Genomic DNA, 57,671 nt, shown 5'->3' with positions numbered 1-57,671 from the left:
TAGAGGGAATCAAAGTCATAGAACCCTGTCCAAAAAGCCTTAGGCATAAAAATCCAACAAAAAGCATAATTGGTTGGGTTACAAAACTCATCCATAAACAGGCTAGTGCTAATAAAAAAGCAACTAGACTCATCATTTTTCTGTGACCTAATTTATCTATTTTTCTCCCTATAATTGGGATCATTAGTCCCGCTGTCAAAGTGGCAAAGGAATAGTAACTAGAAACCAAGGTTCTGCTCCAGCCTAGGTTTTCAACGTAATAATTTATAAAAATTGAAACAGAGTAGGTTTGTCCCGGACCAGAGAAAAACACCCCTAAGGCTGCTATGGCAACAATAACCCAGCCATAATAAATAGATGAGTTATTGCCATCGTCATTTTGTCTTTTAAAATAGTCTATCATTTTGTCACTCCTGTACAAGTTCAGTCAAAAGGCAAGATCACATTAAAATTTAATGTGATCTTGCCTTTATTATTATACTATAACAACTAATTTATAGTTAGGCTTATTATACGATTTTAAGTCATGCTTCTTTTAATGTACTTATTGATAGTGCATAAATTAGCAACTGTCAATGTTGTTTGAGAATGAATTCTCCTCTACTAATGTTGCCAAAGGGAATTTTTAAGTGTTGCAACAGCACCCCTCTTAACCTATTGAAATGACTGGTCTTAAAATGCGATTTGCGAGGGTCTTCCTTTTTTATTATATTTTACTTCTTTAAATCTGTCAAAAGTCCTTCTTTTCGTTGAAAAATGCTTATCGTGCATCTCCCGGGGTTTTTGCTACCACTGAGATGCTCGCAAATTAATTTTTTAACAAAGTATTTTCCGGAGAATGAATTCTCCTCTACATTTTTGTTATGTTAGAACAATAAAGTCAAAACCGGGATTCTTCCCTACGTTCAGAATGACAAGCGTTTAAATTCCAGATTCTTCGCTTGACTCAGATTGACAGGCGTTTAGAATCGGGATCCTTTAACTTCATTCATATGATAGGGCATTATCTATTGTTATTGTCAGAGAATGAATTCTCCTCTACGTTTTTATTATATTAGAACAATAAAGTCAAAACCGAGATTCTCCCCTACGTTCAGAATGACAAGCGTTTAAATTCGAGATTCTTCGCTTGACTCAAATTGGCAGGCGTTTAGGACCGAGATACTTCACTTCGTTCAGTATGACAAGTTCAGCACAAAATTACAATAAAACACTACTTCATAAAGTAAGACATCATGGCAACCCCATCGGCGCCGGATTGATAGACTTGATGCATGTTGTTGTAATCAATCCCCCCAATTGCGATTAGAGGGATTGATGTATTTTCTTTGATGTTTTTGATAAAGTCTAGTCCTCTTGGGGCTAGTCCTTTTTTGCAGTCGGTACTGAAAACGTGGCCGGCTAAGAGGTAGCTTGCTCCTAGTTTTTCTGCTTTTTTCGCTTCTTCTAGGCTATGTACGGAGACGCCCATTTTTTGTTTTTGATTTAGCTTTGGCTTGTTTTCTACAAAGGCTTCAAAGGATAAATGTACGCCAGTGTGTAAGTCCTGTGCTACTTCTATATTCCCGTTTACGAAGAACTGAACTTTTGTGTCTTTGGTCAATTCTTTTATTTGTTTTGCTAGGGGTAAAAGGTCTTTTGTTGTCAGGTCTTTTTCCCGTAGGATTATGCCGGCTATTCCTTTTTCCATGGCTTTTTCTATTTTGTCTAGTAGGGTTCCTGTGGTGATAAGTTTTCTATTGGTTACTAGGTAAATCATTAGTCATCTTCTCTTAGAATGTTAATGTTTTTACCTTCCATGACTTTGTTCATGTTTCTCATGGAGCACATTTTCCCGCACATTGTACAGCTATCTTCATGCTCTGGATTTGATTCTTTTCTGTATCTTCTTGCTTTTTCTGGGTCTATTGCAAGGTCGAACATTCTCTCCCAGTTTAGTTCTTGTCTGGCTTTACTCATTTCGTAGTCCCACTGTTTTGCGCCTTTGATGCCTTTTGCAATGTCTGCGGCATGGGCTGCGATTTTTGATGCGATTATTCCTTCTTTCATATCATCAAGGTTTGGCAGTCTTAAATGCTCTGCTGGGGTTACGTAGCAAAGGAAGTCGGCTCCGTGACTTGCGGCAATGGCACCACCGATGGCACTGGTTATATGGTCATAGCCCGGTGCTACGTCTGTAACTAGGGGTCCAAGTACATAAAATGGTGCACCATGGCAAAGTTTTTTCTCGATAACCATATTTGCGGCGATTTCGTTAATTGGCATATGCCCTGGTCCTTCGATCATAACTTGTACGTTTCGTTCCCAAGCTCTTTTTGTTAGCTCTCCAAGGATCATAAGCTCTTTAATTTGACTTGCATCCGTAGCATCGTTGATACTTCCTGGTCTACAAGCATCTCCTAAACTTAGAGTTAGGTCATATTTTTCACAGATCTCTAGTACTTCATCATAGTACTCAAAGAATGGGTTTTCTTTGTTGTTTAGTTCCATCCAAGCGTATAGCAGGGAACCACCTCTTGAAACGATATTTGTTAGTCTTTTATTTCTTTTAAATACCTCTGCTGTTTCTCTATTAATCCCTGCATGGATTGTAATAAAGTCTACCCCATCTTTTGCATGTTTTTCAACAACGTCAATAAATTCTTTCGCGGTTATGTCTTGTAATTCTTTGTCATAGAAGCCTACTGCATCGTAAATTGGTACGGTTCCAATCATAGCTGGGGACATATCAATTAGTTTTTGTCTAAATTCTTCTGTTTTTCCAAAGGAGCTTAAGTCCATTATGGCTTCTGCTTTCATATCTAGGGCTGTTCTTACTTTTTCAAATTCAGGTTCAAAGCTAGGACAGTCTTTTGAAATACCTAAGTTAACATTGATTTTTGTTTTTAGTCCTTCTCCGATTCCTTCTGGGTCTAAGGACTTGTGGTTTTTATTTGCTGGTATGACGATTTGACCAGCTGCTACTTTTTCTCTTAAAAAGTTTACGTCCATTTGTTCTTTCTTTGCAACAATTTCCATTTGTACTGTTACGATGCCTTTTCTTGCTGCATCCATTTGTGTTGTATAGTTCATATATACCATCTCCCTTTAATAAAGTTTTAAATTCATAATTTGTTGCATATTGTTATTTAGTTAAGTGATGCACCCCAATAACGACTGTTTCAATATGACGTACAAATCAAAAACGAGATACTTCACTTCGTTCAGTATGACAAGGCACAATCTATTGTTAATGTCGGAGAATGAATTCTCCTCTACTTTATTTTGGAACAATAAAGTCAAAGCCGAGATTCTTCCCTACGTTCAGAATGACAAGCGTTTAAATTCCTGCTTCTTCCCTTGGCTCAGTATGACAGGTCCTTAGAACCAAGATACTTCACTTCGTTCAGTATGACATACATAAAAAAACATAAACCTTTTAGGGCGTTCTCATCTAAAATTTTATTCCTTGTATCAGAGATTTTAACTACTCAACATCTGAAGTTTTTTCTAATTTGTTTTATTTTTTCTTTTGGTTCTTTTTCGCTTAATATTTCTGATATCATAGCAAAGCATTTTCCCCCATGGGCTTTTACTTGACTAATGTTTGCTTCTTTTATTCCTCCTATTGCTACATAAGGAATATCAATATTTTCTGAAACCCATTTTAGATAATCTAGTCCTTGGGAAGGTTCAACCCCTTGCTTTGTTTTTGTCTCAAAAACTGGTCCGGCACCTATGTAGTCTGCACCCTCTTCTACTGCTTTTTTTGCTTGATTTGGATTATGGGTAGACAAACCAATGGTCATATTACCAACAATTTTTCTTACCTCTTTTATAGGCATATCTTCTTGTCCAATATGTATGCCATCGGCTTTTACTGCTAGGGCAATATCTGCATCGTCGTTTACAATAAAGGCGACACCTGCTTCTGTTGTAAGTTTACGAATTTGCAGACATTCTTGGTACTTTTCCCCCTTTTCCTTTTTCTTCTCACGATATTGGATTACTTTGATGCCTGCTTCTATTAGTATTTTAGTCATTTCTACGTTGCTTCGTCCTAAGGAGAAGTCCTCTCCTAGTATGCAGTAGATATCTGTATCAATGAGGTTTGGTTTAAGTTTTATATAAAATTCTTTTTCTAGGTTATAGGCTTTATAGCGGAGGTTTTCGTAAAGTTTTGATGCGTTGTAATGCCCTACAATTTTTAAACCTTCCTCTATAGATCTTAGTCCTTCCTGTATTCGTTTAAAATTGGCCTGTACTAGGTTGTTTAGGTTTTCTTTTTTGTCTAATTCATTACTAACTGAGATGTCGTAGCCTATATCATTGATTGCGTCTCGGTGGGCTATTAGGCTTTCATTCTCAAAGCCTTTACGAATCATGTGTCTTAGGTTTCTTAGGGCTTCTGTAAGGTTTTTGTTGTTTAGTACGAATCGGGATATGTCTTCTAGTACTCTTACGCCTTCTGAAACTCTATTGATATTTGCGTCGATTATTCGAAGGGTATTCATTGTTCACCTCCTGGGGGAATAGTTGGTTAACCAGTTGGTCAGTTGGTTAGTTGGTTTGTTGGTTGGTTAAAAGCATTAAACATAAAATCAGATTCTTCACTGCGTTCAGGTGTCGGAGAATGAATTCTCCTCTTCTTACATTTAGAGGTATAGATTCAAATGTAAGATCAAAACCAACCCTTTACTTCATTCTCAATGACATGGAATGCGGAGAATGAATTCTCCTCTACTTACTTTATAGATATAGATCCAAATGCTTAAGATCGAAACGTAACCCTTTACTTTATTCGCAATGACATGGAATGCGGAGAATGAATTCTCCTCTACTAACTTTACAGATATAGATCCAAATGCTTAAGATTGAAACCAAACCCTTTACTTCATTCGTAATGACAGGCAATGTCGGAGAATGAATTCTCCTCTAGTTGGTCAGTTGGTTAGTTGGTTAGTTGGTTAGTTAAAAGCTTTAAATATAAAACCATGACAACTACAAATGTGTTAAATAGCCATCCAGTCTTTGAATATTGGTTGATAGCCTTTTGATAAAATCATTTCTTTCATTTCTTGTACGGTTCTTTCATCGCTGATGTCAAATTGACTTGGGGTCTTTTCCTCTGAGCTATGTCCTCCTACTTCTGTTGAGACTCCGGCGGACATTTTTGTTACGCCTAGGGGCACTAGGTTGTCTCTAAAGCTTTTTTGTTCCCGGGTTGATATGGTTATGCCTGCTCTTGGTAAGAAAATACGGGAAGCGAGCATAATTTGTACAAGGTTTTTGTCATTGACTAACTCTTTATAATTTTTATGGCCAACATGGGGGCGCATTCTTGGCAGGGATATACTCAGCTCTACTTCTGGGTACTTATCTTGCAAGTACTGACCATGAAGTCCTGTCATGAAGGCTTCCTCTCGCCAGTTATTTATTCCTAAAAGGGCACCGATGTTTACCCCTCTTATTTGGGCTTTACAGGCTCTTTCCGGTGCATCGAGTCTGTACTTGTAATCCTTTTTAGGACCGGATATATGCACTTTATCGTAAATTTCTTCGTCGTAAACTTCTTGATAAATCGTCAAGCTATCGACCCCAGCATCAATTAACGCTTTATATTCATTTTCTTCTAAGGGGTATATTTCTATGGCGATGCCCTGGAAGTATTTTTTTAATATTTTAACGGAATCTTTAATGTAGGAGACCGGTGTTTCTTCCCTTGATTCTCCTGTTAAAATTAAAATATGTTTTAGTCCTGTGGCTGCAATTTGTTTTGCTTCTTTTTCTATTTCTTCGGCTGTTAGTTTTTTACGAGGGATGTTGTTTTCTTTATTAAAACCACAGTAGGCACAGACATTTACACAATGGTTAGATAAATACATCGGTGTATAGAGTAAAATGGTTTTTCCAAAATGCTGTAGGGATAATTCTCTTGATTTTTGTGCCATTTCTTCTAAACAATTTTCCCCCACCGGTGACAATAGGGTTAAGTAGTCGTAATAGTCAACTTTACGCTTATTCAATGCTTTAAGGACATCATTCTTTGATACCTTGCTAAAATAATCATCAAAGTTTATCTGTGATACATTTTTCTTAAAATCGAGAAAGCTCATTATAACCCACCTTCTGATAAGAAGCCTGTTAATGGGGATGATGCTTTTGCAATTTGTCCTACTGGACCGGTTTTCGCAAGATAGGCCATTCTTCCGGCTTTTACTGCTAGGTCAAAGGCTTCTGCCATTTGAATTGGATCTGTTGCTGTGGCGATTGCTGTATTTACAAGGACTGCTGCTGCGCCCATTTCCATGGCTTCTGCCGCCTCTGAAGGTTTTCCGATGCCGGCGTCTACAATAATTGGGGCATCAAGTTCATCAATCATGATTTGAACGATCTCTTTTGTTCTAATCCCTCTATTTGTACCAATGGGTGATCCCAAAGGCATGACCGCTGCTGCTCCAGCTTCAATCATTTGTTTTCCTGCCATAAGGTCTGGGCTCATGTAAGGCAATATATTAAAACCTTCTTTTGCTAATATTTCTGTGGCTTTTATGGTTTCTATATTATCTGGTAACAAGTATTTGTTATCACTAATTACCTCAATCTTAATCCAGTTTCCACAACCCATGGCTTTGGCTAACCGGGCAATCCTTACTGCTTCCTCTGCATTTCTTGCCCCGGAGGTGTTAGGTAGTAAAATACAATTTTTAGGTATGTACTCTACGATGTTATCTTCCTTTGAATCTAGATCCACTCTTCTCAGTGCCATTGTAACCACCTGTGTACCGCAATGCTTAATGGCGTCATACATTATTTTGTGGTTAGGATACTTCCCTGTTCCTACTAATAACCGGCTTTTTAACGCTTCACCACCTATTTTAAATTCATCCATCTTTTCCACTCCTTTCTAAATTTCTTTTTCATCTAATAAAATTCTAAGTACCATATTTGCCTGATGGTTTGCAGCTACTCCTACCCTAGGTGCCATCAATCCACTTCCAGGTTTGGCTTCGGATACATCATCTCCTACTAAATAAAAGTTTTCTTTTACTTTTTTTGTTTCAATTTGATTGCTTGAAGCGTATCCTGCTAATCCTGATGCGGCTACGACGGGCTTTCCTTTTAGCTGTGTTAAGGTTGTGGTTACTAAATCGGCTTTGCAATTTGGGTTATCGAAGGCTTCTACAACTACATCCACATTTTCAAAAGTAGGTTTAATATTGGATGTTTCTAAAAATAAGTTCTTCGTTTCTACTTCTACAAAGGGGTTAATTTCATGGATTAAAGCTTTCAGTGCATCGGTTTTGTACATGCCAATGTGTTTGATCAAGTACTGCTGTCTATTTAAGTTGCTTGGCTCTACAACGTCAAAATCAACTAAAAGCAGCTTTCCTATCCCTATTCTTGCTAGGGATATGGCAATGTTTGAGCCTAGTCCCCCAAGACCTGCAATCCCAACGGTAGCATTTTTTATTTTTTGATGTACCCCGGGTGTGTGTCTTGAAACGAGTAAAGCTTCCATGTCTTCCTCTGAGGGCATTTCTCCTCTTTTTATAAAAGAAACACAGTCACCTTCTTTAATGGATTGATCTTCTTTAATAATAAATCCATTGTATATAACAATGTCAGCCTCTTTTTTCACTTTATTTTTTAGCTCAAATACAGTTAAGTTGTTTGAAACTGCAATCTCTCTTTCGTTAATTTTTATCCTCATATCAACCACCTCCTACAAACTTAACGATTTCTACCTTGTCACCTTCATTTATGGTAGTTGTATTATATTTTTCAGCTGGTACAATATCTAGATTTAATTCTACAACAACGGTTTGGTTAGGCAGTTCTAATCTTTTTAATACTTCTGTTACTGTTATGCCTAATTCAAAATCCATCTTTTTGCCATTAATAATCATATTGACACCCCCTTGTAACAAAAATAAAAAATGCAAATCCCTAGGATTTGCATATGTTTTACAAAAAAAATTGCTTGTTCTATAGAACAAGCGCGTAGTATTTTTGTATTATGCGCTTCCCTACGGTAGTTTTAACTACTTCAGGTTCGAAGGGTTAGGATATTTAAATCCCTCTCAGCCAAAGGCACCCCTAGCTTGCTTATTTAATTTACAAAATATTAAGTTAATTATATGGTAAAGCGAAATATTTGTAAAGTTATTTCGTAAATTGTCTAATTAATTTATATTTATCTTTTTGATTATTACACTAAAGTAATTACTCAATTTCTTTAATAAAATCCTCTATTATTTCCTGCACCATTGATCATATAGTCAAATACGGTTTCTTTTAACTCACTTCTATTCACAGTTTTTAAATCGTTACTCCAATTAACTGAGACCATTTCTTTTTGAATCTGTTGCAGTTGATTAGAGACCTCTTTTGCTTCCTTTGATAATTTTTCTAATAAATCATAGTAGTTCAAAGCCATCACAAACGCCCCCTGTTCTATTTTTTTAAATAAATACCCCCTGTATTTTTTCTTTAAACAATTTTCGTTTTGCATTAAACGACACGCTTTTACAACGTCATACGGACTTATTGAATAACGATATACCTTCCTATATGTACATCTATCAACAAAAGACATCCTGTACAATGTTGTTACACTCATGCTAAGGATGTCCTTTATTTAACCTATGCTATTTTATTTTTGTATATGTCATTATAATCCTAGTATTTCTTCTACTTGTTGTTTCATTTCACCTTTTTTACATTGTTTTTTATGTAGTATTGGTCTTTTATCTAAATCTTTTATAGGTTTAGGTATAGAAACCTTCGATACTTTTTCCATCTCTTCCATTAAACTAAATTCGTTTTGTTCACTGTATTTAGGATCAATGGACTTCATTACATCTGACGTAAATTTGTATGGACTTGCTGTTGAAACTACTACTGTCTTTTTATCGTCGCCACTATTTTGTTTGTACTTGTTATGAACAGCATAAGCAACAGCTGTATGGGTATCCATTACGTATCCTGTTTCTTCAAAAACTTCTTTTATAGCGATTTCTGTTTCTTTTTCTGTAGCATATCCACCAACAAAGCCTCGTAAATTCTTTTTCATATCTTCATTAATGGTATAAGTCCCTTTTGTTGTTAAGCTCTCCATTAGCGTTTTTACTGTATCTACATTTTCGTTGCTTAATGCATATAACAGCCTCTCTAAGTTACTAGATATCAGTATATCCATAGATGGAGATGTAGTTAAAATAAACGCTCTATCTTTGTCGTATGTTCCAGTGCTTAGAAAATCAAATAGCACTTTATTTTCATTTGATGCGCAAATTAATTGGTCAATTGGTAATCCTAGTTCTTTTGCATAATAACCTGCTAGTATATTTCCAAAGTTACCTGTGGGTACAACAAAGTTGATTTTTTCCCCTAGCTCTATTTCTTTGTTTTTACACATTTGTAAATAAACATAGAAATAATACACTACTTGTGGAACTAGACGCCCTATATTAATAGAGTTTGCTGATGAAAACATATGGTTATTATTTGCTAATTCTTTTTTGAATGCTTCATCCGTAAATATATTTTTAACGCCACTTTGGGCATCATCAAAGTTACCATCAATACCTATTACATATGTATTATTACCAGTTTGGGTAATCATTTGCTTTCTTTGTACTTCACTAACCCCATTTTGCGGGAAAAATACAATTATTTTTATACCATCAACATCTGCAAACCCTTCTAGAGCTGCTTTACCCGTATCTCCTGAAGTTGCTGCAAGAATAACGATTTCTTTATCAATATTTAATTTTTTCGCTGCTGTTTTTAGTAAGTAAGGTAAAATAGATAGTGCCATATCTTTAAAAGCTAAAGTTGGACCATGGAACAATTCAAGGAAATATTTATTTCCTTTTTTGTTAACCGGCGCAATAACTGGTGTATCAAATTTTTCATCATAGGCACTATTAATACATTGTTTCAACTCTTCTTCTTTAAAGTCCGTTAAAAATAAACTTAAAATTTCATAAGCCAATTGTTTATAATCTAAATCCATTAACCCCTGTAGATCTTTTGTAAGTTTTGGCATTTTATCTGGTACAAAAAGTCCTCCACCCTGGGCGATTCCTTTTACGATCGCTTCGGCAGACGAAACAAGTTGCCCCTCATCTCTTGTGCTTCTGTAGCTGATTTGACTCATGTGTTAGCCCCCTCAATCAATTCAATTGTTGTCTTTTAAAAAATAGTCCATTAGTTTATACCCTTGATCGAAAAACACCCCTGTTGCCTCTGCGCTAAATTCGTCATATACATGGTCTGCGTCATAAGTTTTTTCACTGTTTTCATAAATAACAAAGGGTACTGGATCAGAAGTATGTGTTCTTAATGCTAAAGGTGTTGGATGATCAGGAAGAATAAGTATTTTATAATCTTCACCCATTTTTTCTAGTCCATCTTTGATTACCTTTACCACATTTTGATCTATCAACTCTATAGATTTTACCTTATTTTCTATTTCTTGTCTATGTCCACATTCATCTGGTGCTTCTAAATGTACATAAACAAAGTCTTTTCCTTTTGCTAATTCATCGAGGGCTGCTTGTGCCTTACCAATAAAGTTCGTATGTATATTTCCTGTAGCACCTTCAACGTCAATAGAATCTAGGCCTGCACACAAACCAATACCTTTTACTAAATCAACTGCAGAAATTACGGAACCGGTTAATCCGTGTTTCTCATCAAAAGGTGTTAGTAATGGTTTTTTTCCTTCACCCCAAATCCATATTGAGTTAGCTGGATTTAAACCACGTTTTACTCGATCTTGGTTAATTGGATGCTTTGATAAAAATTCACTACTTTTTATCATCATTTCTGTGAAAATTTCCGACTTTGTTCCCTTCGGTAAATATTCGCCAACACTTTTTCCAATAATATCATGGGGTGGCGTCAGATCCCATTCGTAAGGTCCGTTATCCCATAGCACTAAGTGTCTGTAGCTAATACCAGGATAAAATTTTATTCCTTCTGACTCTAAATGTTCAGAAACAGCTAGAATTAAAACCTTCGCTTCCTCAGTCGTAATTTCATCGGCACTATGGTCGATTACTTTTTTATCTTTATACTCTACCTCTTCTGACAAAGTGACTAAATTACATCTAAAAGTTACATCTGTATCTTTAAGTTCTACACCCATACTTGCAGCTTCAAAGGGCGAGCGTCCACTATAATATGTTTTTGGATCGTAACCTATAACGGATAGATTTGCAGTGTCACTGCCTGGTGGCATGCCTTCTGGAACAGTTTGCACCAGACCAAGCTCTCCATAGTTTGCCATATAATCAATAGTTGGAATGTTTGCACTCTGTAATGGCGTTTTATTCCCTAGTGCCTCTACTTTAAAGTCTGCCATTCCATCCCCTAGTACAACAACATATTTCAAAATAACCCTCTCCTTTATGCATTATCTGTCTTCTAATAAAACATAGTTTCTTTTTTCTGATACATTTTTATATGCGGGTCGAATAATTTTCCCACCACTCACTAACTCTTCTAAACGATGGGCACACCATCCTGGTATTCGTGCCACTGCGAATAAAGGTGTATATAACTCCATAGGTATATTTAACATTGTATATACAAAACCTGAGTAAAAATCGACATTAGCCGTTCTAACATCTTTTATCCCTCTTACATCGGCTAATACACCGGGAGCATATTTTTCAATATTAACGTAAAGTTCTAATTCTTCTTCCATTCCCTTTTCTTTTGCTAACTCATGGGCCTTTGATTTTAATAAAACTGCCCGGGGGTCTGAGTCTGTATATACCGCATGCCCAATTCCGTATATTAAGCCTGATTGATCGTAAGCTTCTTTTCGTGCAATTTTTGCTAAATAATCTTCTAATGCCTTTTCATTACTCCAGTTTGGAACATTTTTCTTTATGTCTTCGATCATACGCATTACCCTTATGTTTGCACCACCATGTTTTGGTCCTTTAAGGGCACCTACTGCAGCTGCAACAGCTGAATAAGTATCCGTATCTGTTGATGAAACAACATGGGTAGTAAAGGCGGAGTTATTTCCACCACCATGCTCAGCATGAATAATTAAATTTAAATCTAAAATTTCTGCTTCTAATTCTGTATATTGATTTCCTGGACGAATTAAATGAAGAAAATTTTCTGCTGTGCTTAAATTTTTCTGTGGTAAGTGAATAAATAAACTTTGATTATCGTAAAAATGTGCTTTTGCTTGATACCCATAAGCCGCCATGGTAGGGAACCGAGCAACTAGCTCCACACACTGACGAAGCACATTAGCTATACCTATATCGTCAGGATTATCATCATAAGAGTAACATGTTAATACGCTTCGAGCAAGCTTATTCATAATATCTGAGCTTGGTGCTTTTAAAATCATATCTTCTGTAAACCCATTAGGTAAACATCTATATTCTGCTAGCATCTCTTCAAAGCTATTCAATTGTTCTTTAGAAGGTAATTCACCAAATAATAAAAGGTAACATACTTCTTCAAAACCAAACCTTTTTTCCTTTCGATACCCTTTTACTAGCTCACTCACTTCATATCCTCGATAGTATAATTCACCTTCTTTAGGAAGTTTTTTACCATCTTCATAGTTATATCCAGATACTTCTCCAATTTCCGTTAGTCCTATGAGTACGCCAGTTCCATCATTGTTTCTAAGTCCTCTTTTTGTGTTGTACTTACTGTGTAGTTCTGGTTTTATACAATTATTCTTCCCTGCTAATGTGGCTAAATTATCTATTTGACTTTTAAATTCATCCATTAAACCATGCCCCCTTATATTTACTAAATGTATCTATAATATTTTTGTTATTAATTTCACATTGTTAAAAAATGAAAGAGTTTAATTAATAATTTCAAATTACCCACTATTTAAATATAATTCTTTATGCAGTTTTAAATTACTTTATCGTTGTTTTAGACAATTTAGTTGATATATTCAACTTTTCTTTGAAATTTCGAAAATGAAATTTTAATTATTATAAATTTCATTTTATCAAAAATAAAGATTAATTTAAACCCTAGTTAATAGATTAATTTGAATTTTTTAATTTTTCTATTTTTTCTTACTTCTAATTTAATCTAATATTGCCTTTTATTATATTGTTTTTATTAATGACATTACTCCATACTAATAGTGACTTTATAATAAAAATAATAAATACTTCCAAAAGTTGATATTTTTTGATAAAATTTAATTAATATAACAATGAATCGACATTCGAGGTATATCTCTTAGTTAGGAGGAGAAATGTTATGTCGACAAATATTTTAAAAGCACTCTGTGATGTTAGCTATAAGAGTATAGGAATCTATACAGATCTTTACGAAACCATCGTTCATTCGACCGTTCCTTTACATACACAAAAAGAACGTACAAAATATAAATTTAATAATATTACACTTAAAAAGATTAAACTTTCAAATGGTGAAACTTTGGGGTATAGAGAATCGGGATCTGGAAAACAGACCCTTATTTTACTCCATGGTAATATGAGTTCCTCAAAAAACTGGGATCTTCTCATGGAGAATATGCCAGGGGATTACAAAGTGTTCGCAATTGACCTACGGGGTTTTGGTATTTCAACCTATCGAAAGTCCATATATTCTATTAAGGATTTATCAGAAGATATTAATTTGTTTATGGATTGCATAGGTATAGATAAGGCTGTATTAGTAGGTTGGTCTGCTGGCGGTGCAGTAGCAATGCAATTTGCCGCAGATTATAGTAAAAGAGTAGAGAAATTAATTTTACTTTCATCATCAAGTATGAAAGGATATACTTTTTGTCATAGTAATTTTTTAAGCAACACGCTATTCCCTAATTTTACAAATACACCACCCTCTGCTTATCTATCTAAACATATGATTGAAAATGATGTTCGAATGTTTTTGAATGCATGTTATTCTAGAAACAAATGGGTACTCAAACAAATAGCTGATCTGTCATTGTACAATGTTAAGAAACCGGACCCTGACAGGTATGATGCTTATATTGAAGAAATGATCAAGCAACAAAACCTCGTGGATATAAATTATGCGTTAATTCATTTTAACATTTCTAATGAACATAACGGTATTGTAAATGGTACTGGTGAAGTTGACAAAATAACAATGCCAACACTTATTATACATGGAAGAAAAGATAAGATTATATCTGAAGAAATGTCCATTGCTACACAAAGAGGAATTGGAGACAATGCAAAACTAGTTTACCTTGATAATAGCGGGCATACCCCTTTAGTTGATGAGTTAGACAATCTTATTTATTTAATTATTGGGTTTATCTAAATAGATTTAAAAAATGCGACCTTTTGGTCGCATTTTGTTATTCAAAAGCAATATTTAAGTCTAATTTTGCATCATCTGCTATAATTTCTACACAAAGTACCTTCGATGCCTTTGCTTTAACCTTGAGTCCTTCACCGTATATCAGGGTAGGTGTTGATATATCAACAGTTGTTCCTAATTCTGATAGATTTATACTAGCATTACCTGTGAGCATATTTGATAGCTCAGATATAGCGCTTTGTGCCATATCATCAAAGTTTTCTACAGGCATGCCCATCATCATTTTTGATGCAATTCCTTTGGCATTATCGAAATTCATAGAATAAATGACATTTCCTTTTACGTCACCAACCAGCCCAACTATTGCCATTACTCCATTACCTTGAAGATCGGAACTTTTTACAGTCATTGCACCCTTTGAAACTTTTGCAAACCCTAATTGGGGCAATACATTATTAAATGCTTCTATGAAAGGGTTAATTATTTTTACGTCCATTCTTCATCCCCCCGGGTAAAACCAACATTTAACACAATTTCTCCAAATTCTGTTTGTGCTTGTATTGTTTTTGATTGAATAAGTGGTGTTGATATATTTAGCTTTTCTCCATGAAAAATCGTTGGTGGTGCTACTCGCAATGCAAAGGTTTTGTTTTTCTTGTTTAGTATTGAGCAGGCATTGCCACATACTACATTTGAAAACTCCGCAACTATTTGCATTACTTTATCCTTTACATCTTTTTTATATAGTTTAATTGATAAGTTTTCAGCGGTTTCGTAATCCATATCAAGGATCATTCTGCCAGAGTACTTACCGATGATGCCACAAACAATTGATACTCCCTTTGACTGCGTTCTAAAGTCAACTTCTTGGATATCCGTAGTTGTTTTGGTCATTTTAACAATGCCATTTTCCAGTGCTTCAGTAAAACCATTCACATAGTGTTTTTGTAGTTCTTTAAATATTTCTTCTTTACCAAATACAAATTGTATTGTTTCTAATAGTTCTTCTGCATCTACTGGTTTTTGGACAAAACCCACTGCCTTTACAGCTTTTGCATCTTTTATAACGCTTTCATCTTTCATGGAACTAACCATAATAACTTTTGCATTGGGATCGTGATTCATAATCATTTCTGTACATTCAAAACCATCTTTTTCTGGCATAGCGATATCCATTGTTACAAAATCAGGATCTGTTTCCGTATATGTACGAATTAATTCTGATGGAGATTCTACTTCTCCCACAACTTCAAAACCATTTTCTTCTAAAACATCCGTTAAAATACTCCTAGAAAATGGTGAGTCATCTACGATCAGCACTTTTTTCATCACGTTTCCCCCTTTATTGTAAGTATTTACGCTTTAAATATATTGTACACGTTTCTTGTTATATAAATCAATATAGAATTGCGTGATCTTCCTGTTTATGTTTTAACAATATATAGACTTCATTATCCATTAATTAAATAACCTTTTTCTACTGCAGAATTTAATAGCTTCTCAACATACGACCACAGTGCCGGTGCCCCATCTTTTATATGTCCATTTTTTTTAATAACTTGACTTAGTTTAATATTATGCTTTTTCCATGCAGCACCTTCGGTAAAATAGTTATTAAGTATTGGTTGTAAACGATCTAACGAAGCTGCAAACTTTGATTCTGGGGTCGCCATTTCTTCGAATTCTTCCCATAAATCCCACATTTCTTTTGTTTGCTCTTCTGGTAAAATTCCAAAGATACGCTTTGCAGCTTTTACTTCTCGATCCCTTTTATCCTGATATCCTACTTCGTCATAACAAAAAGTATCCCCTGCATCTATTTCAACAATGTCATGGATTAGCACCATTTTAATTACTTTTAAAATGTCTATATGTTCAAAGTTAGCATGTTCCTTTAAAGTCATTGCCATCATGGCTAAATGCCATGAATGATCTGCATCTCCTTCGTGTCTAGATTGATCTATTAGCAATGTTTGTCTATAAATACTTTTTAGCTTATCTATTTCTATAATAAACTTCATTTGTTTTTCTAAATGCTCAAAATTCATATGTCTGCTCCTTTCAAAATATAGATGTCATTTCAACGCTTCAAGGTGTAAGGATATAGTATCTTTTTCATATACTTCTCCAAGATAATAAAAACACGCCTATATTAAAAGGCGTATTTTAATTAATCTTGTAGCATCATTTTTTCTAATTTTAAAGGTTCTATATAGACGCCATTTTTATAGGTACGCATATTACCACCGGAGATTTCATCGATTAAAATAATTTGATTTTCTTGATCTCTACCAAACTCAAATTTTATGTCATGTAGCTCAATACCTTTGTTGCTTAATTCATCTTTTACTATACCCGCAATCTCTTTTGTCAGTTTCTTTAATTCTTGATATTCTTCTAAAGAAAGTATTCCTAACATGTCTAGTGCATCCTCATTAATTGGTGGGTCTAAACGATCGTCATCTTTCAATGTTACTTCTACAAAAGCGTCCAGGGACTGTCCTACTTCTGCATACTTTCCGTATCTACGTAGAAAACTTCCATCAGCTTTAAAGCGACAAATGACTTCTAATCCTTCGCCAAAAACAGTAGCTGGTTTTACAGTCATTGTATTTTCTTCAATATTTGCATCTATGTAATGCGTAGGGATGCCCTTTTCTTTTAAAGTTTCAAAAAAGAATTTTGTTAATTTAAGCCCTGCTTTACCTGCCCCTTCAATAGTTAGTCCAACAGTATTCGCTCCTGGATCAAAAACACCATTTTCCCCTGTTACGTCATCTTTAAATTTTAGGAGGTAATTTCCACTTTCTAATGCATAAACATCTTTCGTTTTACCAGAATACACTAGTTTCATGTTATTGCACTTCCTTTCCTTGTTTTAATAATTAATAATTATACATGAATAGATATATTAAAGCAATTATCAACATTTTATTACGAGGTATAACTACTGCTTATATCAGTTGCAGAAATTATAATTTTCATGAATAGATACATACAAAAAAACCTAGCGCCACAATTGCTAGGTTTTCATAATAATTAAATTAAACTGTTTCTCCATGGTACTCTTTGTAATCTACAGATTGTATTTCGTTTCCTTCTTTCATAATGACAACTCTTGGCTCAAATGTTTTTGCTTCTTCTTCACTTAACCAACAGTATGATAGGATAATTACTTGATCTCCTGGTTGAACTAATCTTGCAGCTGCACCATTTAAACAAATGGTTTTGCTTCCTCTTTCACCTTTAATTACATAGGTTTCAAATCTTGCACCATTGTTATTGTTTACGATTTGAACTTTTTCATTTGGTAATATTTTTGCTACATCCATCAAGTCTTCATCAATCGTAATACTACCTACATAATTTAAGTCAGCTTGCGTCACTGTTGCACGATGTAACTTTGATTTAAACATATTTAACAACATTTTTGTCCCCCTATAATAATATTATCTATTAATCTAACTTTACCAACTTTAGCTGCTAAAGCAATTAAAACTTTTCCTTCGATTTCATCAATGGCTTCTAAGGTTACACCATCTACAATTTCGATATAATCTATTTCAACTTTATTTTCTGATTCAATCACTGATTTAACCGTTTCATATATTACATCTACTTTTTTCTCACCTTGTTCAATCATTTCCTTTGCAGCCATCAAACTTTTTGATAAAACCAATGCTGCTTTTCTATCTTCCTCGGTAAGGTTTACATTTCTTGAGCTCATTGCTAAGCCATCTTTTTCCCTAACGATTGGACAGGGTACTACTTCGATATCCATGTTTAGGTCCTCTACCATCTTTTGAATAACTGCTAATTGTTGTGCATCTTTTTCTCCAAAATAGGCCCTATGAGGAGAAACAATATTAAAGAGCTTTGTCACTACCGTTGTTACCCCTTGAAAATGCCCTGGTCTTGAAGCACCGCACAGTTTCTCGGTAATATCTGTTACATTGACGGTGGTTTTTGATCCCTCTGGATACATGACTTCCACTGTTGGGTGAAAAATTAAATCAGCACCACTTTTTTCAGATAACTCGGTATCTCGCTCTAAGTCTCTTGGGTAAACACTTAAATCTTCATTTGGTCCAAACTGAGTTGGATTTACAAAAACACTTACAACTACAAAATCATTTTCTGCTTTCGCTCTTTTGATAAGGGATAGGTGTCCCTCATGTAGGAATCCCATAGTTGGCACAAACCCAATGGATTTTCCCTCAGATTTTTTTGACTTAATAATTTTTCTTAATGCTTCCACAGTAGAAACAATTTGCATTATTTTTACCTGCCTTTTGTTTAGTTTAGTATAACTTTTTTAATGTTTCTTCATCAATCTTAAAGGTATGCTTTTCTTCAGGAAACGCCCCTGTTTGTATCTCATCTATATATGCCTTCACACCTTCTTGTATGCTGATTCCTACTTCACTATATTGCTTAACAAACTTAGGTACAAAATCACTAAACATTCCAAGCATATCTTGTGTTACTAATACTTGTCCATCACAGTGCTTTCCTGCACCTATTCCGATTGTTGGTATATTAATACTTTCTGTTATAATTTTTGCAAGTTTTTCTGGAACACACTCTAAAACAACTGCAAAAGCTCCAGCCTTTTCAAGTAATTTAGCATCTTCTATAATTTTTTTCGCCTGTGCTTCACTTTTACCTTGTACTTTGAATCCACCCATTATATTAACAGATTGTGGCGTTAGGCCTAAATGTCCTATTACTGGAATTTGAGCTTTTACTATCGCTTCAACTTTATCAATTACTTCTGCTCCACCCTCCAGTTTAACACAGTGGGCTTGCCCTTCTTGAATCATTCTTCCTGCATTTCGTACTGTATCCTCTACACTGACATGATACGACAAAAATGGCATATCTGCAATAACTAATGCGCGTTTTGTGCCTCGAGCAACAGCTTTACAATGATGTATAATGTCGTCAACCGTTACTTGAAGGGTATTTTCATAGCCTAAAACAACCATTCCTAATGAGTCGCCAACTAATATACTATCTACTCCTGCTTCATCAACAAGCTTTGCCATGGAATAATCATAGGCTGTAAGCATTGATATTTTATGACCTTCTGCCTTTGCTTTTAAAAAAGATGCTGTTGTGAATTTATTCATTTCATCCCTCTTTCCATTAATTGATGTAACATTGCTAGACTGTCTTTATTCTTTAGTTTTTCTAACTCTGCTAATTTAATCGTTTCTTTACCTAATGATCGATAGACATTTTCTAATTCAGGTATTTTTCGTTCAATTTCTTGCAGATGATGATGGATAGTATTAACATCGCCTCTAGCAATAGGTCCCGTCAAAGCTTTTGCAGGTCCAAATTTCTTTACATTATCTAAACTACCTTGTATTAATGGTAATAAAGCACTAAATCCCTTTTCTTCATCTATACCAATTGTTTTTAAAAGTGTCGTCCCAACATTCATTACTGTAACTAAATAGTTAGACACTACGCAAGCTGTAGCATGGTATAATACTTTGTCATCTTTATCAATTGTAAAATATTCATTCCCACACTTTTCTAATAGGTTTTTTATGTCTTCTAGTTTTTCATAATGCCCTTCTATTCCAAAGGGGGTGTTCTTTAGATCCTGAACCGCTTTGTCTACGTCTGCAAAGGCCTGTAGTGGATGAATGGAATATGTATATGCTCCTTGCTTTTTAGCACTTACTAAAATATCAGAGTTGGTTGCTCCGCTCATATGTGCCACCATCTGATTCTTTTTAAAGCCGTAATTGTCTGCAAGGGATTTACATACACTTTCTATTACATCGTCAGGAGTAGTAATAATAATTAACTCACAGGCCTGTATTAAATCTTTCGGGTTTTCATAAGCCATTGAGTTGGTTAGTTGTGCACCTTCTTCTGCTGAGGTTTTACTCCTACTATAATAGCCAACAACCGCTACTTCTTTTTTCTTTAAATACATACCAAAGCTCTTTCCAACTTTTCCTGCACCTATAAACCCTACATTCATCTTTTTTCTCCTTTTGTTTTATAGCTGATGTAATAATTTGAACTGGACATTAATTGTTATATCAAAAATTTAAAAATGCCCCTTTCTGAGCATCTCAAAAAAAGGCATGACAAATCCATATTGGTCATTACTTATACATATCATTGTCTCGGTCCTTTTAGGCTCAGAGCAACCTTATCATATTTAATTGTAATAGTTAAAAATCAAAAATAAAAACATGGTATAGTTCAAAGATACTATCCAACAAAACAATACTAACATAAGTGTTTTTTAAAAACAATAATAAATTTTACAATAATTTTTAAAGACCGACAATTTTTATTTTTATCGACCGGAATTTTTTAGATATAGATCAAACTAAGACTAATTCTTCTAACCCTAGATTCTTCACTCTGTTCAGCATCAGACACGAACGGCAAGTCAGTAGACAGTGGGTCTGTTGACAAAAAATCAAAACCTGATTCTTCTCTCTGTCAGAATAACAGGAGCAGTAAGTCTTGTTGATCGGTAAACTAATGCTAGCTTTCTCACGTTCATAAGCAGATGATCAAAAGTAATTTTGTGTCAGTCGCTTACACAGCGCGAAGGCAAATCACTGAAAAATTACCACCATATTATTAAATGGAAATTAACTTCTACTATTTGGATTTAAGCATAATTCAAATACTATTTGCATCTAATATTAGTATCTGGTATTATAATCTTATATAATTAAAGGAGTGATTAATTATGTCTAAAATTAAAATTGTTACAGATAGTACTTCCTATATGGATCAAGACTTTATACAGCAGCATAATATAACCGTGGTGCCACTATCCGTTCATTTTGAAAATAAGGTTACTGAAGAGGGTTTTGTCGGTGAATTCCAGACCTTTTTTGATCGATTAGCAACATCACAAGATTTTCCTTCAACATCTCAGCCTCCGGTTGGTGCATTTGTTAAGGTATATGAAGAGATATTAAATGAAGATGTTGAAATTATTGTTTTAACCATTTCAAGTAAGCTAAGTGGTACTTATAGTAGTGCACATACCGCTGGTCAGTTTGTAGATAAAAATAAAATTTCAATCATCGATTCCGAAAGTACTGCTTCTAATTTAAAAGCTTTTGTGCAAATCGCACTAGAGATGGCAGACCAAGGCTATAGTAGAAAAGAAATTGTGGAAAGAATAGAGACTCAAAAAAAACGTTCTGGCATATGTTTAACCGTCGATACACTAGAGTATCTTAAAAGAGGTGGTAGACTTTCAAATACTGGTGCTTTTTTCGCTAACCTTCTTAATATCCGTCCTGTCATCGCTTTAGTTGATGGCAAACTTGAAGGAATCGCAAAGGTTAGAGGGAAGAAGAAAGCCATTGATAAAATGATCAATGAAATTCCTGAAAGTGCTTTTAAAATAAGCATATGTCATATTTTTGCCGAGGAAGAAGCATTTGAAACAAAAAATATGATAAGCACAAGGTTCCCTGAAGCAGAAATTTCTATTGACCCCCTTGGTCCTGTTGTTGGTGCCCATTTAGGTCCACAAGCCTTAGGTATATGTTACTTATATTAGGTAGTTAAAAATAAATACTCTCCCCAGTTATAAATAAAACCTACTCTGCTTCTTCAAAACGAAGAAACTGAGTAGGTCTTTCTCTTGTTATTGCAGGTACTTGTACTTCTTCAGAAAATATTATTTCAGACTCTATACCTTCTTCTTCCATTTGATCGAAGATAATTGTGCGATACTTTATATAACGATTTAACTGGGTCTTATTTCCAATTACGTCTATTATATATGGTGGAGCGATCGCAGTCGAGTTTATATTGATGTGATTGCCTGCTAACGTAATATCGCTTCTCACCGTAATACGCTCACCATTAATTGATATCACTTCACCGCCAAAAGCTTTTAGTTCATTCACTAGATTTAATAAAAATCTTCTCTGGGCAACGATATGGGCAATATTATCATCATTTTTTCCTTCTAGGGTAATCGTCAGCCCTGGTCCAGCTAATGGTCTATGACCTAATTGCTGTCTTGTATTTTCTACTTGATTCCTAAGTTGCTGTAAAAGTATATTATCTGCGGCTCTTTCATCTTCAAATGCATCAATTTGTTCATTAATAGCAGCGATTCTATCTTTTATATCATCATTTATTCTCGTTAGATTTTCAACTTCTTGTTGTTGTACTTCGGTAGTAATAATTACTTGATCCTGAATCCTGTCCGGATTTATATTGTCTATTTTATCAATTTCTCCAAGATGTAAAGCCAATCCTAGGCCTAATAGCGTAAAGGGTAGAAAAATCATTAACTTTTTACTAATTTTTTTCAAAAACTCACTTCCCCCATGTTATATTCCATTGAATATCCTTATAAATATGATAAGCCTTTAACTTCAAATAGTCAATTAGTAAAGAGTGGTGGAATATTTAGTGAGATGGTACACATTCTGCTATATAAAGACACCTAGGATATTATGATCTTCCTAGGTGTATTAAAGACTTTTCCGCTTCTTCTACCATTTTTTTTACCATTTGTCCACCAACATATCCTGCAGGTGTTTCATTTTCCAAACCTAACTCTTTTGCTATTTCCATTTTGAAAGAATTCAGTGCTTGCTTTGCTTCAGGGACAACTGGATTTTTTCTATTTGACATAATAAATCACCTCAATAGTAGTATTGAGTATTTATTATTTTATTATGCTAATTAAAACTAAAACTTAACTAAGCCTAGTTTTTTCCTTACTACTTTCATAGTCGCTTCAGCTTTTTCTCTGGCTCGTTCAGCCCCTTGTTTGTATATAGCTTCTAAGTAGTCTTCATTGGTCATATACTCATTGTACTTTTCTTTGAAAGGTTGTATATATTCAACAATCATTTCACCGATGTCATTTTTAAAAGCACCATAGCCTTTACCTTCATATTCATTTTCAATTTGCTCCATTGACATACCGGATAGTTTTGAATGAATGGTCATTAAATTTTTAATTCCTGGCTGCTCATCTCTAAAGTTAACTTTATTCTCACTATCTGTCACTGCACGTTTTAGTTTCTTAATGATTACTTTGTCATCATCTAATAAGAATATGGTACCATTGGCATCTTCGTCAGACTTAGACATTTTTTTCGTAGGATCTTGAAGACTCATAATTCTACCGCCAACTTTTGTCATATGGATTTCTGGTACTTCGAACACTTTTCCATATGTATTATTAAATCTTATAGCAATATCCCTAGATAACTCTAAATGTTGTTTTTGATCTTCTCCAACTGGCACTAAATTCGTTTTATATAAAAGGATGTCTGCTGCTTGTAGTACAGGATATGTAAATAGTCCAGCGTTTATATTATCTTTGTGTGTTTCAGACTTTTCTTTAAATTGTGTCATCCTATTTAGTTCACCTAAATAAGCATTACAATTTAATATCCATCCTAATTCAGCATGTTGAGGCACATGAGACTGAAAAAATATAACATTTTTCTTTGGGTTTAACCCACTAGCTAAAAATTGTGCTAAGAATGATAAATTAGATTTTCTAAATGCTTTTGGATCATGACGAATCGTCAACGAATGTAGGTCAACAATTGAGTAATAGCATTCATACTGGTCCTCTAAAGCTTTCCAATTTTGTATTGCACCTATGTAGTTTCCTAAAGTTAAACTTCCCGTAGGCTGAGCACCACTAAATATCACCTTTTGTTTATTATTTTCCCTTTTGTCTGTTGTCATAATATCACCTTCCTATAACCTTTGTTCTAGTTCTTCAATCCTTTGTTCAAGTTCTCTTATTTTTTGAATAATATAATCATCCTTATCAACAGCCGCCTCAGGACTGTTTTTTGAAAAATGACGTAGTAATAACACGGTGATTACAACTGGCACACCTAAAAGTGCTAAAACTAATATTAAACTTAAAATTTGATTAAATAAAATACTCAAAAAATCACCTACTTGCATTAGTCATATAATATACATATTATAACACAATTTAATTATTTTATGGAAAAATGCAAAGCTACATATATATTTCTTTTTATTTTATCGCTTATTTGATATAATTTTTAATAGAATAGTAGTGTGTATGTGTTTCGGGTCAGGTGTAAATGTGTACATATTAATGTCATTTAATCTTACTATTATAAATAATAATAAAGGGGTGAATTTTTATGAAAGGTACTGTTGTTTCAACTTGGTTAAATAGTCTTGAAAAAATATTTGGTACTGAAATTTACAACAAAGCTTTAAATGCTGTAAATTGGGATACTGAACGGGTAATTACACCATTACAGGACATTCCAGATGAAGAGATTTTCAATGTATTTAACGAAATTTCTAAAATAACAAATAAACCGGTTAAGGAAATCTGGCGGGAAGTTGGTCGTCAAAATATTGAATCGTTCCATAAATGGTTTCCATCTTACTTCGAAAGATATAGTTTAAAAGGCTTCTTAATGATGATGGATGATGTTCATACACAGCTAACTAAAATGATTAAAGGTGCTAATCCACCTCGCTTAATATCAAAAGAATTAAGTACCAATGAAATTCAAATTAAATATGTATCAAGCAGAGGATTGTACGACTATTTCTATGGTTTATTAGAGGGTAGTGCAGCATTTTTTAATGAATCTTTAGATTATGATATTATTGAAACAGGCACAACGGAAGACGGTAAAAATTATGTTGTTGTTAATATTAAGTTAGAAAAATCTCCGGATCAGATTTTTAAAACAAAAGCTTCAAATCTTCTAGGATTAGGTTTTATTAAAAGCGTTCCTTTTAAAATAAGCTTCATTCCTTCAGGAATGCTTTTAGCTGTTTTATTTTTAATGGATACGCCTTTAAGTGTACCTTACAAACTAGGTATCCCTATTTTAAGTTTTGTAGCTACATACCTTGCAGGTGTTATTGCAATTAAACCAACAAAAGTCATCCATGAAGAAATAGATAAATTTAAAAACTATGACTTAGGCTCAAAAACAACACCAACAACACAAGATGCGATTACAAATCTATTAAATGCGTTAAATGAAGCAAAAGATACAATTAAAAAAGACTTTTTATTCCTAAAGGGCGGTACTGACGACATGAATAATTTTGTTCATGAGTTTTCTTTAATCGCTGAAAACATGAAGGAATTATCCGATTCTATTGCTTCTGTTGTTCATGAAGTAGCTATGAGTGCAACGCATCAAGCGGAAGAAACAGAACGCTCCGTAGGTACTTTAGATGAATATATTACAACTTTAAATAAAATTGTGGAAGAAGAAACGGAAGGTAAAAATCAACTTGAAACATCAATTAATAATTTAGAAGTCTCCTTTAACGATGTAAAATCTGTTACTGGCATGATCAATGATGTTAAAAATAATTTTGCTAACGTGAACGCTCAAGGTAAAGACCTATCAGAGCAGGCGAATAAAATTATGGAAATCAGTTCTACTGTTGAAGGAATAGCTGACCAGACAAACCTACTTGCATTAAATGCTGCTATTGAAGCGGCTAGTGCTGGAGAAGCAGGCAAAGGATTTACGGTTGTTGCTGAGGAAATTAGAAAGCTAGCTGAGGACTCCAAGCATGCTGTAAGTGAAATTAACCAAAACCTACTATTCTTTATAAAACAAATTGAAGGCTTTGTTAATGAAATACAAACTCAGTATAACTTCTTAGATGAAAGTAATACAACCTTAGAAAGAGTAACCGTGGATAATCAAAAATCCACGAATGAAATTGTTGGTGTTTCAAATATAATTGTAAAGTTAATTGAACAATTATCCACAGAAACCAATAAATTAACCGGTGTTATCCAGAATATTCACTCTTTAGCTGCCATATCTGAGGAAAACTCTGCTGCCTCGGAAGAAATGAGTGCTACGGTTACTCAGTATTCTGAAAAGGTTAAAGATCTTACAACGAATATTTCATCCTTAGAAACTTTAACAAACAACTTCAAAAAAGAATTACAAAAATATCAAATATAATTAAAGTAGCACTTTCTTATAAAAGAAAAGAAACAAGGCAGTCTCATTAAAGGAGACTGCCTTGTTTTTATTGGTTTATTATTATAATAGTTGCTCAACTTTTTCTTTGTCAAACCCAACGATAAATTCACCGTCGATTTTAATTACTGGTACTGCCATAATCCCTTTTTGCATTAATTCTTTTCTTGCTTCTGGATCTTTTTGAATATTCTTTTCTACAAATTCTACACCTTTATCTGTTAAATAGTCCTTCGCTGTAAAACAATGTGGGCATGTAGTACTTGTGAAAACAACAACTTCCTTTGCCATATGAAATTCCTCCTTATTTGTATATTTATATATTAATATAGTATCATCAATTTTTTTGTTGAGTTTTTCAACAATTATGAATATACCATATAAAACCTAAAGTACCAATAGCTATTATATGTGCTTCTCTATAATTTTATTAATAATAGCTTCTAAGTCTACTTCTTTTTCAGCACTTTTAATCGCTTTTTCATTGATATTTGCCCTTTTATCTACTTTTCCAATTTTAGCAGTTTTGCAACCTGCTTTTAATCCTGCAGTGATATCTGTATCTCGATCACCAATCATCCAGCTATTTTCTAAATCAACATTATACTTTTCTGCAAGATACAAAATCATCCCTGGTTCAGGTTTTCTGCATTTACTTGGCTTTTTAAAGTCAGGACAATGAACAATCTCTTTTATTTTACAATACCCTTCTAATTGGGCTTCTAAACAGTTGTGAATCTCTTTTAAATCTTTTTCTTTTAAATGCCCTAATTCAATACCACCTTGATTTGTAACGACAAACAAATCAAATCCAGCATTACATGCTGTTTTCATTGCTTCTTTTACCCCATCGTATAAAACCAATTGCGCTGGTTTATTTACATGGGTATCATTACGGTTTAAGACACCGTCTCTATCAAAGAAAATTGCTTTTTTCATATCAACACCAACTTTTTTAAAGGGTATTTTTCATATTAATATTGTTCTCCTGTAGCTACTAAACATACATAAATATATCTTTAATATTTCTTTATTTTGTAAATTTTATAACTGTTTTTAATAGCTGATCTACTTCGTCTTTTGTAAGGTTGTCCTTTAATAAGCAATCTTTTGCATGGTCTTCAATTATTATTGTTCCAACCTTATCGATTGAGGATCTTACAGCAGCAATTTGCATTAAAATACTTTCGCAAGGTTTGTCTTCTTCTATCATATTTTCTATCCCTTGGATATGTCCTTTAATAGTTCTAAGGCGAGTTAACATGTCTTTTTTAATTAGTTTATTATCCATCATTATCACTTCCATAAAAAAGTTTATAATAAAATTATTACACCCCCGTAGTATAGGGGATATAATAATTTCATTATACGTTTCTATTCTAAATTTGTCAAGTTAAGGAATATTATTATCTAGTACTAAGTTTTTTATTATTATTTATATCTAAATCTATTTCTAATTATAAATTTTATTCTATTCATACTTTTCAATTTCATATTTTAATATTTCTGTTTCTCCTAGTAAAGAATATTGTTCACCAGTTAATTGTATAAACGTTACAGTCCCGTTTACTTCAATTTCATCTGCATAAATTGAACCTGACATATTGGTATGATTAAATACCTCTACTTTCCCATTTGGTGCATAGATATATGTGTTTTTTATTTCATTATGGTTACTAAGCCTTGATTTCCCATCTCCACGTATGTAGAATATTGTTGTTGCTTGCTCTGGTCCATAAGTCCAATTTCCTATATTTACTTCTGTTGCATGTAATTCTAATACGCCTTCTCCTTGAATATTCATTTTAGCGTTGCCTGAAATATTAAAAATCCCATCTACCCAAACTCTTAAAACATTACCTTTTTCACCTGTATTAAAATTAATCGTATTACTGCCAGCTAAATTAAAATCCCCTGCATGAAATGTATTTATCTCTACATCAGGGCTTATTCCAAATTCAAAAAAATCACTAGAAAAATATTCTGGTAGCTTATTTAAATCTGTATTTACATTATATATAATTTCTTTTTCGATTTTTGCATGATTTCTTATCTCAACTGAGTCATATTGTGAACTTATAGCAATATCCCCTCCGAGTATTTCCGAGTGATTACTTAGCGCGAGTTTATTCTTTACATATAAAGCATGTTCAAAAAGTTTTAACTCTGAATATGAGCACATACTTTTTAGAATTATTGTAACTTCATCACTAACTAAGCCCTTTGAAGTTGGTACGGTACCTTTTGCTATTATTTTAATTTTTTGCTCATCTTTTAAATTAATTTCTTCTACTTCAACTAGGAGTTCTCCATTGGAAATCGTACTTGGATTTGAAGTCTTGCCTAATATATGTTCTAGTACTTCAGGTTCATTAATAATTTTTGCTGCTATTGCTTCTGCCCCTGATCTTGCTATATAGTATGCCTTCATTTGATTTTCTTGATAAACAACCTCTCTATGCTCTGCAGTGCTTATATTTATTATTGCCATAGATAATATACTTAAAATAACGAATATAACTAAAATAAGTGGCAATGTAACGCCATTTTCATTACGAAGATAACTATTCATGTCTTCCTCCTAGTTTAATTTAAAATAGTCCTATTCTAGTTTATTAAGAAGACTTGTCTACATTTCTTACTTTAATAATTTTAGTCATAAATTTTTATAAGTAGCATTTAATTGCTTAATTATCTCAATACATTTAAATTATGAATAACGCACCAACTTTTACTTCTATAATTAGTTCTAAATTTAAACTATAATAATTTTTGTGTAATTTTTTTAAATAAAGGAGCGTTTAAATGAAAAGAAGTACAAAAATTGTATTAGTAGCACTTATTCTTATTTTTGCATTTACATCTGGAGTTTTTGCCTCACAAAACAACCTTTTTCAAATGATTAGAAACCGTGTTAAAGCTATTGAAACTACATATACGGAAAATATTTCTTTAGAAAAGGATGGTAAAGATGCCCAAGCTCAATTGAAACAACATATAGATGATTTTGAGATGAGTATTGCTCAGGAGTTAGATAACTATGAGGCAGAGCTAAAAAACAACGCTCGTCAAACCCTTCAGAATGAAGTATTATCGTTAACAGCACAAATGGATGATGAAAAAGAAGAAATTCTTCATGATATTAAGGAAAAAATGCAAAAAGAATTTGATCAAGCGCTACAAAAAGAATTAAGAGATTTAGAGAAAGCAATTAGAAAAAATAATTAAAAATCAGTCCGGTATACCTGTATAGTAGTATATTGGACTGATTTTTTATCTTTTTATCAATCTGTTTTAAATATATTTTTATTAATAATTTTTGTTAATTAATAACGCTTGCATTTTTATGCAAAACGTATTAAAATTAGTTTTGTTGAATAATTATAAGTTTTTTAAAGGGAGTTTTGACATGAAAAATAATCAAATTAACATCAATGGTTTGCTGAGATTTATTGTTCCTTCTATTATTGGTATTATACTATTTATGGTTCCGATTTCTTTCCAAGGTGAAATTACAATTCCTGTTGCTTTATTTTCAGGATTAGTAGAAGATCTTTTGGCTGACTCACTACCTTTCATTATTACTGGTTTAATATCAATTACTGCATTGATTAGCATTTTTACTAAATTTATGAAGCCAGCTTTTATTCTAAATAATGATTATGCAAAGAACTTATTTAATGTTTCTCCTTTTTGGTTAATCACTAGAGTACTTGGTGCCTTGTTTGCACTATCCACTTTATTAGAAGTTGGACCAGAATGGATTTGGTTTGAATATACTGGAGGCTTACTATTATTAGACTTACTACCAGTACTATTTGCAGTCTTTTTATTTGCAGGTATATTTTTACCCCTATTACTTGAATTTGGTTTACTTGAACTATGTGGTGCATTACTTAACAAAATTATGCGACCACTCTTCACCCTACCTGGTCGTTCTTCAATCGACTGTGTTGCCTCTTGGCTTGGTGATGGGACGATTGGTGTTATTTTAACGAATAAACAGTACGAAGAAGGTTATTATTCAAAAAGAGAAGCAGCGGTTATTGGAACAACTTTTTCCGCTGTATCTATTACTTTTAGTTTAGTTGTTCTTGCGCAAGTTAATTTACAACATTTATTTGCCCCTTACTATTTAACCATTATTCTGTCAGGGGTTGTAGCAGGAATTATTATTCCACGTATACCACCTTTGTCTCGTAAGGAAGATACTTTTTACAATACGGAAACACGTCAATTTAAAGAAACTGCTCCTACTGGTTTTTCCTCGTTTAGTTGGGGACTAAAACAAGCTGTAGAAAAAGCTAGCAAAAAAATGGGATTAGTTCAATTTTTAAAATTAGGTATGAAAAATGTATTAGATATGTGGTTTGGTGTTATGCCAATTGTTATGGCCTTAGGTACAATTGCTGTAATAATTGCTGAGTTTACCCCAGTGTTTAGTTGGCTAGGAATGCCTTTTATTCCTTTACTGAATTTATTACGTATCCCTGAAGCAGCGGAAGCTTCTCAAACCTTAGTAGTTGGTTTTGCAGATATGTTCTTACCTGCGGTTATAGGCGCAAGTATAGAAAGTGAGTTAACTCGTTTTGTAATCGCTACGGTATCGGTAACACAGCTTATATATATGTCTGAAGTCGGCGGTTTGTTATTAGGATCAAAAATTCCTGTTTCTATTAAAGACTTAGTGATCATATTTATTCAAAGAACTTTGATCACTTTACCAATCGTTGCTTTAGTAGCACATATTATATTTTAACAATTAGTTATATTTAAAAATGGAGGTTTATAAATGATTTAATTATCATTTATAAACCTCCATTTTACTTTTTATGATTAATCTATGTGGATTTATTAAGTGCTACTTTTGGTAGGTTCCATTTATAGTAACTGGCCAGAAAACGTATTAACATAACTGTCAACGCGCCAGAAAACATGGCTAATGTTATATTCAGCCCGATGTAAAACAGTACATAATTTAGTGTAGCACCTATAGTTGCTGCTAAAGCATATATCTGTTTGTGAAGTACCATTGGGACACGTCCTGCTAAAACGTCTCTAAAAATCCCACCTCCAACACCGGTTAGTGCTCCTATAAAAATAACCAAGAACCAATTTTCACTGTGTCCATTTGTAATAGCAGTATTTACACCTACTACTGTAAAAATACCTAGTCCAATCGCATCGAAAATATTAATAATTTGCATGTAGTTATTCCTTTTATTATTAAGGAGTTCCCCTTTGTAGTATTCAATTATAAATACAAGACTAGATGTGGCAATAGCAACTGTTATAAAAACATAATTTTGAAACATTACAGGCGGTGTCATACCCAGTAGAACATCCCGAAGGGCACCTCCCCCAACAGCAGTGATTGAGCCTAACACAATAGCCCCTAAAAAATCAAGTTCTTTTTTAATTGCAACTACTACACCTGAAATTGCAAATGCAACGGTTCCGATAATTTCTGCAATCCGAATAATTAACTCTGCAAATTCCATATTTCATAACTCCTTATGATTTCTTATTCAATTTCATCACATCATAATATGATATTTATCTCAATATATACTACTACTTATTTTAAAGCAAATGCTTAACAACAAATATAAAAGGAGCTGTCCTTAACAGTTTGAACCTATAAAGAACAGCTTCTTTCCTTTTATCTAATTATTAGTGTGCACTTTCCTTTTTTAAGTCAGTCATTTCGACTGATTTACCAAATATATGAACGATCGCAAAAATAACAGCTAGTGCAACTGGTAATACAATATATACTGGTACGCCTAAGCCTACTGGAATGTAACCAAATAACACAGTTACTAAACCAACGGTTATTGCATAGGTAATTTGAGTCTTAATATGATCGACGTGGTCGCAATCTGCTCCCATGGAGGATAATATCGTCGTATCAGAAATTGGTGAACAGTGGTCTCCAAAAATTGCTCCTGTTAATACTGCTCCTACACTCATAAGCACGTATCCTTGATCTGGGTTAATCGCAAATGCCAGTGGTATTGCTAAAGGCATCAATATTCCCATAGTTCCATAGGAAGTACCTGTAGCAAAGGATATTGCAGAACCTAGGATAAATATGATTGTAGGTAATAAAAATGCAGGTAATGAATCTGATAATCTAGACACTAAGTATACGTTTGTCCCCAATTCGCTAATTACACCCGATAATGACCAAGCTAATAATAAAATAACACCTGTAATTACTAAGGATTTCATCCCTTGAATCCATGTATCAATTCCCTCTGATATTGTAAATATTTTTTGTTTTACACCCATTAATAAAGCGACGATACTTCCAATTAAGGCAGCTTGAAATAACACAATACTTGCATCAGATGCACCAAAAGTTTCTCTAATCGCTGCCATTGATAACGGCGCATTTTTAATCATTTGAATCACTTCTGGATCGTCTGCTAAAGCTAAGTAACCATTATAATAGAATCCTGCAAAGGCTGTCACAATTAAAACTGCAATTGGTACAATCGCATTCCATATGCTTAATTTAATCCCTGCTTTAGGCATTAAGTCTGTTCCTTCTTCAGATGTCATTGGTTTTGAATTTGGTGAAGTTACCTTTCCTGATAGCCTTGCTCTCTTTTCCGCCTTATACATAGGTCCAAATTCTTTTAAAAGAACTGCTGTAATCACGATGAAAGCCAGAATTAAAATGTTATAAAAACGATAAGGGATCGTTGAAATAAATACCCCATAAGCGTTTACATTTTGTCCAATGCTGGCATATGCATCATTAATTAATCCAATTTCATAACCAATCCAAGTAGAAATAAGTGCCATTCCCGCAATTGGTGCTGCTGTTGCATCAATGACAAAGGCTAAGCGTTCTCTCGAGATTTTCATCTTATCTGTTACTGGTCTCATAATTGGTCCCACAATCAATGCGTTGGCATAGTCATCGAAGAAAATAAATAGTCCTAAAAACCAAGTAATTAATTGAGCACTTCTCGGTGTCTTTGCTCTTTTGGATAGGGATTCAGCAACAGCCCTAGCACCACCCATTTTTGATATTAGTGCGATTAATCCACCAATTGTTAAGCATTGAAGTATAATTCCTGCATTCCAAGAGTCAGCAAGTGAGTCGATGATATATCCTACAATTCCCACAAACCCCTGAAAAATAGCACCTACGGCACCATAATCATTTAATCCAAGTAAAAAAGCCCCAGCAAATACCCCAATAAACAGGGAAATCACTACATTTTTCGTAATAAAAGCTAAAACAATGGCTACAAGTGGTGGTAGTATTGTCAATAGCCCAAATTTTTCTGCATTTAATTCTGCAGGGGATGGATCAGTAGCAAAAATGCTAACTGTACTCATTAAAATAAATAACGTACTTAATAATGTAATTTTTCTTTTCAATTTAATTTCTCTCCTTCTTTATGTTCAATCTTAGGTGTCAAAAAATAAAATATCCCTAAGCTACGGCTTAGAGATTAGTGCATAAAAATTATATCTTTTTATAATTTTTATACTACTAATTCACCGATAGCGCTCCACAATAATTGTGACAGTCGTACATATCTTCTATGTAAGACCAACATATAACCTAAAGCTTCAGCTATACATTTCGGCAACATTTCCTTTTACTAAGTATCATCGCTGCTTTACTCCACCTAGTTACTCTTAAATGCTGCACCTCTACTATGAATTCAAGTTATTTTAATTTTACTTAAAAATAGTATCACTGTGCTAAAAATATGTCAATACATAATTCGACAAATTTCATCATCTCATGTATAATAATAATTTTGCTTTTTTTGTTTAAAGTAGAAAAATTTAGGTATATAAAAATTGTTAACATTACTTTTTAAAGAATGTTTTTAAAATTATCTATTCTTTCGAAAGAGTAAAAATAAGTTTATTGCACATACTTTAAATGTGCAAAGAATTACAACGTGAGGTGATACTTTGAAAGATCGTGATTATCAGAAAGAACAGGAAGAGCTGCAAAAAAAATTAGAAGAAAACTTATATAATCGTAACTTTAGAGGATTTGGTATGGATTTAAACCCTGTCGTTTCTATTGCATCAGGGGCTTTTATACTAGTGTTTTCTTTATTTGCTCTATTAAATTTAGAGTATGCTAACTTATTATTTGAACGTACTAAAAATGCAATCATTACGAATTTTGATTGGGTTTTTATTTTATCTAGTAACTTCTTTATAATAGTTTGCCTTTACTTTGCTTTTTCAAAGCTTGGTAACGTTCGAATCGGTGGGGTAGATTCAGAAGCTGAATTTTCAAATTTCGCTTGGTATTCTATGCTTATATCCGCTGGAATGGGAATCGGTCTAATGTTTTGGGCTGTTGGAGAACCGCTTTATCATAGTCAGTTTCTCCCACCTATCTATGATAATGTGGATTCAGTCCATGGGGCTATGGCAACAACCTTTTTTCACTGGGGACTTCACCCATGGGGTATATATGCATTAATATCCCTAGCTTTGGCTTTTTTCGCCTATAATAGAAAACTCCCTCTGTCATTAAGATCAGTTTTCTATCCCTTATTAGGGGACAAGGTATTTGGTATCATAGGGGATATAATAGATACTTTAGCTGTACTATCTTGTTTGTTTGGTTTAGCCACTTCTTTAGGCTTGGGTGTCCAGCAAATTAATAGTGGGCTTAATTACTTAATTGGTATTACTATAAGTGTACCTATTCAGGTTGTTCTTATTGCAATTATTACTGGGCTAGCTGTCATATCAGTTGTTTCTGGACTAGATAAAGGTGTAAAATTTTTATCCGAGTTGAATATCAAAATAGCTTTTGTGTTTATGTTGGCTGTTTTTTTAATTGGACCATCAGCTTATATTTTAAGGTTATTTTCTAATTCTTTAGGGACCTATTTGAATGGCTTTATTCAATCATCCTTCTTTATTGCTATCAATGAGAAGACATGGCAAGGTAGTTGGTCGGTATTTTATCTAGCATGGTGGATATCATGGTCACCATTTGTTGGAATGTTTATTGCTAGAATATCAAAGGGAAGAACAATTCGAGAATTTGTTTTAGCTGTACTAATTGTGCCATCTTTACTGTCATTTATGTGGCTTACCGTATTTGGTGGAACTGCAATTCATATTAACACTATTAGTGACGGTCAATTGTTTAATGTGGTGGATAACAATCTGCCAGTTGCACTCTTTGAAATGATTAGTCTATTGAATATCCCATTATTAGCAGGATTACTTAGAGTTATACTATCCTTATTGGGAACCTTACTTGTTATATCCTTCTTTATCACATCTAGTGATTCAGGATCTTTAGTTGTAGACAATATAACATCTGGAGGAAAACTTGATTCCCCAGTGCCTCAAAGAGTGTTTTGGGCTTGTATGGAAGGACTGGTTGCAGCAGTACTATTGGTTATCGGCGGAGAAAAAGCGCTTTCCGCATTACAGGCAGCTGTTATAAGTACTGGGCTTCCCTTCGCTATTATACTGACGATTATGAGTATTTCCCTTATAAAAAGTGTGAAACGTTCCCATAAGCGCCAAAAGAAAATTAGAGATATTAACCACTTTAGAACTATCATGAATGTTTTAAAGAAAAAGTAATTTTATTACTTTTTCTTTTTTTTGCAAAAAAAACAAACCACTATTTGTATATACAGTAGATCATCGCCGCAGTTTCATTTATTTAAGCAGCGTAGCAGTACTCAATTAATAGTACTTACTCAAATTCTTAAAATCATTTTTAGCACTGTATTACAAATTATCGGTTTGTTATTTAAAATTTTACTTTTTATTTGTTGCTTTTCTTTTTATTTGACCATTGTCCTTTATTTGATGACTGTTGTGGTCCTCTACCTTTTTTGTTTTTATCAAACTTCTTGTTGTCATTTCTTCTTCTATATCGACTGCTGCTTCCGCCGCTACCGCCGCCACCTTTATGTTTCTTCGTTCTTAAAGGAGCTTCTTCTGTTAATTTTACAGGTGTACTACTTGGTTCCTTCGTTAGCATCTTTAGGGCCGCTGATAATAAAGTTACTGAATCTGTATCTTCTAGTAGCTGTTCTGCTGTACTTTTATAAGTTTTAAGATCGTTTTCTCTAACAACTTCTAATAATTTTTCAACAGCTAAACGTTGTTGACCAATGATTGCTTCTGCAAAAGAAGGGATTGGTTTACGATCAATTTTTCTTTTTGCAACTCTTTCAATTGTTTTTAAGAAACTAATTTCTCTTGGATTGACAAAGGTTGTAGCTAATCCAGTATTTCCTGCTCTTCCTGTACGTCCTACTCTATGTACATAGCTTTCTGGATCCTGTGGTATATCAAAATTATAAACATGGGTTACACCTGAAATATCTAGTCCCCTAGCTGCTACATCCGTGGCAACAAGCACTTCTATTGTACCCTCTTTAAACTTCCTTAGTACGCTATCACGCTTATTTTGTGTCAGGTCACCGTGAATACCTTCAGCGCCATATCCTCTTTTACTTAAAGCTTCTGATAGTTCATCTACTCTTCTTTTTGTTCTACCAAAAACAATGGCAAGTTCAGGGGCTTGCATATCTAATAGTCTGCTAAGCACATCAAACTTTTGTTTTTCTGGTACTTCTATATATTCTTGTACAATGTTAGGTACCGTAATTTCAGCAGCTTTTACTGCGATGTAGTGCGGCTCACTCATAAATTTATTCGCTAAGGTTCTAATCGCATTAGGCATTGTTGCTGAGAAAAGTAAAGTTTGTCTTTCTGTTGGTACTTCACTTAAAATTGTTTCTATATCCTCAACAAATCCCATGTTTAACATTTCATCTGCTTCATCCAGTACAACCATTTTAATACCATTTAATTTTACCGTTTTTCTTCTCATATGGTCCATAAATCGTCCTGGTGTTGCAACAATAATTTGAGGATTTTTTCTTAGGGCTTTAATTTGCCTATTGATATCTTGTCCACCATAAATAGGTAGGGCACGTACGCCTTTTACATTTCCTATTTTGTTTACTTCTTCTGCAACCTGAACAGCTAACTCTCTTGTAGGTGCTAAAACTAGGCCTTGTACATCTTTATTGCTTAAATCAGCTTGCTCAATTAAAGGAATACCAAAGGCAGCTGTTTTTCCTGTCCCAGTTTGTGCTTGTCCAATAACATCTTTACCGTCAAGCGCAGTCGGTATTGTTTGACTTTGTATTGGTGTTGCTTCTTCAAACCCCATGTCTGTAAGGGCTTGAAATACTTTCTTATCCAAATTAAAATCTGTAAATGTTGCCATATTCATTCATCTCCTTTATTCTACTTCTACACATATATTAATGCCCAGAAAAAAAGGTCAATATTCCAAATAACTGGGATATGACCTCTTCATTATTATCTTTTTAGTTATTTATTATTGTCCAACTACGTTAGCTGCTTGTGGTCCACGGTTTCCATCAACGATGTCAAACTCAACTTGTTGACCTTCTTGAAGGCTTTTGAATCCACTTCCTTCGATAGCTGTGAAGTGTACGAATACATCGTCTCCGTCTTCACGCTCGATAAAACCAAATCCTTTTTCTGCATTAAACCATTTTACTTTTCCTACCATATTGTTATGGCCTCCTTTAAAATTATTTCGTAAAAAAGATTGAAAACTGACAAACCAATTTAACGTCGAGCCAAATAATCCCAAAGAGGCCTAAAAATTGTTTTCCAGAAATTTCACTTCTTTTTAACACCACAGTTATTATACCACTCTACCCTTATAAATGCAAATAAATAAAAAAATTACTTTGTATTAGGATATTATGTCGTATATAATTTATTATGTAGCTTTTATACTATTTATATTCATTTTTTTATAAAATATGAATATTTTTGATTTATTGAAATGGAAGGGGTATATTAATGAGTATTTTAACCGTTAAAAATCTTAATCATGGTTTTGGTGACCGTGCTATTTTTAATAACGTATCTTTTAGACTGCTAAAAGGTGAACATATCGGTCTAATTGGTGCAAACGGTGAAGGCAAGTCTACCTTTATGAATATTATCACTAGAAAAGTGGAACCGGATGAAGGAAAAATTGATTGGGCTAAAAATGTTAGAGTCGGTTACTTAGACCAACATACTGCCCTTGAAAAAGGTAGTAGTATACGAGATGTTTTAAAAACTGCTTTTCAATATCTTTTTGATATGGAATCTGAAATGAATCTAATATGTGATCAAATGGGAGATGCATCACCAGATGAGCTTGAAAAGCTTATGGAAGATTTGGGGACCCTTCAAGATACACTAACGAACAATGATTTTTATATAATTGATGCCAAAGTTGAGGAAATTGCCCGGGGATTAGGCCTTGAAGATATTGGTTTAGATAAAGATGTTCATGATCTAAGTGGTGGTCAGCGTACAAAGGTTTTATTAGCCAAACTTCTACTAGAAAAGCCAGATATTTTATTATTAGATGAGCCAACAAACTATTTAGATGAGCAGCATATTGAGTGGCTAAAACGTTACCTACAAGAATATGAAAATGCATTTATTTTGATATCCCACGATATTCCCTTTTTAAATAGCGTTATTAATCTAATCTATCATATGGAAAACCAAGAACTTAATCGTTATGTTGGTGACTATGATCAGTTTATGCAAATTTACGAAGCGAAGAAACAACAACTAGAAGCTGCATACAAAAAACAGCAACAAGAAATCTCTGATTTAAAAGATTTCGTAGCTAGAAATAAAGCCCGAGTTTCGACTAGAAATATGGCTATGTCTAGACAAAAGAAACTGGATAATATGGATGTTATTGAACTTGCAAAGGAAAAGCCTAAGCCTGAATTTAACTTTAAAGATGCAAGAACTTCGGGTAAATTAATCTTTGAAACAAAAGACCTTGTTATTGGATATGATGAACCGCTGTCTAAGCCTCTAAACCTTAGAATGGAAAGGGGTCAAAAGATTGCTTTAATGGGTGCAAATGGACTGGGTAAAACAACCCTATTAAAAAGTGTACTTGGGCTTATACCTGCTATTTCCGGATCTGTAGCCTTAGGTGATTACCTTCATATTGGCTATTTTGAACAAGAAATAAAAGAAGCCAATTACAAAACCTGTATTGATGAGGTTTGGCAGGACTTTCCTTCCTACACACAATATGAGGTTAGAGCAGCATTAGCTAAATGTGGTTTGACCACTAAGCATATTGAAAGTAAGATTGTCGTTTTAAGTGGTGGTGAGCAGGCCAAAGTAAGACTATGTAAGCTAATTAATAGGGAAACCAATATACTCATACTAGATGAGCCTACTAATCACTTAGATGTTGATGCAAAGGAAGAGCTAAAAAGGGCGTTGAAGGCATATAAAGGTAGTGTATTATTAATTTGTCATGAACCTGAATTTTACAATGATGTAGTGACAGATGTTTGGAACTGTGAAAACTGGACAACTAAAATTGTATAATAGCAACAAAGGCTTAGAGAACAATCTCTAAGCCTTTGTTTTATGGTTTTATTCAGTTAACTTTCGCCCCATCATAACACCCATTACAGATGCCATCATAAGTCCTCGAGTCCATCCACTTGAATCTCCTAAGCAATATAATCCTTTTATATTGGTTTCAAAGTCTTCATTTATATTAATCTTATTGCTATAGAACTTAACCTCTGGACCATAAAGTAGTGTCTCTCGGCTAGCAAACCCTGGTACCACTGTATTCATGGCTTCAATAAAATTTAAAATATTGCTCATAGGTCTATATGGTATGGCTGATGTTAGATCTCCTGCTACGGCATCGGGTAAAGTAGGGCTTACGTTTGATTGACTAAGCTCTTTTTCCCAGGTTCTCTTCCCTTCAAGGATATCACCGTATCGCTGAACTAAAATACTGCCATTACCTAGCATATTGACCAATTCCGAAACCTTTTTACCATACTGAATTGGTTGATTAAAAGGCTCAAGAAAGTTATGGGAGCTTAATATTGCTAAGTTGGTATTGTCCGACTTTTTATCTTTATAGGAGTGTCCATTAACAATGGCTAGGTCATCATCATAGTTCTCTTGACTAACAAACCCACCTGGATTTTGACAGAAAGTTCTTACTTTGTCTCTAAAAGGCACTGGGTATCCAATTAGTTTGGATTCGTATAAGACGTTATTGACCCTTTCCATTACTTCATTTCTAACTTCAACTCTTACACCAATATCAACGGTTCCAGCCCTGTGATCGATATGATGTTTCGTGCACATATTTTTAAGCCAATCGGCTCCTTTTCTTCCTGCGGCGACAATGACCTTTTCTCCAAGAATTCTTTGTTCTTCTTTTTGATCTTTTAAGGAAACTGCTTGTACCCCTTTAACTGTATCATCTTCTATGAACAAGTCTTTCACTAAATAGTTAAAACTTATTTCTACTCCGGCATCTAATAAATATTTTTGAATTTCATAGTATATCTCTTGGGCTTTTTCAGTGCCTAAATGACGAATTGGACAGTCAACCAATTTTAACCCTGCTTCAATTGATTTTCTGCGAATTTCTTTTATTGCTTCGCTGTTTTCTATTCCTTCTATTTTTGTATCTGCACCAAATTCAAGATATATGTCATCTGTATAGCTTATAAATTCTTCTGCTAGTGTTGTTCCTATTAAATCTGGTAGCTCTCCCCCAACTTCATAACTTAAAGAAAGCTTGCCGTCTGAAAAAGCACCTGCTCCTGAAAAGCCTGTAGTAATGTGACAATAGGGTTTACAGTACACACAGTTTTTCGTGTGTTCCTTTGGACAATGCCTTTTATCTATGCTTCTTCCTTTTTCAATAATTAATATCTTTTTCTTTGTTTCTTTTTTTACTAATTCTAAGGCTGTAAATATTCCCGCAGGTCCTGCTCCAACAATAATCACATCATAAGTCAACCGAATCACTCCCAATATAGTTAATGTATGTTTATAAGTAAAAGTAATAATTGTAGTTGAGGAAACTGTATAATTAAATTTAGACGAATAAATATAAAAAATATACCTTCCCTGCTTCGAATTTGTTGACTTATTTTTTCGCTATAAATTCAATGAGACAAGTCAACAAATGAGGCGCGACCTCAGGTAACATTTATATAGTAAGAAAATAGTGTTTTCTTACTATATAAATAGGGGTTGTAGGGGATGAAATCTCCTGCCCGTACTAAGGAAGGTGCTCAGACAGCTTTGCTGTTGTCGAAGGAAACCTAGGGTTTCCTAGCGAAAGCGACTCCGTCGCTATTTTGTATATTTATTCTATGAAAATCTTTAATAATGTAATTATACAATTTCCTCAGTTATATAGTTATATGGTAAAATTACATTTTTAACTGAGTAAATATAACTATACAACTTATAGCCTACAACTTTTTACGGTAGTTCGGTAGAAACGTTAAACCCATATTGTTTAACTTATATAAGTAAAAATTGTTATTTATTTTAATTTGGTAAGTGAGGAAATTACATAGTTTCCTCACTTAATTTAAAGCTATTTTTATAACCCTTGATAGTATAAAACTTCATTTTCTACTGTTTTAGTAGCTTTTTTTATGGCAACTAAGTGCTCTAGGTGCGCCATTGCTTCACCAGTTGCAAACCACTTTTGTGGTGAAGGAAATTCATCCCAGCCGTTACATCTTAACTCCCAGTGCATTTTTGCTGCGGTATCCCTCACTGATGTTTTATGATCCTTTATTATGTTTAAGATTTCTTCCAACCGCATTTGATGATGTTCCAGTAGTTCATCAATTCTCTTTTTATGATCTCTTATAATCTCTCTATGGGCTGTAAATAAGTAGTCTATTTTATAGTCATAAACTTTTTTCAGACTCTCAAAATATACGGAAAGAATTTCTTCATCAAAGCCCCAAAAAGTTATATTCGGCGTAATCTTCCCTAAAATGTGATCTCCACAAAAGAATAGTTTATGTTCTTTTTCATAGAGTGCAATATGCCCTGGTGTATGTCCCGGTATGTTAAGGATTTCAAAGGTATAGTTTCCTATTTTTAGGGTATCATTTTCTTCTAAGTATTCAAAATTAATGGGGTCCTTTGGACAATATAAATACCCTGGATGATTATCAAAGGAGACATTATCCTTTTCCAAATCAAACATGACTTTATAATCATTAAACCTTTCCCAATATTGGTTCGTTGTCATTTCATTAATTAGCTTGCCATCGATACTTCCTGCATAAACTTTCATACCCTCTTTGTGAAGCTTCGCTGCTAGTCCCGTATGATCTGAATGTAGATGGGTCACTAACAAGTCTGTTTTGTTTAGGTCAAGGCCTAGTTCTTTTATCCCTTTCATAAAGGAAGCTTCGACTTCTGGGTGGCTAAAGCCAGTATCAATAATTAAATTTCTGTCCTCTGAAGTAATTATGTAACTATTTAGCCCTTTTAGCGGACTTTTCGGTAGTGGAATCTCGTTTAAATATATATTTTCGTATAGTTTTTTTAACATCTTCTCACCCCATTTTATATATTTGAGGAAATAGCATCTATTTGTGCAATTTCCTCATTGATCATTCCTTCAATAGTACTACAGTGTATGGTGTGCATCATTTTTTTTATTTTTTAATATCTTTTTTAAATAAGCTAAATCTTGATCAATAAATCTGTGCTCTACTGCACTAATGTCAAATTTAAATAGCTTAAAGGCAAACTGTACGAAGTAACCTATAGAAAATGCAATAACCACTGTTCCAAGACCAACAGTTCCGCCTAAAAGATAACCAATGACTGATGCAGTAACCTCTATACTATTACGTATAAATCGTACTGATTTATTTGTGCGTTTTCTAAGCACCACCATTAGCCCATCCCTTGGCCCTGTTCCAAAACCAGCACCAATATAGAAATAACTAGCTACCCCGATGACAAATAGTCCTGATAACATCATTATTAAGCTTGGTAAAAAGCTTGAAAAAACAGGTATTGCTTCTAAAAACATTAATAAGTCAATATAGAGACCAATAAATATCATATTTGTAATTGTGCCCCAACCAAGTCGTTCTCCGAAAAAACTATTGGCAACGACTAGTACAAAACCTACGATTATACTCGCTTGACCAATTGTAATGCCCATTATATTTGCTAAACCCTGATGAAAAACATCCCAAGGCCCTAACCCTAATTCTGCTTCAATGGCCATTACAATCCCGACAGCGTATAAAAAGAGGCCAATGTTAAGCTTTACGATCCTTAACAAAACCTCTTTAACTACTTTATTTTTATCTACAATTTCTTCTTTCATGAAAAAACCCCACTTTCTAAGTGCAAGATTGCACACCATTTCATTATACATGATTCCTGGTTAAATTTAAATAGATAAAATAGGCTGCGACAAAGTCGTTAAAGACTTTAGCGCAGCCTATTTTTGTTTCATTAATTATCTTGCTATGCCGTCGAGAATAATCCTTATGATTGAATCTGGGTCTATATTGTCTATATCTTCTTTATCACAAACAATCCTTTTCCCATAATACTGGTTAATCGCGCCTACAATGGTTAATGCCATTGAATAGGTGTCGATATCTTCTCGTATCTCTCCATTTGCTTTTGCTCCCTCAATTATTTGATTAAAAAATTCAAAGAACCGATCCTGACTTTCTTCAATATACACTTTAAACTCTTTAGAAACAGCACTGGGATTTGATAAAATACTGTCTACCATATCCATATGCTCTTTGATAAAACTTCCATGATGTTGAGCAAATGTGATCAGTTTATCCTTTAATGTTTTTTCATTATTTACTGTACTACTAGCTGCTTCTATATAATTATTCACCACATAGTCAACCATTTTATGAAATAGTTCCTCTTTGCTAGCATAATACTCATATACTGTTCCTTTTCCTACGCCAGCTTCTTTTGCGATGTCTTCCATTTTCGCTTTATAAAATCCATATTGGCTAAATACTTTAATTGCACCTTGTAAAATTTCTTCTTCTCTTTTTATCTTTGACATATTTAACACCTCCTATTGCTATACCCCAATATTTGTATCACGGTTTATTAGATTTCTCATTTTAATTGACAAATCATCTATTAGCGTATATACAACAGGTATTAATACTAGGGTTAAAAGCGTAGAAAGTATTAATCCACCAATTACTACTGTTGCCATAGGTGCTTGCACCTCTGCACCTTCACCAATTCCAAGAGCTAACGGAAATAACCCTAAGGCAGTTGTCAATGTCGTCATTAATATCGGTCGAAGCCTAACCGGACCTGCGGATATAATTGCATCGGTTCTTTCTTTTCCTTCTTTTCTTAAAGTATTGATATAGTCTACTAATACAATCGCATTGTTTACAACAATACCGGCTAGTATAATTACACCAATAAGGGCAGGTACATTTAGTGTTCTACCTGTCACTAATAGACCTAATAGGCCCCCGGAAAATGCAAGGGGTACAGATAGTATAATAGTAAATGGATGCACCAATGATTCAAATTGGGCGGCTAAAACCATGTAAATTAAAACAACGGCTAAAATAAAGGCTAACATTAAATCAGAAATTGCCTTATCTAATTCTTCATTTTGTCCTCCAAATTCATAGAAATATCCATCGGGCATATCATACTTTTCTATTTCCCTTTCTATATCTGAAGTAACACTTCTTAGATCTCTATCTGTTATCTGACTGCTTACTGTAACGACTCTTTGCTGGTCTTCTCTTGTTATTTGAATTGGGCCTCTTTCTATTTGTATATTACTTACAATATCTAAAGGCACATTTCCACCCATAGGAGTAGGAATACCTACTTGTTGTAGTTTAGATAAACTTTCACTAGCATTATCCATCCCTCTAATAACAACATCAATCTCCGCACCACCATAGTTAAATCTTGTAGCTGTTATACCAGATGTAGCGTTTCTGATTTCATTTCCTATTTGAGCGGCGGTTAAACCATAATTTGCTGCCTGATTTTTATTAACATATACCCGTACTTCAGGTGTACCTTCACTAAAGCTTGTACTTACTTCTGAAGTACCATCTACTCCTTCAATTAGACTTCTAAAGTCTTGTGTAATCATTTCTAAGGTTTCTAGACTTTCTCCTTTTACGCTGATACTCACAGGATCTCCACCAATGCCCATCATCATATCACTAGCTTCATAGACACTAATTTCCGCACCGGGGATATCTCTAACCATCCCTCTTACTTCCTCTGCTACTTCTCCTGTACTTTTACTACGTTCACTCATTGGCACTAAGGTTAATGTCATTCTTCCTCGATTATTAACATTCCCACCCATATTAAATCCGCCACCGGCATTAATACCGGAGAACACCGTGTCTACATAATTAATAGATTCAATTTCTTCTTCAATTTCTAAAATGACTTCATTCACTTGATGTTGCTGGGAGCCTAATGGTAAATTTACATCAATATTTATTTGTCCTTCATCTATAGGCGGGAAGAATTCTGCTCCTATTAAAAATATGGATCCCATACTACTTAAAAATACGAGTACCGCAATGAATACTGTGCTCTTTCTATAAACTAAGCTCCAGCTTAATACTTTTTTATATCGATTTTCTACAGCACTGAAAAACTTATCAAAAGCATTAAAAATAACACTAAATCTTTTTCTTTTTTCTTTTTGATTGTTTACAATGTTTTCATCTTTGAGTATCTTGGATGACAACATAGGTATTAAAGTTAAGGATACAATCAATGATGCTGTTAATGATAATGTAACTGTCAAGGCTAGTTCTTTAAATATAATGGATGTAATCCCTTCAACAAATACAATTGGGATAAAAACAGCTACTGTTGTCAATGTAGATGCAGTTACTGCCATAGCAACTTCTGAAGCACCTTTAACCGCTGCCTCGGTTTTCGAATGGCCTTCGGTTCTAAAACGGTATATATTTTCTAAAACAACAATTGCATTATCCACTAACATTCCAATACCAAGGGCTAATCCCCCTAAGGTCATTAGGTTTAATGTAATTCCATTAAAGTACAGCAATATAAAGGTCGCAACCACAGATACAGGTATAGATGTCCCTATAATTAAGGTTGTACCTATGTTTCTTAAAAATAGATACAATATTAAAACAGCTAATAATGCCCCAAATATTGCATTTTTAAATACATTATCAATGGCTTCTGTTATAAAAAATGATTGATCAAAAACTGTAATGATATTAATATTCGTATATTCGCTTTGAAGGGCTTCAATTTCTGAATGAATTAATCTTGCTACTTGAACTGTATTGGTTCCTGATTGTTTTTGAATAGCAACATTAATACTGTCTTGCCCATTTGTCCTTGATACACTATTTAAATCACCTAAAGTAATATTTACATCTGCAATATCATCTAATTTAATAATGCCACCGGTTGGCAAAGTTATGGGCATATCTCTAATTTCCTCTACAGAATTAAATTCACCCATTGTTCTTATTGCCAGTGATTGATCCCCTCGGGTTACATTTCCTCCAGGTAGGTTTAAATTTGAAGCACCTACAAGCTGTGTTAGCTGTGTCATATTTAAACCGTAGCCTTCTAAGCTTTGTTGATTTACATTTATCTCTACTACATTTGAATATCCGCCAGATACATCAACCGAGGCTACCCCTTCTATTCTTTCAAGCCTTGGTTTAATAATATCTTCACTTAAGTTCTGTACTGCGGCTAGATCATTACCGCCTGTTATTGATAATTCAACAATTGGAGCGGCATTTGGATCTATTTTCATTACCATAGGATCTGTTGTCCCATCAGGTAGGAACCCTTTTACTAAATCAACTTTTTCTCTCATTTCTAGTGTTGCAAAATCCATATCTGTACCAAAATCGAATTGGGCGATTATAATTGAATTTCCTTCTGATGAAATAGAATGTACACTTTCTATACTATCTACTGTTGCAACAGCACTTTCGATTGGTCGTGTAACCATATTTTCTATTTCGTGGGGTCCTGCTCCAGAGTAAGAGGTATTTACAATCGCTACTGGCACCTCGATTTCTGGTAAAAGGTCCATAGGAAGTCGACTTAGTGAAATAGACCCAAGTAGCACAACGACTAATACCATCATTAAAATAGTAACTGGTCTTTTAACTGCTAATTTTGATAAATTCATATCTATTCACCCCTCACTACCTTAACCACTTCTCCATCTCCAACATAGTGCTGTCCTTTGATGATGACCTTATCATTTTTATTAAGTCCATCTATTACTTCTATATAATGATCTGACTCTAATCCTAGCTTTACATTTCTTTCTACTGCTTTGTTGTCTTCAACGATATACACAATTTCTTCACCATCTTTATCTAACACTGCACCCCGATTAATAACTAGTACGTCCTCTTTACGATCAAGGTCTAGGGTTAAACGGCCACTCATTCCTGGCTTAATCTTATTTTCCTCGTTAGATATATTTACTTTTACAGAATAAAGTTGTGTTCTCATATCCGGGGTATAGCTTATATCATCAATATTACCTACTATAACTTCCTCCTTGGCAGAGGGTATTGTCACAGAAACTTCCTGTCCCCTAGTAAGTTGATTAATCATTCCTTCTGTAACTTGCACTTGTAAAAATACACTTGCCATATCAACAATAATTGCTGCAGGCTGGGTATTGGTGGCTAATTGGTTTTCCATTACACTCAAATTTGTCACAAGTCCACTAATTGGGGCTTTAACTACGGTGGCATCAAGACCAGCCTTTGCCTGTTCATACCCGGCTTTAGCCTGATCTAAATAACCCTTAGCCTGTTGATGCGCCATTTCAGCTTGTTGTAGTTGGAATTTTGCCAATTCACTATTTAAAACAGATGCAGAGTCTTCTATAAATTGAAACTGTTCCCTTAAAGATTCTAATGTTAATTCCTCATGATCTTCCTCATTTTTTTCAGTATTGTCCTGTTCTTTCTTAGATGATTCATAATTTTCTCTTGCTTCGTTTACAGCATCTTTTGCTTGTGCTACGGCTTTTTCAGCTGCTTCAACCCCTGATTTAGCTTGATCAATCGCTTTTCTTATTTCTGTTTGATCTAGCACAAATAAAACACTGTCTTTTTCAACAAAGTCACCGTTTTCTACATTTACTTTATTAACCATTCCCGGCGTTAGTGATAATACCGGAGCTTCCTTGTTAGCAAGAATTCTACCATTAAAATCAGCGGAATTGGCTATTTTATCTTTTTTTATACTTCTTACTTCCACAGGTACATAATCCTCTTCTATTGCGGATGAATCTCCTTCTACATTCGTACAACCTGTAAAAGATATGCTTAGCAATAATAAACCTGCTAAAATTAGTATATTTCTTCTCAATGTATGTCCCTCCTATTTTATATCTAGACTGACCAGTCAGTCTAATCTTGCAAAAATAAAGCCTGACCCGTGGGTCAGTCAATTTATATTATATGTTTTATTTTATAAAATATCAACAATTACTAATAAATACCTTTTGTATTTATTTTAGTAACTATTCTCTCTAAGTATTTGTTTTATCTCTTCTACTTGTTCTCCCTTTACTGTTTCACTAGATCGGTCAATTTTGATGTATGTTTTTGATTTTAAGGGTGGCCCCTCTACAATGTGAACATGGTCTGCTAAATATAAAATTTCTTCGATATCATGGGTGATAAAAATAAGCATTTTATTTGTTTCTTGTACCTTTTCTCTAATATAGTCCATAACCTGCTTTTTTAAACCCATGTGTAAACCTTTAAAGGGCTCATCTAAAATATATACCTCTCCATTGGAAGCAAGGACTTTAGCAATAGCAGCTTGTCTCTTCATTCCGCCACTGAGCTGGACTGGATAGTAATCCCTAAATGGTTTTAATTCAACCAGGTCAATTAACTGATTAATTAATTCCTGGTTTTCTGCTTTTGTGCTATCCCCTATTGCCTTTAAAATGTTTTCTTCTACTGTTAATTCCGGATCTAAAAAGTTATCCTCTTGGTATAAATAAGCAATTTTTCTATTTTCTATTCCTTCTATTCTTCCACTGTCATAGGGCATGTCTGCCAATATGTCTAGTAGGGTTGTCTTTCCTGACCCCGATGGGCCAAAGATACAATTAATACCCTCTGAGGTTACCTTTAAATTTAGGTTATCTATAATTTTATCATTTTCCTCTTCAAAGGTTTTATTTAAATTTGTTATTATAATTTCCACCATAAATCCCCCTAACATTAAATCGCTATTGTTTCTTAGTAATATCAACTAATTGATTATATAAAAATTCATTAGCCTTTTTTAAGTTTATCGCTCTACCTTTCTTTGCACTCATAAAAGCATGCTCTGTAAAGCCTTCTGCTAATATACGATCCGCTTTCATGACCGTATAATTAAATTTCACTCTTGATGCACCCATATTGGCTATGGATGTTTTAATTGTAATTTCATCCCCATATTTTGCTGAGGATTTATACTTACAATTTGCTTCGATCACAGGCAACATAATATCCTGGTCTTCCATCTCTTTATAGTTAATACCGTATTTTTGTAATGTCTCTGTTCTAGCAACTTCAAACCACACTAAATAATTGGCATGATAAATAATTCCCATCTGATCTGTTTCACTATAGCGTGGGTTAATTTTTATTTCCTTCAAGTAAATCACCCTTTTTCTGTTAATCTGTTAACTCAATTGATACGTAATGCTGTACGCTTTTGTTTCATTTTCCATAGATAAACGAGGCTGATCCTCTACCCAATGTCCATCATATCCCTGCTCTTTCATGGTTAATTCAAAGTGACACATTGCTATACCCATATCTATCTTTTGAATGTCATACCCAAGGGCTTTACCATAGCCCTTTGTTCTTTCCAAGTAAAAATGACATTGGTTATCTTGAACAAGTATTCTCCATGGTTGTTTATTAGAAGCTGAAGGTGCAATCCTTACCATGTTTAACGCTTCTTTAAAAATACCTGCTTCACTTTCATTCATTGGCTTGTCCCAACTGTTATTAAAAAATAGTGTCTCAAAGGGTTTTCTATTTTTTGATCCGGCTGCGAATCTAATAAAGGAATCCATGAAACTTCTTTTCCCCTCTGGATAACCAATTGGGCTAATGATCGGAAGCACATCATTATCGTCTAACTTAATTGTTTTTTGCCATTCACTTCTTTTAAAAGTACCACCTAACCAACAGGTACCAAGCCCTAAAGAGGTTGCATAGAGAATACCTTGTTCAAAAACATATCCTAACTCCTCCATACACCGGTCTTCTTTAGGTGTTACTGCTATAATGTAAGTGGGACACCTTTTGATTACACCATATGTACCAAGCTTTTGTTCAGAACTTTTTGCAGCTGCAATATCAATCATTTCAAATTTTATTGGCACATCAAAAGGTCCTTTTGTATTATTTAAATAATTTATAATATCATCTCTTAAATTTTTTTCTAAGCTTTTTCCGTCATAAGTACGTACAGACGATCTATTTTTAATTGTTTCAATTACATTCACCTTATCACGCCTTCCTTTACTTAATCTAGCCAATCTCGTAGTTTTTCCATATTTTTTATGGTCATTTTTTTTCCCTTTAAGTCAATGGACCCTTCCTTTTTAAATTGACTCAAGGCTCTACTTACTGTTTCTCTGGCGGTACCAATCATGTTTGCAAGTTCCTGTCTGGAAATATCTAATTTTAATTCAATACCCTCTGATGTTTTTATCCCATTTTCTTTAGATAACTTTAATATTGTTTGGGCAGTTCGTGCATAAGTGTCCCCAAGGGCCAGTTCTTTTACTTTTTGCTGTGATTCAAATAGTTTTTTACTAAAAACTTTTATAATCTCAAGGGCTATTTCTGCATTTTCTTTAATTAGCTTTTCTAGATCTCTATTCTTTATTACGCCTACCTCTGCATCCTCTATAACTTCAGTTGACGCTGGATAGGGGATATTATTGAATAATGTTACTTCTGCAAAAACATCTCCGGAACCTACAATATTAAAAATATGTTCTCGTCCGTCAAGGGTTGTTTTATAAATTTTCACCTTTCCACTTTTAAGAAAGTACACTGCTTCGCCTAGATCGCCCTCAAAAAATATTGTGGTACCCTTGCTTAAATTTTTATAGGTTGAAATTTTGCTTATTTTTTCTAAGTCATCAGATTTCAGGTCTTGAAATCCTGGAATTTTTTTTAATATTTCTATTGTTTTTCCTTGCATATCCTTCCCCCTATTTTTTAATACTTTATAATATAATATACTATTTTAAAAGAAATTGAAAACGAAGGAAGGTATGTGATTTTTGTCATTTTATTTTATTTAAATTTGAGTTATTCTACTTATAAGAACTTTCCCTTAAGTTTATATATAAATTAATTTTGGAGGTGCCTTATGAAAATTACAAAAGATACTTTAATCAGTGACATACTTAGAATGAACCCAGACGCAGCTTCTATTTTAATGAGCTTTGGTATGGGATGCTTAGGTTGTCCTTCCTCACAAATGGAGACTTTAGCCCAAGCTGCTGGTGTTCACGGTATTGACGTAGATGAATTACTTGAAAAATTAAATGCATAATCTATTAAGTAAGGAAATTGCATCATTAAATTTAGTCGAAAAAATATAAAAAATATACCCTCCCTGCTTCGAATTTGTCGACTTGTTTTTTTGCTATAAATTCAATGATACAAGTCAACAAATGAGGCGCGACCTCAGGTAACATTTTGTATATTTATTCTATGAAAACCTTTGATAATGTAATTATGCAATTTCCTCAAGTGAAAAAGAATATTCTTCGGAATATTCTTTTTTTATTTAATCTTATGTATTTACAGCTGTAATTTTTAGGCGCATAATAATAATGTACTACATTAATAGGAGGCGCATTAAAATTGTTAATTCACTTTTTTGAAAACCTAGTAACTTATGCTATTCATTTACTTGAAGCTATGGGCATGTTTGTTATTACTTTTACAGCTGTAAAAGCTTTTTACAAATATGCTAAGACTGGCTTTAATTTTACTGATGACACCATTAAGATTGAATTAGCCAAATCTTTGGCTTTAGGTCTTGAATTCAAGTTAGCCGGCGAGATTTTAAAAACTGTTACTGTTAGAACATTAGGAGATGTTTCTATACTTGCCGCTGTCGTTGTACTAAGAGTTATTTTGACCTTTGTTATTCATTGGGAAATTGAATCAGACACAAAACATTGTAATGAATTCTTAAGACTAAAGAAAAAATCCTCTGAATCTCAACATGCTGATCGAAATGCTCCAAATAATTAAACCAACTTACCTCAGCATTACTGAGGTAAGTTGGTTTAATTTGTCTTATGCTAGTTTTTCTTTTCTCTCTTTTGTTAAGCTACTCCATTTACCGCATTTATCCCCCCACTGGGCCATTACTTGTCCATCCTGTACAATCTCTATAACTTCACATAGATTTGCACAATCATGGCACTCTCTACCTTTTACGTTGTATCCTGAATGAATGATATCAAAACCATTAAAGCTTGTTGGTTTGCCTTTTGCTGCATGTTCTTTAGCTAGTAAACAACATCCAATTGCACCCATTACATCATGATGAGGAGGTACAAAAACCTCCTGTCCTAAGGCTTCTTCGAAGGATTTTTTAATGCCCACATTAGCCGCTACACCACCTTGAAATACAACTGGTCCGGCAATTTCTTTTCCTTTGCCTAAGTTATTTAAGAAGTTTCTTACCAAGGCATCACATAATCCTTTTATTATATCTTCTTGGTTATGTCCAAGCTGTTGTTTATGTATCATGTCAGATTCTGCAAAAACTGCACAACGCCCAGCGATTCTTACAGAATTTGTAGATGATAGTGCTAATTCGCCGAAATTTTGAATCTCAATACCCATTCTTGCTGCCTGACGATCTAAAAAGGAGCCTGTCCCAGCTGCACAAACAGTATTCATTGCAAAATCGCTAATGACACCATTTTTAAGTAATATTATTTTAGAGTCTTGCCCCCCTATTTCCAGTATGGTTCTTACACCGTCTACAAAATTTAAAGCTGCAATTCCGTGGGCTGTTATTTCGTTTTTCACAACATCTGCACCAACTATTATTGATGCTAGCTGTCTACCACTTCCTGTTGTGCCAACGCCTCTTACTTTAATATCTTCTTTTATATTTTCTTTAACTTCCTTTAGCCCTCTTTGTATTGCATCTATTGGCCTGCCTTGGGTTTTGGTATATACTTTACCTAAAATTTCATGTTCATCATCCATTAATACTACATTTGTACTAACTGAACCAACATCAATACCTAAGTAACAGTTCTTCACTTGTTTTTTGCTCCTTTCTTTTTACGAGTAAATCCACAAATGCTTCTAGTCGTGTATTAAAACCAGCTTCGCCAGTCATTTCATCAACAATTAAACATAAGTATGGAATATCGTACTCTTTTTCTATTCTAGGCATGATACTCTGTGCTACAATCTCAGGCATACATGTAAAAGGATACACCTGTATTAAGCCATCAAATCCTTGCTCTGCGTAAAGCACCCCGTAACCAACTGTTTCTCGGGCATGCCCACCAATCATTGTTTTTAAATAGGGTTTTGCAGCCTTCCACACTTTCTTTTCTCTTGTCAGCTTCAAAGGATGCAAAATTAAGTGTTCTGTTACCCACTTACTGAGACTTAAAGATTTGTGGATTTCTACACCCATTTCTCCCAATCTTTTTTCCATATGTAAATTAACGGAAGGTTCAATAATTGTATAGATTTCCCCTATTAAGCCTACTTTAATTACTTCTTTATCTGGATCTTCCTCAACGCTTAGTATGTTTTTCTTAGCTTGTTTAATCAACTTTGAAATGGCTTTATATCCATAAACATTTCTTATGTCTTTATGTAATTGTTCATAATAAAAATCAACTGCTCCAATTTCTTTCTGTCGGGGTCTTTTGTAATATGCAATTTTCTCTAAATCATCTATTTGATAAAGAATACGTACTGCTCTATAAAGTGCCTTTATTATTTTAAAAGGATTTTTCGTATTTGCTAATTCAAATATTCCACTAAAAAATTTTTTATAATCACCTTGTGGGGCATCCAGTAAATAGATATTAACCTGTTCACCTATTTCTTTTAATATTTCTTTTTGTAAAATAGAGTAGTACCCAAAACGACAAGGACCACAACTCCCAATCATGATAATGGTATCTGCTCCTTTTCTAATACTCTCAATAAAATTACCAATATTAATTTTTAGTGGCAGACAAATAGATTCTGGGGAATGCTTTGTCCCAATATTAAGTGTTTCTTTACTACACGCATCTGGTACAATTACATCTAATCCCAGTTCTTCTAGAAGTACTTTTGTTCCAATGTACTGATTACCCATGTGCGGAAAGGTTATTTTCATCTCTTTTCCTCCATTCAATCATGTCTAAAAATGCTTCTAGTCTTGTATTTACACCAGCCTCTCCTGTATGCTCATCTACTGTAATTAACAAATATGGAATTTCAGCAGACTTTCTTGTTTTTCTTTCAGATAAATCTTCGATTATAGAGTCAATTCCACATCCAAAGGATGATAAATATATAACACCATCTACTTCATTTTTTTCAGCTATATGCATTGCCGTTCCAAGTATTTTCCGACCAAAACTCCAAAACATTTTCTTTTCTAACTGACCTACATTATGGTTTATTTCTTCAAAATCCATCATTTCGGGCACAATCACTTCAATATGCTGATCTAATAACTTTTGAATTAAATTCATAGATCCATAACTATCAAAAATATTATAGGAGTGACCTAGGAGGGCAACCTTTATATTTTTTTTCTGCTTAATATTTTTTTGGGTTAACACTTCGTTAATTTCTCCGTCTAAAGGAAAATTCCCGTCCATAATTTTTTCTCTATATTGGTTATAAACTTCTAATGCTTTTTTATATGCGTTCCATATTTTTATCGGATTTTTCGTAATAACCCTACCAAATTGATATATAGTCCATTTCAAGCTTTTTCTTGAACGATTAAAATTAATTTCTGTGTCTATTATTTGGGGCAAACCAGGTATAGAGTGGTTTACCATCTCTGGCAGTCCGCAAAATTTTGGACAGATATATTCATTCTCATAAACACTCATCACTTTTGGTATAAATATTACATCAACACGATCTTTTAAGTTTAAAACATGTCCGTGGAATATTTTAACTGGTAAACATGCCTCATCCACTGTATTTTTAACTCCCAAATCCAATGTTTCTTTATTGGTTGGATCTGATAAAATCACTTCTGCTCCCAGCTCTTCATAAAATGTTTTCCACAAAGGATAATAATCAAAAAACCATAGTGCACGGGGTATACCTATTTTTATAGCCATATTATTCCTCCCTTCAACATCTGTCTATTATTACCTTAATATTCGAGATATATACTTAGGTTATTGGACAAAATTTCAAAAGTATCTTGTACAGTTTTGGATAGGAGGAATAATATTATAATCTCTAAGACATTGGTAGTATAATCCTTCCAATGATTTGTCTGATCTTTTGTGTAAAAGACAAACGCTCATAATCCTTATATTTAATTCTTGTACTTTTATCTATATACCTATCTATTGCTTCTACCATTTGATTACAAAGTTCTTTGTTAAAAATTAAGACATTTAATTCATAGTCTAAATAGTAGCTTCGCATATTTAAGTTCGAAGACCCGACGGATAGAATTTCATCATCTACAACAACAGCCTTTGTATGTAAAAAACCATTGCTATACATATAAATTTCTACTCCAGATTTTAATATTTCTGGAAAAAATGATTCGTTTAGCCAATCTATTATAAATGACTCTGTCTTGTCTGGTACGATTATTTTTACATCTACTCCTCTTAGTGCTGCTGTTTGTAATGCTTCTAATATTGCATCATTTAATACAAAATATGGTGTTGATATATATAATCTCTCTGTTGCTGCATTAATGAGAGAAAAATACTTTTGCTGTATTTCATGCCACCCTGTATCAAATCCTCCAGCCACTACTTGTACTGGTAATTCTTTCTCCACACTTGATTTAGGATAGTAAACTTTATCCATTAGTTTTTGGTCCGTTAGATAATACCAGTCTGCTAAAAATATTTTCTGTAACCAATTTACGGATTCACCCTTCATTTTGATTAATAGATCTTGCCACTGACCAATATTTTCATCCCGACCTAGATATTCATCCCCTAAATTAGCTCCACCGGTAAAAGCAACGTTACCATCAACAATTAACATTTTCCTATGGATTCTATTATTCAACTTTCCAGTTATAAGGGAATGTTTAACTGTATTAAAAGGATAAATTTCTACTCCTGCATCTTCAAGGGCATTTCTATACCCTTTGCTTAATTTGAAGCTGCCTAAAGCATCGTATATAAAACGAACCTCTACTCCTTCTTTTGCTTTTTGTATCAATGCATTTTTGAATTTTTCACCTATTTTATCATCTCTTGTAATATAAAATAGGATATGGACATGGTGCTCTGCTTTCTTAATTTCTTCTATCATTTCGTCAAAATAATGTTTTGGATCAGTTAGTAGGGATACTTGATTATTGTATGTAACGGGTAGCCCTGAGCTACTCTCAATCATTGTTGCTATACCTTGGTTCCTTATACCCTCTAAGCCTTTACTTTTTCCAGTTGCATCTACTAATTTTTCAGCTTGTCTAATATAATCACTATATTTTTTTTTATAGCCGTTAGGTTGTCTTGCATTTTGCCATATTAATATCAGTGTTATAAATGCTAGAATAAATAAAACACTTAATATTATTTTTATAATTAATAGTCCTGTTTGTCCCTTTATAAAATTTGAAATAAACAATAGTACTGCAAATACCATTGTTAGTGCAACTGCATAAGGATAAAACCCTATTATTAATAACTGGGGTATTACATTAAAAAAATTAAAGAAAAAAACCGTTGCAAATAATAAACAAGTTACTATAATAAAAAATTCAATCATTGTAACACCTCTTTTGTGTAAATTCTTATATTTTCTTTAGTATAGTCTTTTACCAATCATTCTATTTATGTACAAAAAAAGAAACCTGGTTGCTGCTTCAGATTTCCTTTTGTTTATTATATATTTCTGTTTAATCCCTTTACAGCTGATAAGACTTCTTTCCCAATTTTGTAGTTAGGAGCAATTTCAACTGCTCTTCTAGCGTATTTTTCTGCCTTCCCTAGATCATCAAGATTTAAATAAGTTACTGCCAAGTTGCAAAGAATTTCTGGATGATTTAAATCATATTCTAAAGCTCTTTTAAAATATTTAAGCGCTTCATCAAAATGGCTTTTTTCTATGTATCTGCTCCCTAAGCCTTCGTAAGCTTCGATAATATTTAACTTTATTTTTTCATTTTTCTTAAACTCAGGATACTTTTTCAATAAGGTTTCAAAGTATTTAACAGAAAGTTCATATTGCGCTTGTTTAT

General features: G+C 33.7%; 56 protein-coding genes and 3 riboswitches (2 of these 59 running past the window's edge). Of the genes, 9 read left to right on the top strand and 47 right to left on the bottom strand.

The annotated features are described in order from the left end of the window. The 12 genes from RH915_RS04425 to RH915_RS04370 all read right to left on the bottom strand — a co-directional run. Positions 1 to 403, bottom strand: the beginning of a protein-coding gene (locus RH915_RS04425; RefSeq protein ID WP_310478158.1) for an MFS transporter. Its footprint begins 887 nt before the window's first position; the window shows 403 of its 1,290 coding nt (coding positions 1-403); it begins with the start codon at positions 401 to 403; the stop codon falls past the left edge of the window. 810 nt (positions 404 to 1,213) lie between these two features. Next, entirely contained in the window at positions 1,214 to 1,759 is a 546-nt protein-coding gene (locus RH915_RS04420) for a thiamine phosphate synthase (RefSeq protein WP_310478156.1), read from the bottom strand. Beyond that, on the bottom strand, positions 1,759 to 3,072 hold the full coding sequence (gene thiC, locus RH915_RS04415; RefSeq protein WP_310478154.1) for a phosphomethylpyrimidine synthase ThiC: 1,314 nt from the start codon (positions 3,070 to 3,072) through the stop codon (positions 1,759 to 1,761). Before thiC ends, RH915_RS04420 begins: the two co-directional genes overlap by 1 nt. A gap of 398 nt (positions 3,073 to 3,470) precedes the next feature. After that, positions 3,471 to 4,493 (bottom strand): thiamine phosphate synthase, encoded by a 1,023-nt coding sequence (thiE, locus tag RH915_RS04410; protein ID WP_310478153.1) that lies wholly within the window; start codon positions 4,491 to 4,493, stop codon positions 3,471 to 3,473. A 498-nt stretch (positions 4,494 to 4,991) separates the two neighbouring features. Continuing rightward, the gene (gene thiH, locus RH915_RS04405) at positions 4,992 to 6,095 is read right to left on the bottom strand and encodes a 2-iminoacetate synthase ThiH (RefSeq protein WP_310478151.1); all 1,104 of its coding nucleotides are present in this window, start codon (positions 6,093 to 6,095) and stop codon (positions 4,992 to 4,994) included. Continuing rightward, a complete protein-coding gene (locus RH915_RS04400; RefSeq protein ID WP_310478150.1) occupies positions 6,095 to 6,871 on the bottom strand; it encodes a thiazole synthase in 777 nt (258 codons plus the stop codon). The genes thiH and RH915_RS04400 overlap by 1 nt, the downstream gene beginning before the upstream one ends. 15 nt (positions 6,872 to 6,886) lie before the next feature. Further along, positions 6,887 to 7,693: a sulfur carrier protein ThiS adenylyltransferase ThiF gene (gene thiF, locus RH915_RS04395; RefSeq protein ID WP_310478148.1), complete on the bottom strand. Its 807-nt coding sequence runs from the start codon at positions 7,691 to 7,693 to the stop codon at positions 6,887 to 6,889. A gap of 1 nt (position 7,694) precedes the next feature. After that, the gene (gene thiS, locus RH915_RS04390) at positions 7,695 to 7,889 is read right to left on the bottom strand and encodes a sulfur carrier protein ThiS (protein ID WP_310478146.1); all 195 of its coding nucleotides are present in this window, start codon (positions 7,887 to 7,889) and stop codon (positions 7,695 to 7,697) included. Between the two features lie 100 nt (positions 7,890 to 7,989). Next, positions 7,990 to 8,091: riboswitch (TPP riboswitch) on the bottom strand. 127 nt (positions 8,092 to 8,218) lie between these two features. Then, positions 8,219 to 8,419, bottom strand: coding sequence for a hypothetical protein (locus RH915_RS04385; protein ID WP_310478145.1), 201 nt, complete (start codon positions 8,417 to 8,419; stop codon positions 8,219 to 8,221). Positions 8,420 to 8,653: 234 nt separating this feature from the next. Then, positions 8,654 to 10,144, bottom strand: coding sequence for a threonine synthase (gene thrC, locus RH915_RS04380; RefSeq protein ID WP_310478144.1), 1,491 nt, complete (start codon positions 10,142 to 10,144; stop codon positions 8,654 to 8,656). 21 nt (positions 10,145 to 10,165) lie between these two features. Next, entirely contained in the window at positions 10,166 to 11,383 is a 1,218-nt protein-coding gene (locus RH915_RS04375) for a cofactor-independent phosphoglycerate mutase (RefSeq protein ID WP_310478142.1), read from the bottom strand. 21 nt (positions 11,384 to 11,404) lie between these two features. Next, positions 11,405 to 12,754, bottom strand: coding sequence for a citrate/2-methylcitrate synthase (locus tag RH915_RS04370; protein WP_310478141.1), 1,350 nt, complete (start codon positions 12,752 to 12,754; stop codon positions 11,405 to 11,407). Between the two features lie 494 nt (positions 12,755 to 13,248). Here RH915_RS04370 and phaZ point away from each other — a divergent pair, with 494 nt between their 5' ends. After that, on the top strand, positions 13,249 to 14,283 hold the full coding sequence (gene phaZ, locus RH915_RS04365) for an intracellular short-chain-length polyhydroxyalkanoate depolymerase (RefSeq protein WP_310478140.1): 1,035 nt from the start codon (positions 13,249 to 13,251) through the stop codon (positions 14,281 to 14,283). Between the two features lie 37 nt (positions 14,284 to 14,320). Here the strand turns inward: phaZ and RH915_RS04360 are convergent, their stop codons facing one another. The 8 genes from RH915_RS04360 to RH915_RS11505 all read right to left on the bottom strand — a co-directional run bounded on the left by RH915_RS04360 (position 14,321) and on the right by RH915_RS11505 (position 20,284). Continuing rightward, positions 14,321 to 14,779, bottom strand: a complete 459-nt coding sequence (locus RH915_RS04360) for a chemotaxis protein CheX (RefSeq protein WP_310478139.1) — start codon at positions 14,777 to 14,779, stop codon at positions 14,321 to 14,323. Further along, positions 14,770 to 15,612: a response regulator gene (locus RH915_RS04355; protein WP_310478137.1), complete on the bottom strand. Its 843-nt coding sequence runs from the start codon at positions 15,610 to 15,612 to the stop codon at positions 14,770 to 14,772. Before RH915_RS04355 ends, RH915_RS04360 begins: the two co-directional genes overlap by 10 nt. A 122-nt stretch (positions 15,613 to 15,734) precedes the next feature. Further along, entirely contained in the window at positions 15,735 to 16,331 is a 597-nt protein-coding gene (locus RH915_RS04350) for an HD domain-containing protein (RefSeq protein ID WP_310478136.1), read from the bottom strand. 122 nt (positions 16,332 to 16,453) lie between these two features. Next, positions 16,454 to 17,137 carry a phosphoribosylaminoimidazolesuccinocarboxamide synthase gene (locus tag RH915_RS04345; protein ID WP_310478135.1) on the bottom strand — a complete coding sequence of 228 codons (684 nt, stop codon included), beginning with the start codon at positions 17,135 to 17,137 and terminating at the stop codon, positions 16,454 to 16,456. A 190-nt stretch (positions 17,138 to 17,327) separates the two neighbouring features. Further along, positions 17,328 to 17,711, bottom strand: a complete 384-nt coding sequence (gene panD / locus RH915_RS04340; protein WP_310478134.1) for an aspartate 1-decarboxylase — start codon at positions 17,709 to 17,711, stop codon at positions 17,328 to 17,330. Further along, complete coding sequence (gene panC, locus RH915_RS04335; protein WP_310478132.1) at positions 17,702 to 18,559, bottom strand: pantoate--beta-alanine ligase; 858 nt, start codon at positions 18,557 to 18,559, stop codon at positions 17,702 to 17,704. The genes panD and panC overlap by 10 nt, the downstream gene beginning before the upstream one ends. 25 nt (positions 18,560 to 18,584) lie before the next feature. Next, on the bottom strand, positions 18,585 to 19,415 hold the full coding sequence (gene panB / locus RH915_RS04330; RefSeq protein ID WP_310478130.1) for a 3-methyl-2-oxobutanoate hydroxymethyltransferase: 831 nt from the start codon (positions 19,413 to 19,415) through the stop codon (positions 18,585 to 18,587). Next, positions 19,412 to 20,284, bottom strand: a complete 873-nt coding sequence (locus tag RH915_RS11505) for a Rossmann-like and DUF2520 domain-containing protein (protein ID WP_442985496.1) — start codon at positions 20,282 to 20,284, stop codon at positions 19,412 to 19,414. The genes panB and RH915_RS11505 overlap by 4 nt, the downstream gene beginning before the upstream one ends. Before the next feature lie 729 nt (positions 20,285 to 21,013). Here RH915_RS11505 and RH915_RS04315 point away from each other — a divergent pair. Continuing rightward, positions 21,014 to 21,841, top strand: coding sequence for a DegV family protein (locus RH915_RS04315; protein ID WP_310478128.1), 828 nt, complete (start codon positions 21,014 to 21,016; stop codon positions 21,839 to 21,841). A gap of 40 nt (positions 21,842 to 21,881) precedes the next feature. Here RH915_RS04315 and RH915_RS04310 read toward each other — a convergent pair whose 3' ends face one another. From RH915_RS04310 to RH915_RS04295, 4 genes are all read right to left on the bottom strand, one after another. Next, entirely contained in the window at positions 21,882 to 22,607 is a 726-nt protein-coding gene (locus RH915_RS04310; RefSeq protein WP_310478127.1) for a DUF881 domain-containing protein, read from the bottom strand. Between the two features lie 142 nt (positions 22,608 to 22,749). After that, the gene (locus RH915_RS04305) at positions 22,750 to 22,932 is read right to left on the bottom strand and encodes an alpha/beta-type small acid-soluble spore protein (RefSeq protein ID WP_310478126.1); all 183 of its coding nucleotides are present in this window, start codon (positions 22,930 to 22,932) and stop codon (positions 22,750 to 22,752) included. 57 nt (positions 22,933 to 22,989) lie between these two features. After that, positions 22,990 to 24,006 (bottom strand): tryptophan--tRNA ligase, encoded by a 1,017-nt coding sequence (gene trpS / locus RH915_RS04300; RefSeq protein ID WP_310478125.1) that lies wholly within the window; start codon positions 24,004 to 24,006, stop codon positions 22,990 to 22,992. Between the two features lie 12 nt (positions 24,007 to 24,018). After that, positions 24,019 to 24,216, bottom strand: a complete 198-nt coding sequence (locus RH915_RS04295) for a hypothetical protein (RefSeq protein ID WP_310478123.1) — start codon at positions 24,214 to 24,216, stop codon at positions 24,019 to 24,021. 227 nt (positions 24,217 to 24,443) lie between these two features. Between RH915_RS04295 and RH915_RS04290 the strand changes: the two genes are divergently transcribed. After that, positions 24,444 to 26,258, top strand: coding sequence for a heme NO-binding domain-containing protein (locus RH915_RS04290; RefSeq protein WP_310478122.1), 1,815 nt, complete (start codon positions 24,444 to 24,446; stop codon positions 26,256 to 26,258). An 81-nt stretch (positions 26,259 to 26,339) separates the two neighbouring features. Here the strand turns inward: RH915_RS04290 and RH915_RS04285 are convergent, their stop codons facing one another. From RH915_RS04285 to RH915_RS04270, 4 genes are all read right to left on the bottom strand, one after another. Next, positions 26,340 to 26,567 carry a glutaredoxin family protein gene (locus tag RH915_RS04285; RefSeq protein WP_310478121.1) on the bottom strand — a complete coding sequence of 76 codons (228 nt, stop codon included), beginning with the start codon at positions 26,565 to 26,567 and terminating at the stop codon, positions 26,340 to 26,342. 114 nt (positions 26,568 to 26,681) lie between these two features. Beyond that, positions 26,682 to 27,215: a D-glycero-alpha-D-manno-heptose-1,7-bisphosphate 7-phosphatase gene (locus RH915_RS04280; RefSeq protein ID WP_310478120.1), complete on the bottom strand. Its 534-nt coding sequence runs from the start codon at positions 27,213 to 27,215 to the stop codon at positions 26,682 to 26,684. A gap of 91 nt (positions 27,216 to 27,306) precedes the next feature. After that, positions 27,307 to 27,567 carry a metal-sensitive transcriptional regulator gene (locus RH915_RS04275; RefSeq protein WP_310478119.1) on the bottom strand — a complete coding sequence of 87 codons (261 nt, stop codon included), beginning with the start codon at positions 27,565 to 27,567 and terminating at the stop codon, positions 27,307 to 27,309. A 180-nt stretch (positions 27,568 to 27,747) separates the two neighbouring features. Then, positions 27,748 to 28,848 carry a type IV pilus modification PilV family protein gene (locus tag RH915_RS04270; RefSeq protein ID WP_310478118.1) on the bottom strand — a complete coding sequence of 367 codons (1,101 nt, stop codon included), beginning with the start codon at positions 28,846 to 28,848 and terminating at the stop codon, positions 27,748 to 27,750. Between the two features lie 233 nt (positions 28,849 to 29,081). Here RH915_RS04270 and RH915_RS04265 point away from each other — a divergent pair, with 233 nt between their 5' ends. Further along, the gene (locus tag RH915_RS04265; protein WP_310478117.1) at positions 29,082 to 29,504 is read left to right on the top strand and encodes a hypothetical protein; all 423 of its coding nucleotides are present in this window, start codon (positions 29,082 to 29,084) and stop codon (positions 29,502 to 29,504) included. A gap of 181 nt (positions 29,505 to 29,685) precedes the next feature. Then, positions 29,686 to 31,035, top strand: a complete 1,350-nt coding sequence (locus RH915_RS04260; protein WP_310478116.1) for a YjiH family protein — start codon at positions 29,686 to 29,688, stop codon at positions 31,033 to 31,035. A gap of 82 nt (positions 31,036 to 31,117) precedes the next feature. Here the strand turns inward: RH915_RS04260 and RH915_RS04255 are convergent, their stop codons facing one another. Together RH915_RS04255 and RH915_RS04250 are read right to left on the bottom strand one after the other, a co-directional pair. Further along, positions 31,118 to 31,777 carry a trimeric intracellular cation channel family protein gene (locus RH915_RS04255; RefSeq protein WP_310478115.1) on the bottom strand — a complete coding sequence of 220 codons (660 nt, stop codon included), beginning with the start codon at positions 31,775 to 31,777 and terminating at the stop codon, positions 31,118 to 31,120. A gap of 172 nt (positions 31,778 to 31,949) precedes the next feature. After that, a complete protein-coding gene (locus RH915_RS04250) occupies positions 31,950 to 33,632 on the bottom strand; it encodes a Na+/H+ antiporter NhaC family protein (RefSeq protein WP_334307727.1) in 1,683 nt (560 codons plus the stop codon). A 161-nt stretch (positions 33,633 to 33,793) separates the two neighbouring features. Continuing rightward, positions 33,794 to 33,964: riboswitch (Lysine riboswitch) on the bottom strand. Between the two features lie 259 nt (positions 33,965 to 34,223). Here RH915_RS04250 and RH915_RS04245 point away from each other — a divergent pair. Beyond that, entirely contained in the window at positions 34,224 to 35,876 is a 1,653-nt protein-coding gene (locus tag RH915_RS04245; protein ID WP_310478113.1) for a BCCT family transporter, read from the top strand. 187 nt (positions 35,877 to 36,063) lie between these two features. Here the strand turns inward: RH915_RS04245 and RH915_RS04240 are convergent, their stop codons facing one another. Both RH915_RS04240 and cspD read right to left on the bottom strand, forming a co-directional pair. After that, positions 36,064 to 37,542, bottom strand: a complete 1,479-nt coding sequence (locus tag RH915_RS04240) for a DEAD/DEAH box helicase (protein WP_310478111.1) — start codon at positions 37,540 to 37,542, stop codon at positions 36,064 to 36,066. Positions 37,543 to 37,656: 114 nt separating this feature from the next. Then, on the bottom strand, positions 37,657 to 37,854 hold the full coding sequence (gene cspD / locus RH915_RS04235) for a cold-shock protein CspD (RefSeq protein ID WP_310478110.1): 198 nt from the start codon (positions 37,852 to 37,854) through the stop codon (positions 37,657 to 37,659). A gap of 299 nt (positions 37,855 to 38,153) precedes the next feature. Between cspD and RH915_RS04230 the strand changes: the two genes are divergently transcribed. Then, on the top strand, positions 38,154 to 39,710 hold the full coding sequence (locus RH915_RS04230; RefSeq protein ID WP_310478109.1) for an ABC-F family ATP-binding cassette domain-containing protein: 1,557 nt from the start codon (positions 38,154 to 38,156) through the stop codon (positions 39,708 to 39,710). A gap of 48 nt (positions 39,711 to 39,758) precedes the next feature. Here the strand turns inward: RH915_RS04230 and RH915_RS04225 are convergent, their stop codons facing one another. The 10 genes from RH915_RS04225 to RH915_RS04180 form a co-directional block, all read right to left on the bottom strand. Next, complete coding sequence (locus RH915_RS04225) at positions 39,759 to 41,159, bottom strand: NAD(P)/FAD-dependent oxidoreductase (RefSeq protein WP_310478108.1); 1,401 nt, start codon at positions 41,157 to 41,159, stop codon at positions 39,759 to 39,761. Positions 41,160 to 41,596: 437 nt separating this feature from the next. Next, positions 41,597 to 41,700, bottom strand: a riboswitch (purine riboswitch). Positions 41,701 to 41,754: 54 nt separating this feature from the next. Beyond that, positions 41,755 to 42,726: an MBL fold metallo-hydrolase gene (locus RH915_RS04220; protein WP_310478107.1), complete on the bottom strand. Its 972-nt coding sequence runs from the start codon at positions 42,724 to 42,726 to the stop codon at positions 41,755 to 41,757. 78 nt (positions 42,727 to 42,804) lie between these two features. Further along, the gene (locus RH915_RS04215) at positions 42,805 to 43,518 is read right to left on the bottom strand and encodes a YczE/YyaS/YitT family protein (RefSeq protein WP_310478106.1); all 714 of its coding nucleotides are present in this window, start codon (positions 43,516 to 43,518) and stop codon (positions 42,805 to 42,807) included. A gap of 135 nt (positions 43,519 to 43,653) precedes the next feature. Beyond that, positions 43,654 to 44,232 (bottom strand): TetR/AcrR family transcriptional regulator, encoded by a 579-nt coding sequence (locus tag RH915_RS04210; protein WP_310478105.1) that lies wholly within the window; start codon positions 44,230 to 44,232, stop codon positions 43,654 to 43,656. 18 nt (positions 44,233 to 44,250) lie between these two features. After that, the gene (locus RH915_RS04205) at positions 44,251 to 47,364 is read right to left on the bottom strand and encodes an efflux RND transporter permease subunit (RefSeq protein WP_310478104.1); all 3,114 of its coding nucleotides are present in this window, start codon (positions 47,362 to 47,364) and stop codon (positions 44,251 to 44,253) included. A 2-nt stretch (positions 47,365 to 47,366) separates the two neighbouring features. Next, positions 47,367 to 48,566 carry an efflux RND transporter periplasmic adaptor subunit gene (locus RH915_RS04200; RefSeq protein ID WP_310478102.1) on the bottom strand — a complete coding sequence of 400 codons (1,200 nt, stop codon included), beginning with the start codon at positions 48,564 to 48,566 and terminating at the stop codon, positions 47,367 to 47,369. A gap of 147 nt (positions 48,567 to 48,713) precedes the next feature. Further along, positions 48,714 to 49,418 carry an ATP-binding cassette domain-containing protein gene (locus RH915_RS04195; RefSeq protein WP_310478100.1) on the bottom strand — a complete coding sequence of 235 codons (705 nt, stop codon included), beginning with the start codon at positions 49,416 to 49,418 and terminating at the stop codon, positions 48,714 to 48,716. Between the two features lie 25 nt (positions 49,419 to 49,443). Beyond that, positions 49,444 to 49,866, bottom strand: coding sequence for an acyl-CoA thioesterase (locus tag RH915_RS04190; RefSeq protein WP_310478098.1), 423 nt, complete (start codon positions 49,864 to 49,866; stop codon positions 49,444 to 49,446). A gap of 18 nt (positions 49,867 to 49,884) precedes the next feature. Then, positions 49,885 to 50,718, bottom strand: coding sequence for a nitroreductase family protein (locus RH915_RS04185; RefSeq protein ID WP_310478096.1), 834 nt, complete (start codon positions 50,716 to 50,718; stop codon positions 49,885 to 49,887). A 20-nt stretch (positions 50,719 to 50,738) separates the two neighbouring features. Next, on the bottom strand, positions 50,739 to 51,425 hold the full coding sequence (locus RH915_RS04180) for a Crp/Fnr family transcriptional regulator (RefSeq protein WP_310478094.1): 687 nt from the start codon (positions 51,423 to 51,425) through the stop codon (positions 50,739 to 50,741). Between the two features lie 171 nt (positions 51,426 to 51,596). On the opposite strand from RH915_RS04180, the gene RH915_RS04175 reads away from it, so the two are divergent. Beyond that, entirely contained in the window at positions 51,597 to 51,782 is a 186-nt protein-coding gene (locus RH915_RS04175; RefSeq protein WP_310478092.1) for a DUF1858 domain-containing protein, read from the top strand. 314 nt (positions 51,783 to 52,096) lie between these two features. After that, positions 52,097 to 52,492 carry a DUF1622 domain-containing protein gene (locus tag RH915_RS04170; RefSeq protein ID WP_310478090.1) on the top strand — a complete coding sequence of 132 codons (396 nt, stop codon included), beginning with the start codon at positions 52,097 to 52,099 and terminating at the stop codon, positions 52,490 to 52,492. Positions 52,493 to 52,537: 45 nt separating this feature from the next. On the opposite strand, the gene RH915_RS04165 is transcribed toward RH915_RS04170, so the two are convergent. From RH915_RS04165 to RH915_RS04145, 5 genes are all read right to left on the bottom strand, one after another. Beyond that, positions 52,538 to 53,521: an acyl-CoA dehydratase activase gene (locus RH915_RS04165; RefSeq protein ID WP_310478088.1), complete on the bottom strand. Its 984-nt coding sequence runs from the start codon at positions 53,519 to 53,521 to the stop codon at positions 52,538 to 52,540. Next, the gene (locus RH915_RS04160) at positions 53,496 to 54,605 is read right to left on the bottom strand and encodes a CoA protein activase (protein WP_310478086.1); all 1,110 of its coding nucleotides are present in this window, start codon (positions 54,603 to 54,605) and stop codon (positions 53,496 to 53,498) included. The genes RH915_RS04165 and RH915_RS04160 overlap by 26 nt, the downstream gene beginning before the upstream one ends. Further along, on the bottom strand, positions 54,577 to 55,572 hold the full coding sequence (locus RH915_RS04155; protein ID WP_310478085.1) for an acyl-CoA dehydratase activase-related protein: 996 nt from the start codon (positions 55,570 to 55,572) through the stop codon (positions 54,577 to 54,579). The genes RH915_RS04160 and RH915_RS04155 overlap by 29 nt, the downstream gene beginning before the upstream one ends. Before the next feature lie 124 nt (positions 55,573 to 55,696). Then, positions 55,697 to 57,199, bottom strand: a complete 1,503-nt coding sequence (gene cls / locus RH915_RS04150; RefSeq protein ID WP_310478084.1) for a cardiolipin synthase — start codon at positions 57,197 to 57,199, stop codon at positions 55,697 to 55,699. 116 nt (positions 57,200 to 57,315) lie between these two features. Continuing rightward, positions 57,316 to 57,671, bottom strand: the end of a protein-coding gene (locus RH915_RS04145; RefSeq protein WP_310478083.1) for an ADP-ribosylglycohydrolase family protein. 1,174 nt of this gene lie beyond the right edge of the window; 356 of the gene's 1,530 nt are visible here — the last part of the coding sequence; its start codon lies beyond the right edge, outside the window; it ends in the stop codon at positions 57,316 to 57,318.

The sequence above is a fragment of the Serpentinicella sp. ANB-PHB4 genome (assembly GCF_031432315.1).
GTDB lineage: Bacteria > Bacillota > Clostridia > Peptostreptococcales > Natronincolaceae > Serpentinicella.
Note: the sequence above shows the minus strand (reverse complement) of the source record. Positions and strands in the feature narration are given on the sequence as shown.

Bases quoted from the DNA above. Each gene is read 5' to 3' on its own strand.
- thiE (WP_310478153.1), bottom strand. From the start codon at position 4,493: ATGAATACCCTTCGAATAATCGACGCAAATATCAATAGAGTTTCAGAA.
- RH915_RS04180 (WP_310478094.1), bottom strand. From the start codon at position 51,425: ATGCAAGGAAAAACAATAGAAATATTAAAAAAAATTCCAGGATTTCAA.
- RH915_RS04160 (WP_310478086.1), bottom strand. From the start codon at position 54,605: ATGAAAATAACCTTTCCGCACATGGGTAATCAGTACATTGGAACAAAA.
- RH915_RS04265 (WP_310478117.1), top strand. From the start codon at position 29,082: ATGAAAAGAAGTACAAAAATTGTATTAGTAGCACTTATTCTTATTTTT.
- thiS (WP_310478146.1), bottom strand. From the start codon at position 7,889: ATGATTATTAATGGCAAAAAGATGGATTTTGAATTAGGCATAACAGTA.
- RH915_RS04205 (WP_310478104.1), bottom strand. From the start codon at position 47,364: ATGAATTTATCAAAATTAGCAGTTAAAAGACCAGTTACTATTTTAATG.
- RH915_RS04210 (WP_310478105.1), bottom strand. From the start codon at position 44,232: ATGTCAAAGATAAAAAGAGAAGAAGAAATTTTACAAGGTGCAATTAAA.
- panC (WP_310478132.1), bottom strand. From the start codon at position 18,559: ATGCAAATTGTTTCTACTGTGGAAGCATTAAGAAAAATTATTAAGTCA.
- RH915_RS04285 (WP_310478121.1), bottom strand. From the start codon at position 26,567: ATGGCAAAGGAAGTTGTTGTTTTCACAAGTACTACATGCCCACATTGT.
- RH915_RS04240 (WP_310478111.1), bottom strand. From the start codon at position 37,542: ATGGCAACATTTACAGATTTTAATTTGGATAAGAAAGTATTTCAAGCC.
- RH915_RS04400 (WP_310478150.1), bottom strand. From the start codon at position 6,871: ATGGATGAATTTAAAATAGGTGGTGAAGCGTTAAAAAGCCGGTTATTA.
- RH915_RS04355 (WP_310478137.1), bottom strand. From the start codon at position 15,612: ATGAAAAAAGTGCTGATCGTAGATGACTCACCATTTTCTAGGAGTATT.
- RH915_RS04370 (WP_310478141.1), bottom strand. From the start codon at position 12,754: ATGGATGAATTTAAAAGTCAAATAGATAATTTAGCCACATTAGCAGGG.
- RH915_RS04350 (WP_310478136.1), bottom strand. From the start codon at position 16,331: ATGAATTTTGAGCATTTAGAAAAACAAATGAAGTTTATTATAGAAATA.
- thiF (WP_310478148.1), bottom strand. From the start codon at position 7,693: ATGAGGATAAAAATTAACGAAAGAGAGATTGCAGTTTCAAACAACTTA.
- panD (WP_310478134.1), bottom strand. From the start codon at position 17,711: ATGTTGTTAAATATGTTTAAATCAAAGTTACATCGTGCAACAGTGACG.
- RH915_RS04250 (WP_334307727.1), bottom strand. From the start codon at position 33,632: ATGAGTACAGTTAGCATTTTTGCTACTGATCCATCCCCTGCAGAATTA.
- RH915_RS04360 (WP_310478139.1), bottom strand. From the start codon at position 14,779: ATGGACGTAAAAATAATTAACCCTTTCATAGAAGCATTTAATAATGTA.
- RH915_RS04420 (WP_310478156.1), bottom strand. From the start codon at position 1,759: ATGATTTACCTAGTAACCAATAGAAAACTTATCACCACAGGAACCCTA.
- RH915_RS04275 (WP_310478119.1), bottom strand. From the start codon at position 27,567: ATGGATAATAAACTAATTAAAAAAGACATGTTAACTCGCCTTAGAACT.
- trpS (WP_310478125.1), bottom strand. From the start codon at position 24,006: ATGACAACAGACAAAAGGGAAAATAATAAACAAAAGGTGATATTTAGT.
- thiH (WP_310478151.1), bottom strand. From the start codon at position 6,095: ATGAGCTTTCTCGATTTTAAGAAAAATGTATCACAGATAAACTTTGAT.
- thrC (WP_310478144.1), bottom strand. From the start codon at position 10,144: ATGAGTCAAATCAGCTACAGAAGCACAAGAGATGAGGGGCAACTTGTT.
- RH915_RS04270 (WP_310478118.1), bottom strand. From the start codon at position 28,848: ATGAATAGTTATCTTCGTAATGAAAATGGCGTTACATTGCCACTTATT.
- RH915_RS04345 (WP_310478135.1), bottom strand. From the start codon at position 17,137: ATGAAACTAGTGTATTCTGGTAAAACGAAAGATGTTTATGCATTAGAA.
- panB (WP_310478130.1), bottom strand. From the start codon at position 19,415: ATGAATAAATTCACAACAGCATCTTTTTTAAAAGCAAAGGCAGAAGGT.
- RH915_RS04255 (WP_310478115.1), bottom strand. From the start codon at position 31,777: ATGGAATTTGCAGAGTTAATTATTCGGATTGCAGAAATTATCGGAACC.
- RH915_RS04385 (WP_310478145.1), bottom strand. From the start codon at position 8,419: ATGGCTTTGAACTACTATGATTTATTAGAAAAATTATCAAAGGAAGCA.
- RH915_RS04155 (WP_310478085.1), bottom strand. From the start codon at position 55,572: ATGGCTATAAAAATAGGTATACCCCGTGCACTATGGTTTTTTGATTAT.
- RH915_RS04290 (WP_310478122.1), top strand. From the start codon at position 24,444: ATGAAAGGTACTGTTGTTTCAACTTGGTTAAATAGTCTTGAAAAAATA.
- RH915_RS04280 (WP_310478120.1), bottom strand. From the start codon at position 27,215: ATGAAAAAAGCAATTTTCTTTGATAGAGACGGTGTCTTAAACCGTAAT.
- thiC (WP_310478154.1), bottom strand. From the start codon at position 3,072: ATGAACTATACAACACAAATGGATGCAGCAAGAAAAGGCATCGTAACA.
- RH915_RS04215 (WP_310478106.1), bottom strand. From the start codon at position 43,518: ATGAAAGAAGAAATTGTAGATAAAAATAAAGTAGTTAAAGAGGTTTTG.
- RH915_RS04260 (WP_310478116.1), top strand. From the start codon at position 29,686: ATGAAAAATAATCAAATTAACATCAATGGTTTGCTGAGATTTATTGTT.
- phaZ (WP_310478140.1), top strand. From the start codon at position 13,249: ATGTCGACAAATATTTTAAAAGCACTCTGTGATGTTAGCTATAAGAGT.
- RH915_RS04305 (WP_310478126.1), bottom strand. From the start codon at position 22,932: ATGTCAAATAGAAAAAATCCAGTTGTCCCTGAAGCAAAGCAAGCACTG.
- RH915_RS11505 (WP_442985496.1), bottom strand. From the start codon at position 20,284: ATGAATGTAGGGTTTATAGGTGCAGGAAAAGTTGGAAAGAGCTTTGGT.
- RH915_RS04175 (WP_310478092.1), top strand. From the start codon at position 51,597: ATGAAAATTACAAAAGATACTTTAATCAGTGACATACTTAGAATGAAC.
- cls (WP_310478084.1), bottom strand. From the start codon at position 57,199: ATGATTGAATTTTTTATTATAGTAACTTGTTTATTATTTGCAACGGTT.
- RH915_RS04220 (WP_310478107.1), bottom strand. From the start codon at position 42,726: ATGTTAAAAAAACTATACGAAAATATATATTTAAACGAGATTCCACTA.
- cspD (WP_310478110.1), bottom strand. From the start codon at position 37,854: ATGGTAGGAAAAGTAAAATGGTTTAATGCAGAAAAAGGATTTGGTTTT.
- RH915_RS04230 (WP_310478109.1), top strand. From the start codon at position 38,154: ATGAGTATTTTAACCGTTAAAAATCTTAATCATGGTTTTGGTGACCGT.
- RH915_RS04315 (WP_310478128.1), top strand. From the start codon at position 21,014: ATGTCTAAAATTAAAATTGTTACAGATAGTACTTCCTATATGGATCAA.